The following is a 57,671-nucleotide window of genomic DNA, read 5'->3' as shown; positions in this document are numbered from 1 at the left end:
TGGGGTTCTCGCATCCCGAGAACCCAGATTGGACCCACATTTCCTTTTGCGCTTTTTGTGGCCCGCTTGAAAAGACGCCGACTGGTTGGCGCGGTAAATCTGCCGTTGCCATCCAGCCCGGAAAGGTGGATCGCTCGCCCACTGGCACAGCAGTATCTGCGCGCATGGCGTTAATGGCGGCCAAAGGGCAGATGACGGTTGGGCAAACCCTCGAGGCCGTCTCGATCATTGGCTCGCGCTTTACCGGGAGAATTGTTCGGGAAACGCAAGTTGGTGCCCAAACCGCTATCATTCCAGAAATCAGCGGGCGCGGATGGATCACCGGAACCCATCAGCACATGCTTGATCCAGACGACCCTTGGCCGGGTGGGTATCGGTTGAGTGACACTTGGGGCGTTTGATCAATCTCGGTGATTGCTCTTGTGTCTTTTCCGTTTCATTACAGAAATTTGGCGACGCCTTTCCTTGAGTATAGGTTCTGGATTGCCGCCTTAAGGTGAGTGCTTTGAACAGATTGGAGGTGTAATGCACATTCGTCTTGCCGCCTTGGCTATTGTGATCTCCACGTTGTTGCTGTCCTTCAATTCACCATCAAAATCCGGACCGAATTACACGCTGCTAGCCCAGTCATGCCTTGGCAACAAAGGCGGCACGGCGCATGTGATCGCGGCCTGCACAATTTTGATGAATGGCGAGGGTGTTACCCCAGAAAACCGGATCACATTGCTGAAATCTCGTGGTTGGGCTTACTACAGCGGCAAACAGTACGAAAAGGCAATTTCGGACTATACCAGTGCTTTGGCTCTCGCTCAGAACGACCCACGTTTAACTTTGTGGCGTGCTATTGCCTATAACGCGGCGGGCGACGTCCAATCTGCTGAAGTAGCGTATGAAAGAGTTTTGTTGCTTGCCCCAAGCAGCACTGACGCTTTGTTTCACAAAGCTCAGTTCGACAGGGGCCGGGGAAACACTCTAGCCGCCATTCAAGGGTTGGAGAAGGTTCTGGAACTCGACCCGAGCTATGGGGATGCGGGAACAGCACTGATCAATGCTCACTACGACGTAAACGGACATGACGCGGTCGAACAGTTTCTGACACAAGCTGAACAGCGCTGGACCAATCAATCATGGGTGCATTTGTCTCGTTTAATCTACGATCTGAAATTCACAGGTGACCATGAAAGCGCTCTTACGGCATCTGCGGCGCTCGCTCGGCTGGAGCCTGGCGAAAAATACGAGTTGTTTATGCCAGCCATGATACATCTGAAAATCGGCGACGAAGACAAAGGCATTGAATTTGTAAACGAATATGCAGATTACGCTGTTCAGCGAGACTGGGCCGAAATGGATTTCTACAAGCGGATGGTATCGCAAAACCTCGAATTGGTATGCTTTGGGTCAAGATGAAGAGTGGTTGCACCGCTACATGCTGCTTGCTGCCTTTGGCAGGCCGGACCTTGCCATGTCCGTACTCCAAGGTTTCCTTGAGGAAACCGGAGAAAATGGTCGCTACATTTTGATACTAGTCATGCGAAAATTCGGAACCTCGGTTCCGCGCGAGGCGGACGCCGGTTCTGTTGAGCATTTGAACGCCGCAATCGCAGATTACCTCGGTCAACTTGAAAAACAAAGCGGCTTCATGGCGTACGAGCTGCCGGAAAAAGTAGCGCCAGTAATGACCCACACAACCGGTGCTCAGTAGTTTTGGCTATAACCTCTATCCACATTCTCATACCCGTGGCAATTTGCGCCCCGTTTAGACGATTGATCCCAAGCCAATCGTGATTTATGGGAGACCTTGTCAACACAGAGTCACCGTTGGGCGGTAGGTTGAACACGCCCATCATTAGCCACCCGTTTGTGGCACACTCTAGGATCGCACGCCCCGAAAGGCTTAAAAAAGGTAAAAGAATATGGCAGATAACTCAAACTTCGACATATTGTATACCATTGTAGACGAAGCGCCCGAACTGGCCAGCGCATCGTTTCTGCCCATCATTCGCAAATTTGCCTCTGCGGCGGGTGTCAGTGTCGGAACCAAGGACATTTCACTGGCGGGCCGTATTCTGGCAACGTTCCCCGAGAACCTGACTGACGCGCAACGCATCACCGATGATCTCGCGGCTCTCGGCGAGTTAGTGAAAACTCCGGATGCAAACGTCATCAAACTTCCCAACATCTCGGCGTCGGTCCCGCAGTTGGTGGCGGCAATCGAAGAGTTGCAGTCGCAAGGATATGACATTCCGAACTACCCCGAAGAGCCGTCGACCGATGAAGAAAAGGCGATCCGTGCGCGTTACGACGCTATCAAAGGCTCGGCTGTGAACCCGGTACTGCGCGAAGGTAACTCGGATCGTCGCGCGGCGCGTGCGGTGAAGAACTATGCTCAAAAGAACCCGCATTCGATGGGGGAGTGGGCGTCGGACAGCAAAACCAAAGTGTCGTCGATGTCTGGCAATGATTTCTACGCTAACGAGAAGTCCGCCACCATTACCGCCACTCAGGCGGGTGATGCCAAGATCGAGTTCGTCGGCAAAGGCGGCAGCGTCACTATCCTGAAAGACGTCTGGCCGCTGGCCGAGGGCACAGTTGCTGACGCCACTTTCATGTCCGTCAAGGCGCTGTCATCCTTCCTGACAGATGCGATTGAGGACACCAAGAAAGACGGCACCATGTTCTCGCTGCACATGAAAGCCACGATGATGAAGGTCTCGGACCCGATCATCTTTGGCTTCGCGGTCAAAGCCTGGCTGGCCCCGGTATTCGAAAAGTTCGGCGCTGAACTGGACGCATTGGGTGTGAACCCGAATTCCGGCTTAGGCGATTTGCTGGAACGTGTTCAGGGCAATGCCGATATCGTGGCTGCCATCGAAGCGATCAAAGGTGATCGCCCGTCCATGTATATGGTCGACAGTGACAAAGGCATTACCAACCTGCACGTGCCGTCAGACGTGATCATCGACGCCTCGATGCCCGCTATAATCCGGGCAGGCGGAAAAGGCTGGAACGAGGCTGGTACCAAGGGCGACACCAATTGTGTGATCCCCGACCGCTGCTATGCATCAGTTTATGATGAGAGCATCAACTTTTTCAAAGCCAATGGCGCGCTAAACCCTGCAACTGTCGGTGCTGTCGCCAACGTCGGCCTGATGGCGCAAAAAGCGGAAGAATACGGTTCGCACCCAACAACGTTCCAAGCGCCGGCCGACGGTGCCATCCGTATCGTTTTGGCCAATGGCGAGACGCTGCATTCGCATAGCGTTGAAAAAGGCGATATCTGGCGCGCCTGCACTGTGAAGAAAGCTCCGATCGAAAACTGGATCCAGTTGGCCATGGACCGTCAGCGTTTGGCCGGATCCGAAGCGATCTTCTGGCTGGATGCAAACCGCGCCCATGACGCGGAGCTGATCAAATACGTCAAACCGGCACTCGAGGAAGCTGGCGTAGCCGACAAGTTCCTGATCATGGCTCCGCGCGAGGCGACCCGCCAGTCGTTGGAAACCATTACGGCAGGTAAGGACAGCATCGCTATCACGGGCAACGTGTTGCGCGACTACCTGACTGACCTGTTCCCGATCCTGGAACTGGGCACGTCGGCCAAGATGCTGTCGATTGTGAAGCTGATGAATGGCGGTGGTCTGTTCGAAACCGGCGCGGGTGGGTCCGCTCCGAAACACGTGCAGCAATTGGTCGAGGAAAACCACCTGCGCTGGGACTCGATGGGTGAGTTCTGTGCCTTGGGTGAATCGCTGAATTTCCTGGCCGACAACAAAGGCAACGCCAAAGCGGGTGTTCTGGGTGCTGCGGCCGAAACGGCCACGCAAGGCATACTAGACAACAATAAATCGCCCAGCCGTAAAGTTGGGCAGCCAGATAACCGTGACAGCCACTATTGGTTCGCACGCTATTGGGCTGAGGCTCTGGCCGTGCAATCGGGTGATGCTGTAATGGCAGCAGAATTCGCGCCGATTGCAAAAGAGCTGGCGGATAAAGAAGATCAGATCATGTCTGAGCTGGCGACCGCTCAGGGTGCTGCCGCGGATCTCGGTGGATATTATCACACCGATCCTGCCAAGACCGCAGCGGTAATGCGCCCCAGCGCGACACTGAACGCGATCATCGGCTGATAAACAGTACCCACCTTTTGCGGCGTGGGTATTTTCGGATTGATGAGATCAATAGAAAAAAGGGCCGACCCCCAAAGTCGGCCCTTTTTTGAGTGAGTGGTCAGGCCGAAGCCTCACGGTGTAGTTGATTTCACGTTAACTAATCCACGAGTTTTGGAAATTAGGGGATTCCCGTACTTTTGGGAATTTTGGGCGCAACCTGTAGCTAAACCGCCTGTATTAAACGAAAAAGGGCCGGTCAAAAGACCGGCCCAATTCGTTCGAAAAGTCGAATGATCAGTTAGATGCAGCGTTCAGCTTTTCGTTTTGTTCGCGAAGGGTGTCCGAGATAATCGCGTACCACTCGCCGGACTGACGCATTTCGTTCAGGCCCTTGTTCATCATCGCAATGTACTCACGTGCGAACGGGTTGGTGCGGTGCGCAAGAAAGCTCATCGAGGACAAGGTCGACACATAGGGGTTTTCGACCAGATCTGTCGAAGTCAATCCCATGTCATTCATGGTCGAAGCGAACAGATCGACTTCAAACGCAGCGACATCCGCTGTGCCGGTCAGAACGGCATCCAGGCATTCGCGAGCAGAGTTAGGTTGGACCACATTCGTATTTTCGCGGTTTAGTCCGACTTCTTCCAGGACCACCATGCTCCAACCTGACATGCGGCAAATGGTTGAACCCTCAAAGTCTTCGAACTTTGTCGCGCTTGCATAGTCGCTTTCCGGCAGAGTGAAGAAGCCACCTACGATGTCGTATACGGGGACAGAAGCCACGAATTGGGTACACCGTGCTTCAGTTTCGGACGACCATTCGTATGTGCGGTTCGTACAATCCGGGACGGTCCAGGCGATTGAAATGTCGAACGCGCCCAGCGGCAACAATGTGTCCAGATGCGAGCTCCAGTCGTCGACAAAGCTGACGGAGTAATCGCGGCTGTTGCCTGCACGCTGAAGACTGGTTGTTGCCAGACGGGTCATAATACCTCCGCCACCCAGTGCTTCACTCGTGAAGGGTTCCCAACCGTTACCCGCCACCATTTTGATTGGGGGGGCATAAACATTTGATCGCTTGACGCTTGCCGCGCGTTGCTCTTCTGCTGCGATCAGTTCCTGCGCGGACTGGCCGTTTGGCAGGCTACCATCCTCACAGGGCAAGGCCAGAACCAGGCCTGGCTCAAGTGCGTTTGGGTTGGTGATGATGTTACGGTTCGCGTTAAAGATCGGCTGATAGTTCGACGTGCCGTATGCCGCGATCGCAATGGTCGCCATCGTGTCGCCGTCCGCAACTGTATAATTGGTACAAGCTTCTTGCGCAGCGGCGGCACCGGCGCTCAGAGCGGTGACGGCGGTTGCCGACAGTACAACTTTCCTTAGGTTCAATTCAAACATGTCCACTTCCTCCAGACTTTTTTTTTAGTTAGGCCACATGGGGCCTTAGCCATTTTCCATTTGATGACGCAGAGCGGTTGAAACGATGTCTCGCCACTCTCCGGATTGCTGCATGATGTCCAAACCCTGATTGAGCGTCTCAAGGATCGCTTCCCCATCCGGATTATCTTTATGGGTCATGACGTTAAGCGACTTGATCGCCGCCAGATTGGGGTTTTCTACAATGCGGTGTTCGTACCCCAGCCGTCCGATTGCTTCGAAGGCCAGATGAGCTTCGATCGCGACGATATCGGCTGTCCCGTTCATAAGCGCGTGAAAGCAATCATCAGGTGAAACCGGGCGCATTAGCGAGATCGCCGGTGCGTACAGTCCGACCGCGTCCATGTGCGACAGCGACCAACCTTCGGGACGACAGATTGTTGTCCCGGCGAAGTCCGCGTAGGTCAATGTTTGCTCATAGCCCGAGCCCTCGCGGGCAAAGAATGTGTCCACAACTTCATAGAACGGGTTAGAAAAGTTGTATGTATCGCACCGCGCGCGGTCTTTTTCAGAAAGCGTCTCGGCCTCTTCACAATTTGGACGCGACCAGGGGAAGGTGGCATCGAAAGCGAGTGTCGGCATCAGAAGATCCAGATGCGACGACCAGTCGTTGACGAACTGGATCTTGTAGGACTGTTCAGGCGCGGCGCGCAGCATCGCTGTTTCGACAAGGTAGGTATAGAGCCCGCGATTGGGCAGGGCCTCGTCGGTGAAAGGCGCATAGTTACCGCCAGTGATAAGCAACAACTGACGGTCGCGGATCTCCGGGCGTTCGCCGGCGTCTGCATTACGGATCAGCGCTGCGGCTTCTGCCCGCGCGGATTCGATCTCATCCTTGGCAGCTGATTTTGCAGCGATCACTGCATCTTCGCTTGCTTTTTTGGCTTCAGCTTCGGCTTCGGCAACGCGGGCTTCTGCCTCTGCGATGGCTTTCGCCGCGCGATTCTCGGCTGCCTTAACCAGCTCGGCTGCCATTTCGGCGGCCATGGCTTCGGCTTCAGTCTGCGGCGCGGCCGGTGCACGCCCGATCTCTTCCAAGCAAGGCATGGTAAGAACGTCGCCTACCCGAATGATGTTCGGATTGTTTCCGATCACGTCCCGGTTTGCATCGTAAATGATACGAAAGTCTTCAGTCGAATAAACTTCGATGGACAACTCGCGCAGGCTGTCGCCGCGTTGGATTTCGTAGGTTGAGCATGCCTGTTGTGCCGAGGCGGTACCCGCAGCGGCAGCAAGTGCCAGGCTTGATATGATCAGATGGTTTCTCATGGGTCCTGTTGCTTTGCCTTGTTCAGTTTTTTGTAAGTTTGACAACACCGATTGAGATGTTGTCCTGATCTGGGTCGCCCTTAGCGTTCAGCGCGGCCTGCAGCCCCCCGGCTATGTCTTGTGCAAGCCCGCTGGCATTGGATTGAATAATGGACTGAATTTCAGCGTTGCTGAGATATTGGAGGCCGTCGCTTCCCAGAACCAATACATCCGAAGGTGCTAGGTCCAGCGGGGTTTCCGGGCAATCGACCTTTGGAATTGCCGCACCCATGATGACCGAAGTCAGTTGGTTGCGGTCAGGATGCGCCAGGGCTTCGGCCTCGGTCAAAGTCCCTTCGGCCAATTGTGCATCAATCATAGGAGCCATCGAGTGATCTTCGTTGATCTGCGACAGCTCTCCGTCCCGGAACAGGTAGAGCGGGCTGTCGCCGATCGAAATCCAGAACAACCGCTGGCCCAACAACAAAGTGCCCAACATGGTTGAGCCCATGTTGAATCCAGTACCTTGTTCCTCGGAATAACCGGCAATGGACGCATTGGCTTGCATTGCCGCAAGGGGCAACGCGTCGATCAAAGCGGACTCGGGTGTCGTTGAACCTTCAAGCTCGGCATCTAACGCGTCACGCCAGGCCTGGATCACAAGGTCAGAGGCGACTTCACCTGCCGCATGCCCGCCCATGCCGTCAGCGACGACGACATAGCTTGCATTCGCCGCATCGAACATGCGCGAAGCAACCGCGTCCTCCTGCGTGTCACGCTGGCCCTTGTCCAGGATCAGCGCAATATCATATGCCGGTGTCGCCAGCATCTATTAGGAATCCCGCCAGTCAAAGCCATCGTCACAGAAGGCGGCAAAGCGGACTGATGTTTCACTGATGCGGATCAGATCCCCGCTGGACAGTGGGACGGTGCTGAGAACCGGCTTGCCGTTCAAGCGCACCAGGTTGGCCTTGCCGCCGTGTCCCAGATAACATTTGCGGTCCTCGGGATCATAAGCAATCACCGCATGGTTGCTGCGGGAAATACCAGTGTCTCCAAAGTCGAGCTGAATGGCCTGATCGTCGTTGCGGCCAATCTGCATCAAGCCCTCGGTCAGTGTTACGCTCGCACCCCGGCCCGGACCACCAGTGATGACCAGCCAACCAACCGGGAAAGACTGTTCGGCATTGTTTGTCTTGGCTGCAGGTTCTGCTGTCTCGATCAGGTCCTGCACATGCGTGTCGGCGCGTTCGAAACCCAGGAAGGTTGTCTTGACGCGACCACGACGATCTTCGGCAGCCGCGGGCTGCGGAACCGGTGCAACTTCAGCCAGTGGTTCTTCGGCGACCGGTGCTTCTGGCACCGGTTCTGCGGCGGGTTCGTCAGCAATTACCTCGATGATCTGTTCCGGCTCGGGTTCCTCGACTTCAAGTACCTCGTGCTCGACAATCTCTTCGACTTCTTCCTCAACTGCCGAGTGCAGCGTCAACACGGTTTCTTCTTCGAGCGCGGGTACTTCGTCTGCCACGTCCTGAACTTCTGCGATAACTTCAGCGACGACGACATCATCTTCAGCCTCAGTTGCATCTGCTACGTCTTCCTCAGAGAATTCCGGCATTTTCTCTTCGGGCACCAACTCATCGGTTTCTTCGTAGCTGTCCGAGGACATATTGCCGCCTGCCAGCGCTTCGCGCAGGGCATTGAAATCGGCGATTGGTTCAGCCTTTTCCGCCTCGGGCGCTACCGCTTCTTCGGCTTCGTTCTCTTTCGGTTTGCCGGCACCTTCGAGAAGCCGGCTAAGAGGGCTTTTGTATTTGAACATGGTGTCGACACCTTTATTCCTTGGCACAGGACAACGGTCCTATGGGGCTGCTTCTTACCTCTGTGCGCGGTTGCACAACGGCACGGATATTTGTGACAACAAGGTCACTTTCTATTTCCGCGACGGGCCGGTTCCCGTCAGGGGTGCCGAACTTGGCGCAACCCTCAGCAAATACATACTGGCAGATCACATACGAACCGGTCAGATCACTCCTGCGTTAATGGCATGTCAGCATCCGTCTCGACGCCACTGCGCAAGACGCTGAAACGGGCCTGCGGCTGGTCTTCGGAAACGAGTTTGGCCAACAAAACATCAAGGCTGTCCGAGCCATCAATGCCAGTGCCAGAAATTGTCTCTGAGACCAGGACATCCCCTTCCTGCAAGCTGCCTGCCGCCTCCGGCGGAACCGAGCTTAGAACTGTTGTCCAACCCGCATCGTCTTTGTTCTGAATTGTGAAAACGTAGCCATTTTCCAAGCCGATCACGTGCATTGCGGGCAGTGCCAACAATCCGTTCTGAGGGCGGGTTTCACCCAATGTGCGATAGCGGGCAGAAACGCGGATGTAGCCGTCCGGGTCCACATTCAGATCGTTCAACACCTGAGCAGCAAAAGTCGTATCTGCCTGCACTGGCTTGCCGTTCAGGGTGAAGATCGTGGCGCCGCGTTTGACCCACTCACCCACAATTGACGTGTCAATTTCCTGGTCAACTCCGGTTATCGCAATCACGTTGCCGGTCGAAGCCCGGCGGCGTGATGTCTGAAACGGGATGTCTACGTCCCAGTGAGAGAATGCGATCTGTTGTTCTGCCAGATTTACCGGTTCCGCCGGAACAGGCGGCGTCGGCTCGACGGTCGCGGCTTCAGCCGTTTCCGTCGCCGCAGCTTCTTCCTGCTCGGTGACAACCGGATCTTCTTGCGCCTGCTCGACAGGCTCTGGAGTGGATGCGACCACGGCCTGCGTGGTCTCAGTTGGTTCTGGTGCCGGCTCCACTTCGGCTGCGGTCACTTGTTCGACCGGGTCCTGCTCGGATGTTTCGACTGCGGCGGTTTCTTCCACCGTTTCCGTTACTACGGGCGTTTGCGTCGATGCGGTGTCTTCGGCCGGAGTTTCCTCTCCGGACATCAGGAAGAACCCGCCCGCCGCCAAAGCGGCGACCACGGCCACACCTGCAACAATTTTGCCTGCACCACTGGATCCGCTTTTGACCACGGTATCCACCGCGACCGGAACCTCATCCTTCGATGTGAACGTGGCTAGCCCGTCGTCGTTCTTGTCTTCATTGCCCAGTGCAATGTCAGTGTTTCCGGCAAGCAATGCGGTGACAACGGCTTCGGCGTTTTCGCTTTCAGCCTTGATCCTGGCTTTCTCTTCTTCTTCGTCTTTTTGGTCCATCGCCACGATCACCGACACCGGCCGATAGTCAAAGCTGTCGAACATCACGCCGGGGCCGCGGAACATGCGCAGCCAATCTAATGCGGTCTGCAGGCGATCCGTTGCGTGAACTTCCATCGCCTTGTCAATGGCTTCCAGGAATCCATCGGGGTAGCCTTCGATACGCCCCGCCAGCGGTGTGTAGGGGTCCGTCTGACCGTTGTTGAATGCGTTCAGGCGGGTCTGGCCGTCGATCGGACGTTCGCCGCTGATGGCGTGATACAGGGTCGCCGCAAGAACATAGAGGTCACTGCTTGGCCCTTGTTCCGCGCCGCGTACATAAAACTCATGCGGCGAATAACCATCCTTGATAACCCGCAGGGTCATTAGCGCTGCGGACTGGTGGGCAGCCTGTTCGCGCGCGGCGCCAAAGTCGATCAGTACCGGATCACCATTTTCGTCGATCAGGATGTTATCGGGCGAAATATCGCGGTGCAGCATGCCGCTTTGGTGGATGAAAGACACCGCCGATAGCATTTTTTCAGTGACCTGAACGATAAAGTCTGGGCCAGCTTTGTTTTTGGAATCTTCAACGTAGTCCAGCAGATCGCAGCCACGGATAAAATCCATCGCGATATAAGCGGTCTCGTTGTCTTCGAACACCTGATGAACGTCGACGATATTGGGGTGTACCAAGCGAGCGTGATTGCGTGCTTCGAGAATAAACAAGTCGATGATTGCGCGCAAATCGTCCTTGTAGTCCGGCTCGACCGGTTCAACCATATCGCCGTTACGACGGCAAAGGGCACCGGGATAGCACTCTTTGATCACAACTTCGCGTTCCAGACTGTCCCGCGCAAGATAGGTGATACCAAATCCGCCATTGCTGATAAAACGCAGGATCTCGTACTGCCCGCGCAACAGCTTGGCGCCTAGTTGAAGACCTTCAATTTTCGGTTCGTCGTGCGTCGCGCCGACGGCCTGGTTGTGGCTCATTTCTTTCCGCCCGTTCTAATCGTTTTGCGGCTTACTTAACTGGGCTTTCAGCCCGCGAACTCACAACCAAACACAACCGCAGGACACTCATGTACGTTAGACGTTTCAAATTTGACTTTATTGGGGCCGCCCGATGGCTTCACTAAGAACCCAGCGCAAAGAAAATCTATATATCGCGCCCTTTCTCATACAAATATCTAAATGTTGATTTTCTAGCGGTGATACTTGCGGACTGAGTGCCTGTTTTTTGCGGATTGGTCACTAAATCCGAAACAATAAACGCGCGATTCTGAGGGCTTCGAATCGCTGCATTGCGGCTCAATTAAAACGGGTAGGCGTCAAGTTCCGGTTTTTGCCTGAACTGAATCGACGCGGCTGCCGGCCCAGGCGAGGTTGTCGCTGAGCTGGGCGAGGATGCTGATAGCGTCCTTCAGTGGCGCGTCACCGCTTTCGAATTGCAGCAGCAAAAGAAGATCAGTGGCCTTTTCAAACTCACCGGGAATCCAGTCGGCTTCAGTGGCGATTTCGCCCCCTTGCTCCAGACGCTCTGCAAAATCTTCGACGATTTCCTGACAGCTGTTCAGGAATGCGGCGGGTTCGATATCCGAAGTCTCGCGCAAGTCGTCATAGATGCTGGCAATTGCCGCCAGCCAGTCTTCAAGGATCGGGTTTTCAAGCGGGGGAAGGGCGGATTCCAACGTGGCGTGAATCGAGGGCGCTTCGACCTGCGCTGGTTCAGCTTCTGCAATGTTCAGGCTGGCCAGAAATGGAAGAAACTCCTGCTCGATGTCATTTTGGGCAGCTTCCAAATCCTTCAAACGCCGCTCAGATGCGACTTGCAGGACCTGTTCGGCCAGACTTTGACCGCCACAGGTCTCCCACAGATCAAAATCAGGCTCGGGTTCTTGCGCCATAGCCTTGACGGCGACCGGTGTGCCGATTGGTACGACAGACCGGAAGAATTTACCTTTTTCTTTTTCCAACCGGTGCAGAACACGGTCCAGCGCGTCCCGAACCGGGGGGAGATCCGCGTGGGTTACGACCAGCAAACTGTTCGAACGCAACTCTTGCGGAACTTGTGCCCACAGGTGGCGCTCAGTCTCACGCCAGGCATTGGTTCCGTTCGTGCACCAGATGGCACAATCGACATAGGATAATAGGTCAAAAGTGGACTTGTAGGTGTCATCCAGTGCGCCGGTTCCCGGCAGATCGAATAATGAGATCTCTTGCAGGGCAGGGGTATTCAACCCAACCGAGATAAAATCAGGGTTATCAGCCGCGGCTTTTTCCAGCGCAATGCCGGAATAGACTTTGGGCTCTTTGTCCCACCAGCCAACCGTGGTTTCCGGTGCGTCCGCATAGGCCACGATGACCAATGGCAGTTTCAGATGCTGCGGACCCGTGGGCAGAATGTCCGCCCCGGCCAGCATGTTTGCGAGGCTGGATTTCCCGGCCCCGAATTCCCCGGCAAAACCGATATTGACCGCATTCGAAAGCCGTTCGGCATGGAACAAGGCGCGCTCGCGCATCTTGTCCAGACCGGCCTCTGACGGCAGGTTTTCGGTGGCGGTCAGGAAGCGTTCAAGCTTGCGTACTTCTTGTTCGGTTCCGGGAAATTCAATCATTCCGCAGCCTCTGCTAATTTCTTGTCCGCGCTATTGCCGCCGAATACCGCATCGAGATCATCTGCAACACGTTGCGCCTGATCGAATGCTGCCTGTGCTTCTGCACGAACATTGGTTTGGCCGGTTCCGACCCGTTGTTCAAGATGTCCGGCCAACAATGCCAGATAATGGTCAAGAACGGTGTTCAGACGCTCAAGCAGATCGGCGCGCGCCGTGTCCACCAGATCGTCCCCGATCATTTCGAATTCCTGAACGATCATCCGCTCGGCCCGAGCGACCACACTTTTGCGCGAAATCAGACGGGACAGCCAGCTGACGCGCAATTCCACGGTGATGCCCCGGGTCAGTGCAGTGGTATCCGGACGGAACCATCGAACCGCACTGGTGTTCATCCGACTATCGGCTGGGTCCTGCCAGCCGGGCAGGGCGCGAAGCGCGGCATTGCTGTTCATGTCGACGGCGTAAAGTTCGCTGAGCATTCGTTGCCGCACCACCTGTGTTGCACCCTGAACCAGCTCGCGCATGCGATCCCGCAGCGGTGAAAAGTTCAATTCAGTGTCACCGCCCTTGGCCAACAAAGGGGAATCGCCATTCGGTCCGCGGACAACGGCGGAGACGGCTTCGGATACAGTGTCATCCATGACGCCGCGAAGATTGGCCAACACATCATCCATATCGTCAATGATCTGTGTGGTTTTTTGCGAAACCAGCGCGCGCAGTTCGGCCAATGTTTTGTCGTTTTCGTCGCCGTCGGTCATGTCGGCAGAGTTTTTGTCGTCAATTACGCGCAGATGGGCCTTGGACCGTTCCAGCTCACCTTGCGCAAAACTGTTAAGGTGCTGCCAAGCCATCTTGAGCTGTTCGTCACGGGGCCCTTGGGTCAAGGCGTGCGTAACGTGGCGGCGCAGATCGGGCAGACCAGAGGCGATCATTGCGGCAAAGCGCAAAACGCCCTCACGGCTGATTGGGCCGGGGCCTTGTTTGATCTCTTCTACACCGTCCAGATATTGCTTCATCTGCTCGGGGTGGGCGCGCAGCCAAGCCAGAACGTGATCGTGGTTCACGCCAGTATCGTCACCGGTCAAGGCATAATGGGCCCATTGGGCGCTACCCATCAGAACATCAATGTCCGAGTTGCCCAGGGCTTTTTCCAAGCCATCCAACACGTCCGTCCGGACTTTTCTAGCGTCCTCAGCGCCGCCGCCCAGTTCGTCCACGCGGTTGATGAAGACGACGATCTGCCCCAGTTCCAGTGCCTGCATCAGGCGGAACAGCTTAAGATCCGCCCGGGACAGGGCCTGATGCGCGGACAATACAACAACAAAGAAATCGGATTCCTTGAGGTATTGGCGCGAGATTTCTTCGCGGATCAGCAGTGGGTCGTTGACGCCGGGCGTATCCGTAACCGTCAACGGGAACGGAAAATGGCCAATGTCAAAGTAGACCTCGGCCTTGCGCGTGATGTCACTGTACAGTCCCCGATCTGAACCGGGGTCGTATTCTTCGCTGTCGGTCGGATCGTCACCCGCACAAACATAACGGGCCAGATCGTCCGAGTTCAGATGTTCCAGATCGTGATGCTGACCCAGCAACTGCTCATAGCTGTCGCCTAATCGCAGTTGGGCGCGGGTTTTCATCGCGTCGACCTGCTCTTCGATCATCTCGCGCTTATAGCTGTCCTCGTCGTCGGGGAACATGTTGCGCAGCTCTTCGCCCTCGGCGATCAGCGCCTGCCACTGGCGGTTATCAAAGAAATGAAATTCGGCCCCTTGGGTCCGACCCGAGGGGTGACCGAAATGCATGTCGGTGATCACGGTCGTCCACGGATTAACATCCGAGGGCAGGTATTCGGCCTGCCCTGTAAACCCGTTGATAAGGCGGGACTTGCCAGCCTTGATTTGCCCGACAAATGCAATTGACGGTTTCAGATTTGATAGATCGCCTACAATGCGTGAAATAAACTGGCGGGTCTCGTCGTTGCTGACCCCGTTCATATCTTCGGCGATTCGAATTAACTCACGACGGTTATTTTCACTCATACTGTTACCCTGGGTACTTGCAATCACAGATTGAATTAATCGAAAAATTGAATATTACGGGCGCTATCATTCGGAACGCTCCGTCAGAGATGTCCACAGATTCACAATGGCGCCTAGCTTGCGCGCCTCGTGAACGACCATGGAGAATTCCTTGCCGTCATTCAGGACGGCCAAACCAGAACCTTTACCGCCGGACGGACGCATGACGATCAGTTGCGGATGATCCAGCGCGGCGGCAGCGTCATCATCCCAGCCCGACAGGTCACATGCGAACTGCGCCAGCAAAGTTTCATCTGCATGTAATGGCTGATCTTCACTACAATCGCCGTCAGACTGAACCATTTCCCCGCCTTCAGCTTTGATCTGGATGCGCCCAACAGCCAACCGCTGGCTGCCGAGATAGAACTGGTTGGCCAAATCGCTGGCATCATCTGTTCGTGCCACGTCATTTACGGGCTCGGCAGTGTCCGGAACGACCGCTATGGCGGGTTCAGCAGGCATTTCGATCATCGTGCAAGCACTAGCGATTTCGCTAAAAGTGATTCCGACATCGTCCGCTTCCAGCGTGGCGTCCGGCCGCAGGGATATCAGGCTGAGTGGTGTAGGCGCCGCGGCAATATCGGTTACCAACTGTGCCAATTGGCCAGCCAGCGTATCGCGCTCTTCGGTCTCAAAATCAGGCGCAACGCCGGACCGGACACGAAAGACATCAGTAACCCGAGAGCTGTTAACCTCAATCGCGAGACAATCGCCGTTGGCAGCCGTAAACTCCAACCTGCGCGGTAAAACAGTGCCACGGATGGACTGCAATACCTTGTCGCGACGCTCAACCGCAGTGTCACCAGCAAGCGCGACGGCTGGTTCCAGCCGCGCAACTGATGATCGCCCAATGCCCTTGAGCAAGTCGAGTATGTTTGTATCCATCATGCCGTGACCCCCTCTGGTCCCGTCTAAACTGCGGCCGCGACGGGCCCCAGACTGAGATGCGATTTTGTCAGTGCCAACCCTACATTCGCGCTGTTGCGACAGATGTAGCAGACCACATGATCCGGATAGGCTTGCGTCCGCAAGAAAATGTTCAACCGATCCTTTGAAAACACCGCGATTTCCCCAAATCCCGGATTTTCGGTATCAGCATTACCCGATTTCCGCAGCAATGCTTCAAAAGCACCCACGCCGCCGCCCTGAAACAGGTTCGCCACTGCAAGCGCGAGACTGTCCAGCACTTCGGCGTCCTCTTGATCGCGAACACTGGTCCCCAATAACATCCCTGTTTCCATGTCGATATACCCGGCTGCGACGCAGTCGGGTATCGTTTCCATCGCAGATTTCAGTGCGGCTTCGATAGACATCGGGCTTCCCGTCCTTCTACCTTGGTTTCACGTTATAAAACATGCCATTCAGCCCCGCCCTTGTTCCCGGTTTTCGGAAGCGTTGAAACGTCTTTTTTCGCGTCGCGGGCGCCGTGTTCTGCGGCGATCTTGTCGAACTCTTCCAGGAAGGCCATGAAAACCTTTTTCAGGCCTTCCGTGTCGCCGGGAAGATCCTCACCAGCTGTGATCTCGCGCCACATCGCCGATGCGCTGAGTGTTGATCCGGCCTCCACATTCAGCAATTTCTCAAGGGTTTCAGACTCGGGCCTGGTCTCGGACGTTCCGTTTGACATAGGCACGACCTGTGTTTCGATCAGGCCGTTGGTTTCGGGTTCCAGTTCGAACTCATCGGCCGCACCATCCGATTGCTCGGCGAGCAATGCAACGATTGACGACACAGATGTGTCAGCGCGTTGTGCGTCTGCTTCGGGGTCTTCGGATGCAGCATCTTCAGCTGCGTCAGCCAGCTTATCCTCGATCGACGCCAACAGGTGATCCTGACCATCGGAGGCGGTGTCAGACTGATTAGCCTCGGCTTCCAGTTCCAAGGTCTCTTCTTCGTCGAAATCCTCGTCATCCAGTTCAAGAAACGCGTTTTCTTCCGAAGGGATCTCGGCAACATCAGCCAAATTCAGAGGCTGACTGGGCGTTTCGCGGAAAAAGGAGCGCAATTCGTCCTGATCTATTTCGGGCCTGGTCTCTTCCGAGATCGCTGTCATTTCAGCCCGCAACCGTCCGGCCTCATCCGCGTCAATGCGGGGTGCGCGTGCAGTGTCGCCTGAGCGTGTCTCGACCCGGGCAGGACGGATCGGAAAGCTCGTTACGACTTCGTCCTGCAGATCTTCGTCCTGAACGGGATTGACCAGCTTTAGCGGAGCAGGCTGCTCTGCGCTCTCACTAGGTTTGCGAGGGCGGACAGGTTGCACACTGGGCATATTGGCAAGGCTGTTGTCGATCTGGTAGCGCGCCAGCATGTCTGCACGGTTGTCCATAATCTGTTCGGTGATCTCAAGAAAGCTGTCCACCATCTTACCGCCGCCACTGCGCCCCCACATTTCTGCGTCGCCGCTCTTGTCGCGCGCGGTAATCGCATCGCGGGCCGAGAACAAAATAGATCGATTGAACAGATGCCCTGCCTCGCGGTTGACCCGGCGCAACACCTTCTGGCGGTCCTTCGTGCCCAATGTATCCGCGCGGGTGACCAACAACAAAGACTTGTGTTGCAACCGTTCCGGCAGCGCGACCCATGTCGCCCGTTCGGTCTCGCGCCAGGCTTGGGTGGCGTGCGTGCACCACAGCACGCCATTGGCCTGACCTACGGCGCGACGCCACACGTCGGTTGAAATCTTGGGGTCCGAGATACCCGGCGTGTCGATCAGATCAACCGCTTCGAGAATGTCGGATTCAAGAAAAATACGAACGAATTGGGCGTCGTTAACACCGACTGACTCCAACGCATCCAACTCGATGTTTTCGCGTGTGCCGTCATGGCGCTGCACATAAGCAGATTGCTTGCCCCAACTAAACCAGACGGGCGGCAATTGCGTGGCCGTCACTTGGGTTGGTAGCGTGTGCGACCGAAGCAGAAAGTTCATCAGCGTCGATTTGCCGGCACTGAATTCACCCATGAGTGCAAAGATCGGCTTGCGGCGGGACCACTGCTCAATGCGTTCCCATGCTTTGGGCGAGACGAAACGGGTTTGTGAGTCTTTTGCCATATCGCTACTTATGCTGCCTCGTTACTAAGATCTTTCAGGATGTCGCCCAGAATATCGTCACGCGATTTCTGTGGTGTCAGTCCTGCTACCAGAGCTGCGTTGCGGCTTGGGTCACTCTCGGCCGAAGCCGAAATGCTAAGCAACGTCTCTTTCTGCTCGCGCATGAAATCCGACAGGATCGCGCGAACGTTTTCCAACACGGCTGCAACCTGATTTTCCTCGATGTCCTTGGTGATCGAATTCGCCTCGGACGCGATCAGGCGCGTATAGTCGGCTGCATAGGCTTCGAACCCTTTGCGGCGCTGCCACCAGCGACGCCACCAGGTGCTTTGCAAGTCCAGTGCGATTGTTCGTCCAATTCCGAGTGGGGGTGGGACACGCGGAACAATGGGTGCTTCGATACTGAACTCACCCAGGTGGTTGCCCAGTATCTTCTGATACAGCATCTCAATATCTGCGGCCGCCGTATTGTAAAGCGCACCTGCTTCTTTGCGCATCGACCGCGCAAAACTGAAATACGCGGCCTTTTGCAAGGTCCGAAGACCCGCCGGGTCATACTGCCACGTGCCTTGTTCGTCGTTCCGCTCAAGGTGGGCAATCAGCGAATCCGTTGCACGTTTGACAAAGTTGGTTTCCGCTGAATTCAGTCTCTCCAACACCTTCGCACGTAAGGATGCGGTCAGTTCAGCTACTTTCTTTTCGTATTGATCCGAGAGTGTGGCAATCGCGTCCTCTGGCGATACACCATCCAGATCACGCACGAGACCTTCACCGCCTGAAAGGGTCTTGGCAACGGCCGTGGCGCGGATTTGGCTGGCTATGTTGCGGGCGCGGTGGCGGACGCGATCCAGCAAACGGGTGCCCGCGCCTTCGGTGATGCGCTCGTTCATGGCCAACAACAAATCGGGCAGGCCGGACAGCGCCCAGATTTTGTCGAGCGAGGGTGCCTGATCGCCAAAACCGGCGGCCAGATAGAACGTGTTCAACGCCTCGCGCGATTCATCGGACAGAATCTCGGGGTTGCCGGTCAACGCGGCCTCAGCCCACAATGCGCTGCCAAAGACAACGCTGGTATTGGCATCGATATTGTTCTGCTTGAGCGTGTCCTGAATACGGTCACGGATTTCCGGGACCTGATTGACCGGATCCGCCAATTCGTCAATTCGGTTCACAAACAGGATGATCTGCCGGTTCTCAAACTGGGCGATGATCCGCATCAGCGCCATGTCCATGGTTGTAAGCGCCTGGCTGGCGGCAAGAACAACAACGCAGACTTCAGATCCGCGCAAGCTGCGCAGGGTGATCTGTTCGCGGACCATAAAGGTATCGTTGACACCCGGCGTGTCACACAGTTTCAACGCAATCGGGTATTGCGGAATGTCCATATACAGTTCTGCCGACTTCGTCACATCGGCGAACCGCCCCGTTTTGGGGTTGATGTCCGGGTCATCTTCGTCACCCAGACAGACATAGCGCTGGATCAGCTCTTCGTCGAAGTAATCATATTGATGGCTCTGCCCCAGAATCAGGTCGAAATGCTGGCCCAATCTGGATTCGGATTTAGCCTTCATCTCGCCGATCTGGCGGCGAATGTCATCCATCTCGTCATCGGCGCCAGCGCGGTTTGCCAGTTCACCCAGACGGCCGCCGCCGACCATCAGGTTGTCCCATTCTTCTTGTTCAAAGAAGGTAAATTTGGCGCGTTTGTCGCCTTCGGTTCGGGTGTTGATGTTCAGTGTAGTCACCACCGACGTCCACGGGTTTACATCCGATGGCAGCAGGGCAGGGCGCCCGGCCAGGATGTTCACGATCGAAGACTTGCCGGCCTTGACCTGCCCAACCATCGTAACGCTGGCCGAGAAATTCTCCATCCGGGTCTTGAGCGTGGCAAGACGGGCGGACGAACGTGCATCCGCCACCTCTGTCAATTGATCAATCTGTGCGGTCAGCGAGTTCATCGCTGACGTCATAGGCGTCAGTGCCTCATTGCCAACTGACAAAAGATGGTCGTTTCGCGCCATGTTCAGCCTCCGGTTCCTGTCGCGGCCAACGTGTCAGTTGGCGTGCTGGTCATGGTGTCGATTCGGGCGATCAGATTCAGCGCATTGCCCAGGATAGCGGCTTCGGCGCCCGGCGAAATCGACTCGAAGGTGTGGCAATCCGCCAAAACTTCGATCGAGCTGAAGCGCTCGCTATTTTCAAGGCGGGCAAGACGACGCCCGGTCGGAAAACCCTCGGATTTGGTTTCGGGCAGCGGCATACGCGAGTTTGCAAGCAAGTATTGCCGCCCCGAGCGTGTGCGCAATGAGACGCCAAACCCGGTGTTTGGATGGTCGCGGTTCAGGGATTTGAGTTCGCCAAGAAAACTTTCACGCGCAAGACCAACGGCTTCTTGCTCGGCAGCAGTGGAGTTCATCATATTGGTCACGTTTCAGACCCTTGTACTGGAGTTGAGCGAAAAAACTCGTACAGCGCCCGAAGGCAAAAAAGACTCATTAACTCCTTATGCCTATAGGCGGCTTTCAAGGCGGTCTTATTTTGACGCGAATAAGATTTTTTGGCGTTTGAATTGTGTCGCAATTGTGGTCGGCGGCATTTTTTCAACCACAACTTAAGGGCGTATTTTCGGCATCGATGTAGACAGCGCCATTTGCCGTTTGCAGCATTCAAGAGGACAAAACTTGCAACGGCGCAAATGTGTGATACTTTTGAAGGCGGATTTAGTAAATTGTTAATAAACGAAAATTTTCCATCTCTTTTGAAGCCAGCCCAACATTATTTACGCAGAGGACGTCTGTAAAATTTGTGTTTGTTGTAATCGTCTTTGGATTCTCACCATTGCAGGATCTTAAATGAGAGGCACTTTACTCAACGTTAGATAGTTTGCAAACTATCACCAAAAGGACCTAAGTGTTGCTAAATGCAAAACAATGAAATTGAAAAATTTGACCTGGGAATCATTTTTATCTGCTCGGAAAACGCCAGTAATGAGACTGCTTTCCTGCCGCGAACAGCAACATATGAAAATAACCCGCATCCTGCTTGGCAGCGGCGTCCAGCACACATCATATTTGCACGGCGGTCAGTTCAGAAGCATATTCTTCCGATGTCATCAATAATCTTGTGCGCAACTCAATTTTACCTCTCGCACTCCGCAGCAAGCTTTGCTATTCACGCCGACATTCTGGCACTGAGTGCTTGGGTTGCGGGTGTGGCGAAATTGGTAGACGCACCAGATTTAGGTTCTGGCGCCGCAAGGCGTGGGGGTTCAAGTCCCTCCACCCGCACCATATCGTTTCAGAGAGTTTTCAATTCCTGATAGCCCATATCAACAAGCCAAGCCCCACATAGAACCAAATATCCATAATTCCCTCGCGTGATGAGTTTGGCGCAACTTAGATTGTCATAAATGATTGCGCATTTGAGCATTGATCATTTGCGGACAATTGGAAGGAAAAGGATTTGTCTAAGGCTGGCCTGTCGGCGATCACTTCATGTTCATTGCACGCGCATGCGGACCCACAACGTCGCCGCTATTGCCCTACCAATCCCATCTGGCGCACGGCCAGATCGCGCATGATCTCTTCGGATCCGCCGCCAATTGCCATTATTTTGATTTCGCGCCAGACACGCTCGACCGGGTTACCCAGCATGTACGCGGCACCGCCAAAGATCTGCATCGCCTCGGAAGCAACAAATTGCAGCGACGTCGTGGCCTGAACTTTGGCCTTGGCAATTTCGGCGACAGGCATCAGGCCCTGCTCGATCGCCCAGCAGATCCGCTCGATATATGCCTCATTCATATCTATCCGGGCGGACATTTCTGCAAATTTGTGGCCAATGACCTGATGTTCGACCAGTCGCTTGCCGAATGTCTCGCGTTCCCGTGCCCAGTCCAGCGCACTATCGTAGCATAGTTTCATCATTCCTAACGAAGCGGATGTCAGGCCGAGCCGTTCAAAGTTGAAATTGTTCATGATTGCGATGAAGCCCCTGTTCTCAGGCCCCAACAGCGCAGTAGAATCCAGCTCGCAATCATCGAAATGCAGCGTTGCTTGCTGTGAACTGTGCCAGCCCATCTTGCCACCCAAAGGTGTACGGCTGAACCCGGGCGCGTCATGAGGGACCAGGAACAACGAAATGCCGGTCAACCCTGGACCGCCAGTGCGGGCACCAACCACAAACCATTCGGCATCCATCCCCCCGGTGATATAGGTCTTTTCCCCGTTCAGTATCCATTGGCCGCCTTTGCGTTCAGCCTTTGTTTGAATATTGGCAACGTCCGACCCTGCGCCCGGTTCGGTGATCCCAAGGGCCGACATCATGCGCCCCGAGATGATCTCGGGCAGCACTTTCTGTTTGAACTCCTCGGAAGCGAATTTCGCAATTGGGCTGATTGAAATCGTACGTCCCCCAACGGCGGCTCCGATACCGGACGCCCCACAGCCGAACAGAATTTCACTATAATCATGGCGCATAAAGGCATTGTCGAAACCCAGACCGCCGTATTCCTCATCGATCCCAAAGCCAAATACTCCAAACTCAGCGATTGCTGCATGCAGTTCCCATGGGACGCTGCGATCCGCCTCCCATTGCTCAATATGCGGTTTGATTTCGGCATCGACAAATCGCTGGAAATTCCCGCGGAAAGCTTCGCGTTCCGGGGTCATGAAAGGGGATGGCAGGGTCATTCGACCTCCTCGACGTCATTTTTGGGCAATACCTGAAGCTGGCTTTCCATCATGCGGGCAAAGCGATCCATCATCTGCATAAGGTATTCTGGCGACGAAACGAATTTCTCATGCAACAACAAACCACGCAGGAAGTTCCGCGCGATACTCCACAACAATTCAGTGTCGTCACGGTTGCCTGTTGCGCTGACATACCGGGCTGAGATCAGGCTCAGGTTCGATTTGTCCCAATCTCTCAAGCTCTGTTCAAGCATTCCGAACAGAGCCGGGTCGGTTCGGCAAGCAACCAGAATCTCGACTATGGCACGTCCGCCTGCGGAATTTACGATATTGGCCCAGGCGGACATAATCAGATCATAGACGGGCTGAGGGGCGCGATCATGTGGCCAGAGCGGGTTTTGCGCATTGCCCAGCAGTCGCATCGCGGTAGCTGCAACCAGGGCCTGTTTCGTGGGGAAGTGATGCGTAATTGCCCCGCGTGAGATGCCCGCCTTGGCCTGCACCTCGGCAAAAGTAGTCTCGGCATACCCGAGCTGATCCAGACAGGTGACCGTCGCATTGCAGATTTTGACCTGCATATCCCGGGACCTTTGATCCTGGACCGAGGATTTCTTTGGCATCTTATCTATCATCTTCCGTCGCGTCGCAGTGGTAAATCTTCGTTGACCAAGGCAGTCAGTGGATCATAAAAACAGAACAGTTGGTCTGTAAACTGCAGATCGTACCCAAGCGGGAGAGACGTGGCGTGACACATTCTCTGCGGATCGGAGGAGCAAGTGGTTTTTGGGGGGATGCCCCTCATGCGACACAGCAATTGCTGCGTGCCCCAAAGATTGACTTTCTGGTCTACGATTACCTGGCCGAAATCACCATGTCGATCATGGCCCGCGCCCGCCTTAAAGACCCCCAAAAGGGATATGCGGTGGATTTCGTCTCTGACGTTACAGCCAACAATTTAACCCAGATCGCCGAGCAGGGCGTCAAGGTGTTGTCAAATGCGGGTGGGGTCAACCCAGTGGCCTGTGCTGTTGCTTTGCGTCGCAAATCTGCTGAATTGGGATTGAACGTGAAAGTCGCAGTGGTCGAAGGCGACGACCTGCTGCCACGTGTTGCTGAGTTTGTCGATCGGACTGAGATGTTTTCCGGTGCGCCGATGCCACCGACCGAAAAGATCGCCTCGGTGAATGCTTATATTGGGGCAGGGCCGATATTGGCGGCGCTGCACGCCGGGGCTGACATCGTCATCACAGGCCGCTGCGTCGACAGCGCACTTACGTTGGCCGCGTGCATGTATCATTTTGGATGGCGGCACGAGGACCACAACTTACTGGCTGCCGGGTCGCTTGCGGGGCATCTGCTGGAATGTGGACCCCAAGCCACTGGCGGGAATTTCACGGATTGGGAAATGGCGGGGGATATCGCCCAAATTGGCTATCCGATTGTCGAGGTAAGCGCAGATGGCGGGTTGGTCCTGACCAAGCCGAAGGGCACGACGGGATGTGTGGCCCCAGCTTCGGCCTGCGAGCAGATGCTGTATGAGATCGGCGACCCGCAGTCCTATATTCTGCCTGACGTGATTTGCGACTTTTCCAATGTCAGGATTGAGCAATCCGAGCCAGACCATGTAACCGTTTCGGGTGCAAAAGGCCGCGCGCCGACCGGGCAACTCAAAGTGTCCGCCACCTGGGCGGATGGCTATCGCGCGGGCATGACGATTCTGATCAACGGGCGTGAGGCACGACAAAAGGCGAAGACTTTTGCCCAAGCGGGGTTGGATCGCGCGCGCGCTGTCCTGCAACGGATGGGCACCCCCGACTATCGCGAGGTGTCGTTTGAAACCTTCGGAGGTCGGCCTGGCGACGGCGATTACGAAGAGATCTCGTTCAAGGTAGCCGTGAAACACGATGACCCTCGCGCGGTTGGCGTATTCCTGCGTGAAATGACCGGGTGCGCACTGGCCGCACCGCCGGGGTTGCACATCTTTACCGGAGGAGGGCGTCCAAAGCCCTCGCCAGTCGTTGCCCTGTTTTCCTTCTTGGTGCCAAACAACACGCTGACCTATTGCGTAACGATGGATGGGGACGATATCGCATACAATCCGCCGAAAACGTCCCCACAAGACCCGGAACCTGTCCCGGCAAAAGCCCCGGAAATAGCCGATGAAAAGGTGACCGAGTGGATCACATGCCCCTTGGAAGATTTGGCCTGGGCTAGATCTGGAGACAAAGGCGACGCCGCAAACATTGGGGTCATTGCACGTCATGCTACCTTTTTGCCCTACATTTGGGCGGCGCTGACCGAAGCGACGCTGGCAGATGTTTTTTCAAACCACCTATCTGGCAGGGTCGAACGGTTCTATCTTCCAGGAACGCATTCCATGAACATTCTGCTGCACAATGCGCTGGGTGGCGGTGGCGTCGCCTCGTTGCGCAACGACGCGCAAGGCAAGAGTTATGCCCAGATATTGCTGGCCACACCGATCAGGATTCCTGCAGAGTTATTCTCATATCCCGAGCGAGGAGAAAGCTGATGGGTTTTGTCAGTAAAGTCGTCCGCGATTCTGGCAGCTTTGCCAAGAACCGAGCCGATATGCTGGCTCTTGTCGACGAGATGCGCGCGCTTGAAGCGCGTCCTGTCGCCCTGTCAGAGAAACGGCGCGAACGGATGGAAGCCCGGGGGCAGATCACACCCCGTGACCGTTTGGCCCAACTGTTGGATCCTGGAATGCCTTTTTTGCAACTGCACGGGTTGGCGGGCTACTGCGTCGATACAGACGATCCCGAGCGTTCGGTTCCGGGCGCGTCATTGGTCATCGGCATCGGCTTCATCTCGGGCGTGCGCTGCATGATCATCGTCGACGATTCAGGGATCAAGGCCGGCGCGATGGTCGAGATGTCAGCTGCGGCCTTCCTGAGCGCGCAAGACATGGCATTGAAACAGAACCTGCCTTTTGTGCATCTTGTCGAAAGCGCCGGTGCAAACCTGATGGAATACAAGGTCGAATTCTGGGCCAATGGCGGCAAACTGTTCCGCAATCTGGCTCGCCATTCGGCCGCAGGGCTGCCCAACATTGCAGTGCTGCACGGCCCGTCAACCGCCGGTGGGGCCTATATGCCCGGCCTTGCAGACTATGTCGTTGGCGTGAAGAACAACGGCATGGCCGCCTTGGCCGGTGCCGCCTTGGTTCACGCGGCGACGGGCGAAAAGGCCAATGACCGTGATCTGGGCGGGTCCGAGATGCATGCCACCACATCCGGGCTGGTCGACTATCTGGCCGAGGATGATGCGCACGGTATCGAAATGGCGCGGAACGTGATGGCCCGGCTGGATTGGAACAAATCCTTGCCTGTGCGTCGCAGCAAAGAAGCGCAGCCACCGAAATATGATGCGGATGAGATCGCAGGCGTTGTTCCAACCGATTACCGTGTCCCCTATGATGTCCGCGAGGTCGTGGCCCGCATTGTGGATGGCTCGGATTTTGAAGATTTCAAGCCCGACTATGGCTCGGCGACTGTCTGTTTGCAGGCCGCAATCAATGGCATCGCAGTGGGTGTTCTTGGAAACAACGGACCACTGGACCCTGCAGGCGCGAACAAAGCCGCACAGTTTATTCAGCTATGCGGTCAGTCTGACATTCCCCTGATATTTCTGAACAACATTACAGGGTTCATGGTCGGCACCCAATATGAACAAAGCGGCATGATCAAACATGGGGCCAAGATGATCCAGGCCGTTACGTCGGTCGATGTGCCCAAGATCACGCTTTATATCGGCGCGAGTTTCGGGGCGGGCAATTACGGGATGTGCGGTTACGCTTATGATCCGGATTTTCTGTTCGCCTGGCCCAACGCGGCAACGGGCGTGATGGGCGGCGAGCAAGCCGCCGGGACGATGGAACTGGTCGCGCGCGCAGGGTTTAAACGCAAAGGGATCGACCCCGACGAAGCCAAACTGGCGGCGCAGAAGGCAGCGATCACTGCGCATTTCACACGACAAGAGAATGCGTTTTACACCTCTGGCCGGTGTATCGATCATGGCGTCATTGACCCCCGCGACACGCGGCGTGTGCTAGGTTTTTGCCTTGAAATTTGCCTTGAGGGTCGCGCGCGGACGGTCAAAACCAGCTCGTACGGGGTGCACAGGTTTTGACCATGCTGCATAGCTCACCAAATCCACATCCAAGACAGATAGCAGAGGCTGAGGCATGACATTCGACACGCTTCTCGTTGCCAATCGTGGGGAAATCGCTGCGCGTATCATGCGAACCGCCCGGTCGCTTGGCCTGCGCACAGTGGCCGTTTATACAAGCGCTGACGCTCGGGCACCCCATGTCGAACTTGCTGATGAGGCGGTTTGGATCGGTGAAGGGCCGATTGGTGCCAGCTATCTGAACGCAAAAAAGATCATTGCTGCGGCTCAGGAAACTGGGGCAGGGGCGATCCACCCAGGCTATGGGTTTTTGTCCGAAAATGCGGGTTTTGCAGAGGCAGTCGAGGCCGCGGGTCTGACTTATATCGGACCCGATCCCGACGCGATCCGGCTGATGGGCGACAAGGCCGTCGCCAAACGCCTTATGATTGGCGCGGGCGTTCCCTGCGTTCCAGGGTATGAAGGCGATGATCAATCGGGTGCCGCACTGGTCGCTGAAGCGAGCAAAATCGGTTTTCCCATCATGGTCAAAGCCGCAGCTGGTGGCGGTGGACGCGGAATGCGCGTGGTCCAATCTGCCGACGCTTTTTCTGAGGCGATTTCAATCGCAAGATCCGAGGCCGAGAGCGCTTTTGGATCCGGCGAACTGATCCTTGAGAAAGCGATCGGTGATGCGCGCCACATCGAATTTCAGGTTTTTGCCGATGGGTGCGGGAACGTAATTCATCTGGGCGAAAGGGAATGCTCGGTTCAGCGTCGCCACCAAAAAGTCATCGAAGAAGCCCCAAGCCCGGTCATGACGACAGAGTTGCGCGCAAAAATGGGGGCTGTGGCGATTGAGGCGGCCCGTGCGGTGAGCTATCGCGGCGCCGGAACCGTGGAGTTTCTATTTGAACCGTCCGGCGTGTTCTATTTCCTTGAAATGAATACCCGACTGCAGGTTGAGCATCCTGTGACCGAGATGGTCACTGGCCTCGACCTAGTGGCGCTACAGATCGCTGTCGCGCAGGGTGACGCCCTTCCAATCTCTCAGGAAGACGTCACCATGAACGGTCACGCCATCGAGGCGCGGCTTTACGCCGAAGACCCTGCTAACGGATATCTGCCGGCGACCGGTCCAATTGATTTCTGGCAGGCTGCGTCCGGTCCCGGAATGCGTGTGGATTTCGGCATTCAGCAGGGACAAGAGGTATCGCCTTTCTATGACGCCATGCTTGCAAAGATCATCGCGCACGGTCCAACCCGCGAAGCGGCACGTGCGCGGCTGATCAAGGCTGTGCAAGAAACTATTTTGCTGGGAACGGTGACAAATTCGCGGTTTCTTGCAGATGTGCTGCAGCACAGAGATTTCATTGCCGGCGATGCAACAACAACATTTCTGGATCGGACCTACCCCCGGGGCTTTCCTGCGTACTGGGTAACTGCGCAGGACGTCGCCTTGGCGGTTGCGCTGTTGTTGGGTGCGGATCAGGCCCGCGCAAGGGCGGCGGCGGGCTATGTATCCGCCGAACAGTTGGGTTGGTCCAGCGCGGCGTTACCGCCGTTCGCCGTGACGCTTGCCTATAGTGACGAAGAGATACAAACGCGCGCACTCTCCCGCCCCGATGGATGGACGGTATGGGTTGAGGGCAACGCGTATGATGTTTCGTTTATCAAGCGCAGCAGCGGGAAGGTCCGGGCACGCATAAATGACAACACCGTCGACGCCACCGCACACATATCCCGCGACACAGCCCAGATCGCCATCGGCGCCGAGCGCCTGACGTTTCGACGCCTGCGTCCCGGTGTATTGGATGCGGGAACGATCGCTAGCGGTCGCGTCACCGCCCCCATGCCGGGTGCCCTGGTCGAGGTGGCGGCAAGACCCGGTCAAAGCGTTTCCAAAGGCGACTGTCTGGCCGTTCTCGAAGCCATGAAGATGCAACACCAGATCACTGCCGCCGTTGCTGGCGTCATCACGTCTGTCCACGTTGAGGTCGGGCAACAGCTGAGCGCGGGGGATGTGATGATCGAGATTGACGATATATAGATAGAATTGGGTGTGTGTCGGCCACCGCCACTTCATCCGGGGACATCGAATAGGCAAACACAAAATCAAGGGAACAAGCAGTGCAACAGGCAACGGATTTTCTGCAAGAAAGCGAGGCATTGTTTGCCATTCTGGACGGTATTTCGGGCGATCAATGGGAAATTCCAACTCAGTTCAAGGGTTGGACGCTGAACGATGTTCTGGTGCATCTGCACTATTGGAACCAGATGGCAGATCAGTCGCTTCAGGACCCCGACGCGTTCACAGCCCGCATTGGCGCATTGTTTGTCAAAGCCAAGGCCGAAGGGCTGCGCGCAGCCGAGAACGAAGCGATCTTGCTGCGCGGGAACGAGCTGCGCGATTCCTGGCAGACACTTTACACAGATATTGGCGCGCGTTGGGCCGATCTCGATCCAAAGCACCGGGTGAAATGGGCCGGTCCGGATATGTCTGTACGCTCATCAATTACGGCCCGTCAGATGGAGACTTGGGCACATGGGCAAGAGGTTTTTGACGTTCTCGGTATCGAGCGCGTCGAACAGGACCGGGTCAAGAACATCGTCATTCTGGGTGTGAACACCTTTGGCTGGGCCTATCAGGTCAACGGCAAACCTGTGCCCGAGGCGATGCCGCGGCTTGAACTGACCGCGCCATCCGGAGCCTTGTGGGAGTTCGGTGAACGGGGGGACAATCGGATAACAGGCCCTGCGGTAGAGTTTGCACAGGTCTCAGCCCAAACCCGCAACATCGCGGATACATCGCTGAAGGTGGAGGGGCCGGCTGCTGTCGAATGGATGTCAATCGCGCAGTGTTTTGCCGGTGGTCGCGAAACGCCCCCTGCACCGGGCAGCCGTCACCGCGCTCGGGGCGCGCAGATCGCGTGAAAGAAGTTGAATGTAAGCCTTGAACCCGGCACAAAAGGAACCACCCGTCCGACCGAAAGCGAAGATATGCTGCTGTTTAATGTGACAAAACTTGCATCTGGCCTGATCGTCGCTGTTGTCATCGGCTGGCTGCTGGTGCTGGGCAAAAGTATCCTTCTTCCGGTGCTTTTAGGCATAATCGGGATATACATTCTGGACTCGACCGCCTCGACAATCGGCCGTGTTCCGGGGTTGCGCCACATTCCGCGCCGCGGGCGCCGTTTGCTTGCGCTGCTTGCCATATTTCTAACGTTGGTTCTGATAGGGATCTTTCTTGAGGCAAACGCGCAAGCGGTCGCCCAGAATATCCCGCGTTACCAAACCAACTTAAAAGCGCTGATTGACTCGGCGATGGCGATGTTGGGCGTCAAAAAACTACCAGATTGGTCCACGATCGAGCAGACGATTGCCGGCAAGTTCGATATTTTGGGGTTTGTGCAGGGGACGCTTTCCACAGTGCAGGGTTTCGGGACGGTCATGTTGATGACAATCCTTTATATTGTGTTCATCCTGTCCGATCTGGATGACATGCCGGAAAAAGTTAGAAAGGCGTTGGGTGATGCCGAAACAGCTGACCGGTCGCTGCAAATCGTCGCCCAAATCAACCAGAAGATTGGCAGCTACCTAAGTGCAAAGACCCTGATCAACGTCATTTTGGCTGTGATCTCATATGTGATCATGTTGTTGCTTGGGATCGAGTTCGCAATGTTCTGGGCTATATTGATCGGACTTTTGAACTATATCCCATATCTGGGTTCAATCGTGGGTGTTCTGTTTCCCGTCATGCTGAGCCTTGTGCAATTCGGCGGCATCTGGCACGCCGGTGTCGCGCTGATCGCTCTTATGGCAGCTCAGCTGTTTGTAGGAAACTTCCTTGAACCAAGGCTTGTCGGAAACTCGGTGAACCTGAGCGGATTTATGGTGCTGTTTTCGCTGACGATCTGGACCGCGATGTGGGGCCTGGCAGGCACCATATTGGCGATACCGTTGACTGCCGTGGTGATGATCATCTTGTCGCAAATCCATTCTACGCGACCGCTGGCGATTTTGATGTCAGAAAGCGGCGAACTTGACTGATTGCTCCAAAGCCCAGTTTTAGGTGTTTAAATAATTCGCCGTCTTCGGTGCGCGACCGCCACCCATTAGTCGGGGTGACGGCCGGCTTAAAATCTTTGGCGTTTAAAGTTTAATGCGGAACGCGGCAAAACCATCGGCGCCTTCGCCTGCGTCTTCGATCACCACTCCATTGACGTCGCTCATATAGTCGCGCGCTTTGGGGCCGGTTTCGAAAAGCACCGTGGTGTCTGCGAGCGGGGCGAAGGACCAGTTGGCGTCCGCTTTTGGATCAATTGTGCCCTGCTCAACAATATAGCGAACGATGACGTCGCGGTTGGTGTCGGGGGCCTCGAAGACAATCGTGTCGCCCAATGCACCCGGGAAGGACCCGCCGCCAGACGCGCGGTAATTGTTGGTGGCGATGATAAACTCCATATCATCCGTAACCGGCGTGCCGTTGAAGGACAGGTTCACAATCCGTGCCGCGTCTGGGTTCACTTCTTCGCCTTTTGGTCCAAATCGCGAGGGCTGGGACAGGTCGATCTGATAGGTCACGCCGTCCATCACATCAAAGTTGTAGGATGGGAACTCTGGATTCAGCAGAATTGCGTCGGCCGAGCCGGGCTCTACCTGATTGAACATGCCTGCCGAACGTTCTAGCCAGCCTCGAACTTGTGCCCCGTTCACGCGGACCGCCCGCACGGTGTTCGGATAGAGATACAGGTCAGCCACATTTTTGATAGCCACATCGCCCACTGGAACGTCGGTATAATACTCTGGCCCACCACGGCCACCGGCCTTGAACGGAGCGGCGGCTGATAGGATGGGCAGCCCCTCGTGCTCGGTGCCCTTCATCATCTCTTCGACATACCATTTTTGTGCGATCGACACGATTTGCACCGACGGATCATCCGCGACGAGTGCGAAGTAGCTGTGCAAAGGCGCGGACGTCTTCCCAACGGCGCGGCGCACATATGCCAGTGTTTCGTCGTGATCTTTGGCGACCGAATCCAGCACGGTTTGGTCGTCGCCAACCAGCGCGGTGATTGAGCGATCTTCGTTGCGCTTTGATATCGGGCGCGCCTCGGACGTCGTTGTTACGACTCGCCATTCATTCCCGTCGCGTTCCAGCAGCAGATCCAGCAGACCCAGATGCGAACCCCAGAAACCGCCCATGACCGCTGGTTTACCCATAAGCGTGCCTTTTTCGACGTCGATACCCGGGCGATCCGCGAATGTAGGCGAGGGGAAGACCAGATGATTGTGGCCCGTGACCAGCGCGTCGATGCCATCGACGCCGGCCAGCACGATCGAGGCGTTCTCCATCCCATCAGTGTGATCGGCCTCACCGATACCCGAATGCGATAGGGCGATGATTAAATCACAGCCTTGCTCTTGCATTTCTGGAACATAGGCTTTCGCGGTATCGACGATGTCGCGGGCCTGAACGTTGCCTTCCAGATGCTTGCGGTCCCAATTCATGATCTGAGGTGGGGTAAAGCCAATGACGCCAACCTTGATTGGATGCTTGCTGCCGTCGCCCATTTCAATTTCCCGGTCCAGAATGGCGTAAGGCTTGACCAGGGTCTTATCGTCGCGTGGCCCCGCGCCTTGTTCCTTGGCAATATTGGCCAAAACGACCGGGAAATCCGCCCCGGCGAGTGACTTTTCCAGAAAATCCAAACCGTAATTGAACTCGTGGTTGCCCAATGTAGCGGCGTCATAGCCCACGGTGTTGAATGCGGCGATGATCGGATGGCTGTCGCCTTCTTTCATACCACGCTCATAGGCGATGTAATCGCCCATCGGGTTGCCCTGCAAAAAGTCGCCATTATCCACCAGCAACGAGTTGGTTGCCTCTGACCGAATGTCATTGATGATCGATGCGGTGCGCGACAGGCCTACCGTATCGCGCGGCTTGTCTGCGTAGTAATCATAAGGGAAGACATGCACATGGATATCGGTGGTTTCCATGATCCGAAGATGCGCCTGATTGTCGGCAGCGGCGGCCGAAAAAGGGTGCAGGGTGATTGCGGCGGCGCTGGCCGTGGTTGTGGCAAGGAACTGGCGGCGAGACATCGAAAAATGGTTGGAGGAGGTCATTCGGAACCTTTCAATATGTTGGCTAACGCGCCTTCTGCATGACTTACAAAACAACCGTGTGACACTGGTATCCAACGTGTTTGCAGCGGCGCGGCGCATGCGGGAATGTTTGGTATTGATGCCCATTGTGATCTGCTTACCCAATCATGGCAACATGTGTCGATTTGAGACGGTTGATTTTCGCGCGGTGCATATTGCGGAAATGGCGGCAGCCGCATTGGGATAGAATGTTCTGCATCGTTTGCTAAAGCGGCGTTGGCCAGCGGACCATTGCAAGCATCCGCGTTTTTCCGCCGGAGTGACGCAGATGGTAGAATCTGGTTGTGACAACGATCTTTATCTATAAAAGAGTGCGTAGCCATGAGAGTTCTCTAAAAGTATCTATAAAATGAAAAACACCAGCCCGATATGGTCCCGCGACGCTGCTCAAGCTCTGTATGACCTTCCGCTGATGGATTTGCTGTTTCGCGCGCAGACAGTGCACCGGGAGAACTTTGATCCCAACAAGGTCCAGACGTCGAAACTGCTGTCGATCAAAACAGGTGGCTGTGCCGAAGATTGCGCCTATTGCTCGCAATCAGCACGGAACGGATCAAAGCTGTCGGCCTCGAAACTGATTGAGGTTCAGCGCGTTCTGACCGAAGCCCGCAAGGCCCGCGACGGCGGGGCAACCCGTTTCTGCATGGGTGCCGCATGGCGCGAACCCAAGGACCGCGACATGGATGCGCTTGTTGCAATGGTCGAAGGTGTGCGCGAGATGGGGATGGAAACCTGCATGACCCTTGGCATGCTGGACGATAATCAGGTGATCCGTTTGCGTGATGCCGGGCTGGACTATTACAACCACAACATCGACACGTCCGAGCGGTACTATCCCGAAGTCATCACCACGCGCACCTTTGCGGACCGCATTGACACGATGAACCGCGTGCAGGAAGCGGGTATCAAGGTCTGTTCCGGCGGTATCCTCGGAATGGGCGAAGAGGTTCAGGACCGTGTCGATATGCTGGTCACCTTGGCCAACATGAACCCTGCCCCGGATTCTGTGCCGATCAACATGTTGATGCCGCAGGAAGACACACCTTTAGCAGACGCAAAGCCGATCGATCCGATCGACTTTGTAAGGGTCATAGCCGTAGCGCGGATCATGATGCCACAGTCTTATGTACGGCTTTCCGCCGGGCGCAGCGATATGAGTGAGGAATTGCAAGCCATGTGCTTCTTCGCCGGTGCTAACTCGATCTTTGTTGGTGAAACGCTTTTGACGGCAGAAAACCCCGAAGAAGACACTGATGCCATATTGTTTGCCAAGCTTGGGTTACAGTCAGAAACGTCGGTTGAAAAATCCTGTTTGGATGCTGCTGAATGAAAGCACTGAGTCGGTTGAACTCGATGCTTGAACTGTTGGACACCCGGAACCGCCGCCGGGTGTTGGCGCAGCCGCGCGGTCTGGATTTTGCGTCCAATGATTACCTCGGATTGGCGCAATCGTCATTCCTGCGCGATGCCGCGCAAACGGCATTGGCGCAGGGCGTGCCGCTTGGGTCCAGTGGCTCCCGTCTGTTGCGGGGCAATCATCCCGAACATGAAGCGCTTGAACACGAGGCCGCCGCCTTTTTTGATGCTGAGGCTGCTTTGTTCATGGGCGGAGGTTTTCAGGCCAATCATGCGATTTTCTCGACCCTTCCTGCAGCCGAAGATCTGATCCTTTACGATGCTTTGGTTCATGCAAGCGCGCATGAAGGCATGCGGGTGGGACGCGGCCAAACTCGTGCCTTTGCTCATAATGACGTGACCGCAGCGCGTCTGGCCATTGAGGCGTGGGTGGCAGAAGGCGGGTCTGGCCAAATCTGGATCGCCGTAGAAAGCATCTATTCCATGGAAGGCGACATTGCGCCCTTGTCCGCGTTGTCTGATCTGGCCTGCGAACACGGTGCCATATTGGTCGTGGATGAGGCTCATGCGACCGGAGTATTTGGCCCGAACGGTAAAGGTCTGGCGCATGGTCTCAAGGCTGAGTTGCTAACTTTGCACACATGCGGCAAAGGGTTGGGGGTTTCGGGCGGATTGATTTGCGGCCCTCGGGTGATGATCGAAACACTGATCAACCGCGCCCGCCCGTTTATCTTTGCCACGGCCCCATCACCGTTCAACGCGGCCCTTGTTCGCGCGGTTCTGCAGGATCTTCAAACAGATGCTTCGCTGGGCTTGAACGCCCTGTCCCGCATCCGCCACGCGCATGCCGTTGCACGTCAGATCGGAATACCACAAGAGGCGCTGAACAGCCAGATTATCCCCATTGTTCTGGGCGATGACGCCAAAACCATGGAAATGGCCGCAACGTTACAGGCCCAAGGTTTTGATGTCCGTGGTATCCGGCCGCCGACCGTGCCACGGGGCACGTCACGCCTGCGCGTCTCGATCACCGGCAACGTGGACAAGGATGACATAAGTGCTCTGTTCGAAACACTGGCGCATCAACAGGCGGAGGCGGCATGAGCGCTGTTATCGTCACGGGCACCGACACTGGTGTTGGGAAAACGGTTTTTGCTGCCGGCCTGACAGCCACGCTTGGCGCAACCTATTGGAAGCCGGTGCAATCCGGGCTGGAGGATGCAACGGACACAGAAACCGTCGCGGCGCTTTCCGGTGCCGAAATTTTGCCGGAAGCCTATCGCCTGAACATGCCAGCTTCACCCCATTTGTCAGCCGAAGACATGGGCGTCGAGATTTCGCCGGATCGGCTTGCGCTGCCGCAGATCAACGGCCCCTTGGTCGTCGAGGGGGCAGGCGGGATCATGGTGCCGCTGAACCGCAAGACCTTTTTCCTTGATGTCATCTCGGGGTGGCAGGCACCCGTGGTTCTGGTGGCCCGGACCGCGTTGGGGACGATCAATCACACAAGCCTGTCCCTGATGGCCTTGCGGGGTGCAGGTTGCAACGTTTTGGGCGTAGCGTTTGTAGGCGACGCTGAGCCAGAGGTTGAACAGACCATCGCCGAGATGTGTCAGGTTACCCATTTGGGACGCTTGCCGTATCTTGAAACCCTGTCGCGAGAAACGCTGTCGGATGCTTTCGATGCGATTGACACAGCAACAATTCGGAGGGCTCTGTGACCGCTCTGGAGTTTGATGCCCGCCACCTTTGGCATCCCTATACGAATGTTCTGAACCCCGGTCCGATGCATCTGATCACCGAAGCCGAAGGGGTATGGCTGACCCGGGAAAACGGTACTCGGATGATCGACGCAATGTCGTCGTGGTGGTGTGCGGTGCACGGGCATCGTCATCCGGCCATTACTGCTGCGATGCAGGAACAGCTGCGGCAAATGCCCCATGTCATGTTCGGTGGCCTGACGCATCGACCCGCAATTGACCTGGGCCGCAAGCTGGTCGAGCTGTTGCCTGACGGGCTGGATCGCATTTTCTTCAGCGACAGCGGATCGGTCGCGATTGAAGTTGCCTTGAAAATGGCCGTACAGTCTCAGATGGCGCAGGGTCACACGGGGCGCACGCAGTTTGCGACCATTCGCGGCGGATATCACGGGGACACATGGAAAGCGATGAGCGTCTGCGACCCCGAGAATGGGATGCATGGGCTGTTTAGCGGCGCGCTGTCGATCCAACATTTCCTGCCACGCCCGCCGATATCGTTTGATCAGGAATGGACGGATGATCCAACCCTGAATGGGCTGGATGCTTTGGAAGAGCTGCTGGAAACCAAGGCCGATCAGATCGCGGCCCTGATCCTTGAGCCAGTGGTGCAGGGCGCGGGTGGTATGTACTTCTATCACCCCAAGTGGCAAAAAGGCGCGCAAGACCTGTGTAATGCACACGGAATTCTTGTGATTTTTGACGAAATCGCAACCGGGTTTGGTCGCACGGGCGAACTGTTCGCGATGAACCACGCCGAAGTGGTTCCGGACATCATCTGTTTGGGCAAAGCTTTGACTGGCGGCCATATTACTCTGGCCGCGACCGCCACGACCCAAGATGTCGCGCGTAGAATTGGGGAAAGCGAAGCCAGCGTTTTGATGCACGGCCCGACCTATATGGCCAACCCGCTGGCCTGTTCTGCCGCGGTGGCCAGTCTGGAACAATTATCGGTCAGAGATTGGCGCGCCGAAGTGCACGCGATCGCCGACCAGATGAAGCAAGAGCTTGCCCCGGCACGTGAATTGCCAGGCGTTGCCGATGTGCGCGTGCTTGGCGCGATTGGGGTCATCGAAATGGAGCAATGGGTTGATCCTGCGGTTGCGCATGCGCTGGCACCCGATACCGGCGTTTGGTTGCGCCCGTTTGCCCGCAACATCTATTGCATGCCGCCTTACATCATCTCTGCGAATGAATTGAGCCGTGTAACATCGGCCATGATCTCGCTCGTCAAAGGCATACCATGAAACAGCAGTGGTTATCGCGTTCGGGAACGGACGAGTTGATTCTGGTTTTTGGCGGTTGGGCGCTGGGGGCTGCGCCTTTTGCTGGGCTTTCAGGGCGCGGTGATGTGCTATTCGTCGACGACTTCCGCCACTTTGACGATCCTCTGCCTGATATTGCGCAATATGACCGCGTCAATTTGATTGCCTTTTCTTTTGGCGTCGCATCTGCGGGCCACTGGCTGGCGCAAACTGGGTTTCGTCCCGATCGGCTGATTGCTGTCAGTGGCACGCTATGTCCGGCTGACCCCGAGCGTGGAATCGCACCGGATATGATCCGCGCCACGGCGGAAAACCTGACCGCAGCCAGTTTCTCAAAGTTCTGTCGCCGTGCCGGATTGAACGGGCCGGTTCCTGAAATTGATCTGGAGGCTGCGCAGGCAGAGCTTCACGCCGTGATCGACCGTGGTGGCGCACCCGAAGTGGCGTTTGACCGGATTTGGATCCCCCAGCGGGACCGTATTATCCCGACCCCCGCGCAAGAGGCGGCATGGGCGCACCAACAATCTGCCGTGCGTGGTATTGCCACCCCGCATGTTCCGTTTCGCGACAGCCAGAACTGGCAGGAGTGGATCTCATGAACGTGCAGATCGCGGACCGCATCCAGCGCAGTTTCAGCCGCAGTTTCCGCAGCTATCACAGCTCGGCCAGCCAGCAGGCCAAAATCGCGGATCGGCTGGTCCATGAGATGCGGGCCGGCGGCGCACCGCATCGATTCGCGACCGGATTGGAATTTGGGTGTGGCACAGGCCACCTCACGCATCGGGTATGTAGCGCATTCGATATTGGTCAGTTGACGGTCAATGACCTGTCGCCCGAAGCAGCTGAGACCGCAACGGCCGTCGGTGCGGATTTTTTGTGCGGCGACGCCAAAATCGTCGAATGGCCGTTTCAGCCAAAGCTAATCACGTCAGCGTCTATGGTCCAATGGTTGCATGACCCTGCAACCTTTCTGCAGCGCGCAGCGAAAGCATTGGCTCCTGGTGGGTGGTTGGCGGTTTCAGGCTTTGGACCGGAACAGTACCGGGAACTGGTGAAAGTCGGTTCCACTGCCAAAGCGCCGGGCTTGTGCCGATCTGAAGATTTGGCCGCGGCAGTCGAAGGTCAGTTGGAGATTATCAGTTGCGGCGAAAACATTTCTGCACTGCACTTTGATACGCCCCGAGGCGTTCTCAATCACCTTCGAAGAACTGGGGTCAACGGGCGCGCGCAGAAGGTCTGGACCAAAACCAGTCTTGCCCAATTCACGGAACAATATGTCCGACACTTTGGTGACGATGATGGCGTGACCCTGACATATAACCCGACGTGGATCGTGGCCCGCAAACATGGCTGAGTGCCGCTACCAATCAATGCGCTCATAGGCTTCGGTTTGGATACACGAGATCTCAGAGCCCGGGTTGGTCAGTACCGCTTCGGCCAATAGACGCTGCTTTCCTACCTGTTGAAGCCGGTGCAGATGACAATGGAACGCGCATTCAGCGAGCGATAGTTTACATCTGTAAGGCTTTGCAATCATGGACCCATTCCTGCTTGCCGAGGCGGTCAGTACAGCAAATTGAGCATGAGTAGCGAAACAACAAGAAACAGGATCGTCATGACCCCCCCTGAGCGGACAAAGTCCATGACTTTATACCCTGCAGGACCCATGATCAGGGCGTTTACCTGATGGGTCGGGATTATGAAGCTGTTCGATGTTGATATGGCAACCGTCAGGGCAAATACGGCCGGATTTCCGCCAGCTGCCACCGCTATGGAAACGGCCAATGGCACAAGCAGAACAGTGGCCCCGACGTTGGACATCACCAATGAAAACGCCGTGGCCAAAATCGCAACGCCGGCCTGAAGTGACCAGATCGGCCAGCCGTCCAGAATGACCATGATCTGTTGTGCAATCCACGCAGCCGTGCCGGTGTTCTGTACCGCCTGACCCAGTGGAATAAGGCATGCGAGCAGAAAAACAGTATTCCATCCGACCGCACGGTAGGCTTCATCGACACTCAACACACGTGTCAGCATCATTCCCGCGGCTCCAGTTAACAGACAGAGCGAGAGCCGAATGTCGGTGAACAGGATCATCGACAAGGAAACAGCGAAAAACGCCAGCGCCCAACCGACCTTTTGCGGGCGCAGTTCGTCTTGTGGGAAGTCGGTGGTGACGACCACAAAATCGGGATCGCGCTTGATCCGCATCAGGTTGTCCCACCGTGTATGGGCCACAAGCATGTCGCCTGCGTGAAACTCCTCAAGCCCGATTTGAGTGGACTCGTGCGTTTCGGATTCAACATGGCTTAGCGTTTCCTCGCCGCGATGAATGGCAAGCAACGACATGCCATATGTTTTGCGGAACAATAGCTCGCGTGGGCATTTCCCAATCAGCTTGCTGTCCGGTGTCACAACGACTTCGGCGATACCGGCATTGGTTGGAGCGAACTCTTCAACAAAGATGTCCAACGCCGGCAGCACGGTCAGCCCGTATTTCTGCGCGAACTCCTCTACAACCCAGCGCCGACCAATGATCGCCAATCGGCAAGGCGCGGCAATTTCGGCCGTCAGGACCTGAACCATTGAGGTTTTTCCGCGATAGAATGTCGAAATGATGTACAGGTGGTTTTCGTGGTTTATGTCGGCCAAAATCTGCCCGACCAAAGGGCTTTCGGCTGGAACGATTACTTCGAAAACATCGGCTTTCAGGCCGTAGACACGTTGCAGATACTCCTGCGTTCCCTGTCCGGTTCCGGTGTTTTCCGATCCCTCATCACCCGGCAAAACCCACCGACCCAGCAGCAGAAAGTAGGCAATGCCGGTTAGGATCAGAACAATCCCGATCGGCGTCACAGAGAACAGGCCAAACTGCTCCATTTTCTGACCTTCGGGCAAACTGTTGTTGGCCGATTGGATCAGATCGTTCAGCAATATAAGAGGCGAAGATCCGACCATAGTCATTGTGCCGCCAAGGATGGCGCAGAACCCCATGGGCATCAGCAAGCGCGACAACGGGATGCCTGATCGGGAAGATATTCGGCTGACGACCGGAAGAAACAGCGCAGCGGCCCCAACGTTCTGCATGAACGAGGAAATGACCCCAACAGTGCCCGAAATAATCGGCAGTACGCGTTTTTCGGACGTACCGCCATATTTCAGAATAACAGCGGCGACTTTGTTCATTATGCCCGTCTTGTCGAGGCCCGCGCCGACGATCATGACCGCGATAATGGAAATCACCGCATTGGATGCAAATCCATCAAACAGGTGAGGCACGTCCGCAAGTTTCTCGAGCCCGGGCGCGTAGCTGAGAAGGCCGATAAGGACCAGAACAAGTATGGCAGAAAGGTCAATTCTGACGATTTCGGATACAAAGAGAAATACGGTGAAGGCAAGAAGCGCGCAAACTACACCCATCTCAAAATTGAAGGCCACCTGTTCCACAATCGTCACCAGGAATTTGTTCTTACATTAAGGAAACATCTAACCCATCAATGTTGGATTGTCATGATGTTTCAAAACCGCAAGCTCGGGCGAAACAAAATTACCACCACTGCCTAAACGCCACGTTTCAACCGGTGCGGGGGCCCCTTTGATTGCTTGTCAGGCAGGGGCCTTCACGCCTCTCAAGTCATCGTGGTCAACCACGCCCACGGTAAGGCGGCACACCCTGATCCGGGATCCAGACGCCTTCGGGCATTGGGCCAGTTTGCCAGAACACGTCGATCGGAATGCCCCCACGCGGATACCAATAGCCTCCGATACGGAGCCACCTTGGCTCCAGAAACTCCTGCAGCCGGCGGGCAATCGAGATGGTGCAATCTTCGTGAAAGGCGCCATGATTGCGGAACGAGCCCAGAAACAACTTGAGCGCCTTGCTTTCCACCAACCACTGATCGGGCACGTAATCTATCACCAGATGGGCAAAATCCGGTTGGCCCGTCATTGGGCAAAGCGAGGTGAACTCGGGCGCGGTAAAGCGCACGTTGTAGTCCACATCAGCCTGCGGGTTCTGCACGCGTTCCAGAACCGCCTCTTCCGGGCTGGCTGGCATTTTGGTGTCTCCGCCCAACTGGGTGAGGTTACTGTAGATACTTTCGGTCATGTTATCTCTCCTGCAGTCAGACGCCGCGTTTGTTGCCCCAGATCAGCACATGTAGCTGGGGTAGAATGCGAGGCGCGAACCAACCGGCATTCAAAGTCTTGTCGATCAACCATTCCATACGGCTGGTGGCATTGTTCAAATCAACCGGGCTGGCCGGATCGGCTTCCGGGTTACCGGGTTGAAGATACAGCGGAAGGTCCGGATACCGGTCAGCTACGCTGCGTGCCCAGTTAAAATCCATGTCGTCAAAGATCACGATCTTGAGGACAGTTTGCGCGGGGCGCACGTTGAGGCAGGCGCCAAACGCCGTCCAATCCATATTCTCACCACTGCTGGGGGGGTTCGGGCTGAGAACAAGCATAGCAAGGTCGGAAAACCACGGCTTTGCGATTGACCCTTGGGTTTCGCATACAAAGGCATAGCCTTCCGCTTTGCCCTGCCAGATCAGCGGGCCAAAATCCTGAATGGCGGGATTTCCGCCAGACAGAGACACGGTCAGTGGCCGCCCGCCTGACAAACGCTGAACCTCAGACCAGACGGCCTGCGTTTCCATTGCTGCCCAATCGTGGCGATAGGCGCTGTCGACCGCATGGAGGCTGTCGCACCAGCTGCACTGGAAATCGCACCCGCCCGAGCGTACAAATACCGTCGGCTGACCGATCAGCGCGCCTTCGCCCTGTACCGTGGGGCCAAATATTTCGGATATTCTAAGGGTCGTGGGCGATACTCGGCCCATGTCTTGGGCGTCTCGGACACTTTCACCGCAGCGGTTTCGGGCCAGCGGGCCGCGCACCAGTCAAAGAAATGCCGCGCAAGGTTCTCTGCGGTCGATACGACGTTCAGCACATTGTTCAGATGCCGGTGGTCGAATTCATCGTCGATATAGGTCTTAAGCGGTTTCAGCTCGTGGTAATCCCGCACGAACCCATCCGCGTTCAACTCACGCTGGGCCAATTCGACCACGACGACATAGTTGTGACCGTGCATCCGGGCACACTGATGATCTTCGGGCAGGTGGGTCAGCTGGTGCGAGGCGGAAAAGTGGAACTCTTTGTTGATCCGGTACATCAGGCCTGTGCCCTCGCGATGGTCGACTTCCAGAATTCGGCGTCTTCGTATTGCGTTGGGTCCGGCACACCGGCCAGATCAAACGCCTCGCGCCGTTCAACGCATGTTCCGCAACGGCCACAATGCACGTCGCCGCCCTTGTAACAGGACCACGTCTGATCGAACGGGGTATCCACGCGCGCGCCTTCGCGGACAATATCGGCTTTGCTGCGGTGCACGAATGGCACATGCAGCGCCACATCCGCGTAGCCGTCCAACGCGGCGCGCTGCATGGTGTCAAACGCATCTGTGAATGCCGGACGACAATCGGGATAGATGAAATGGTCGCCGCCATGCACAGCTGTCGCGACTGCGTTGTCACCCTGCGCTGCTGCCACGCCATAAGCGATGGTCAGCATGATCGCATTGCGGTTGGGGACAACCGTGACCTTCATCGTTTCTTCCGCGTAATGCCCGTCAGGCACGTCCACATCGTCGGTCAAGGCCGAGCCTGTTAGCGACGCGCCGACAGAACGCAAGTCAATCACGTGATGAGGCACGCTCAGCCGCTCTGAACAGAGGGCCGCGAAAGTCAGCTCTTTGGTGTGGCGCTGGCCATAGTCGAAAGACACAAGCCGTGACAGGTTTCCTTCCGCGGCCAGCACATGCGCAAGCGACACGGAATCCAGTCCGCCGGAGCAGACCAATGTAGTTTTCATGTTTTCAGTCCTTGTTTTGATAACCGGGTAGGCTGCGACCGGCGGGCGGGACGCTTCCGGTCTTTTTCCGGTAAGCGCAATGCACGAATTGGTGGAATCGAACGGCCGTTGTGCCTCCTAAGGATCGGGGAAGCGCGGCGGCAAAAGCCCGGCCTGAAACCAACTGACCAATGTCACGATGGAAAAGACGGGCAATCCTGTGGCGCGCTGAATATCTGCCGCGTAAGGGCACATGTTCGTGCATTCCAGAACAATTGAGCCGAGGTCAGGGTTTTGAGACTGCAACGCGAGCGCTGCATCGACGTTGTCTGCACGCGCCTTGTCGACCTCCAGGCTAAGTTCGTTCCCCAGTATCGCGCGTGTGAATTCGCGCCCGCCTTCGGTGGTGCCGATGGGTGTACCGTCCGGAACCTGAGCGCTTTGCAGGTGATCTTTGGTCAGTGTGGATGCCGATATGGTCAGAATTCCGGCGCGCTTCCCGGCGGGAAGAACTCGATTTACCATCTGCACCTGCATCAAAGATGAGGTCACAACCGGAACTGGCACAGCCTCGGATAGCTCTTTCTGAAACAGGGACAGAAACCCGCAATTGGTGGTAATGCCATCCGCGCCGTCCTTGACCAGTTCTCGCGCGGCATCAATGAACGCGTCCAACATGCCCTCAGCCCGGTGCCGAACGACCAGGTCCGGCGAGGCATTCCGAACAATGCGATAGAGCACCGGAAAAGGCCATGTCAGCGCATTTCCCATATCACCGGGGATGCGTGGGAATTGGGCGTCCAGCATCAGTATGCCCACCGACGCTCCGTAAATGGATTTTCCACCTTGGGCGATCATCCGTGCGCCTCCTCGATAATGCGGGCCGAGATGTCTTCGGACCCTTCCATGTAGATGCTGGATATCCCGTGGCGCACGGCGTCCTGCACCTGATCCATACGCTTCGAAATATGGGCACCCAGTACGCGCGCGGCCTCGTCCGCGTCGCGATCCAGCAAGGCCTGCATGACCCGTTTATGTTCATCTTTCGAGCGTTGAACCCGATCCAAGCTCATGGAAACCCAGCGGATGTATCGGATGCGTTCGTTGATACGGGTCAGGGTTTGCACCAGCTCGTTGTTGCCAGACAGTTTGGCGATGCCCAGATGAAAGGCCTCGTCCCTGCTGACGGCTTCTTCGACGGTCAGGCCGGTGATGTCGATGCCGGTGGCGTAAAGCTCATTGCGAAGTGATTGAAGGTCTGCGTCTGACGCTTTTTTGCAGGCACTGCGCGCGGCAGCAGATTCGATGATTTGGCGCAATTCGAACAGATCAAACACGCTCTGGGCGTCGAGCGGGCGGCAGAAAAACCCCTGACCGGGGCGAAAGTCGAATAAGCGCTCCGCCACCAATCGGTTTAGAGCTTCGCGCAGCGGGGTTCGGCTGACACCCAATTCTTTCGATAGTGCCACTTCATTCAATCGATCACCCGGCCGCAGGCGAAACGAGACGGCCATCGCCTTTACCTGTTCATAGATGTCGTCAACGCGTGGACCCGCCATAAGTACTGCCTTTTTCGTTTTACAAGGCGTGCCACAGGTCGTTCTTGAAATCAATATACAAAACTGTATACAGCTCTGTGTGCAGTTCAGAATCAAGGGAACCAAGCCATGACAGGGACGAACTATCTGACGGGAGCCGAAGCAATGGTGCGCATGCTGGAAGCGCATGGCGTGAAGCACATGTTCGGCCTGTGTGGGGATACAACGCTGCCCTTCTATGACGCATTGGCGCGGATGGATCATGGTATTCAGCACATTCTGACCCGTGATGAACGTCACGCGGCCTATATGGCGGATGGATACGCGCGCGTTACTGGCAAGCCGGGCGTCTGCGAAGGCCCGTCCGGAGGCGGGGCGACCTACATACTGCCGGGTGTGGTTGAGGCCAGCGAAAGCTCGGTTCCTATTTTGGCGATTACCTCTGATGTGGCGACGACAAGTCGGGGAAAATACCCGTTGACTGAGTTGGATCAGGCCGCGCTGTTCAAGCCGTTGGCAAAGTGGAATGCGTCTCTGGACGACGCCTCGCATTTGCCTGCGATGGTGCGGGCTGCGTTTCGTGCAATGACGACCGGAACGCCAGGCGCCACACATCTGGCGCTGCCCTTTGATACGCAGAAAGGTCCGGTGGACGCAGCTGAGGTTTGGGCAGATGCACGCCACCGCAGCTATCCCGCTGAACGGGCTGGACCGGATCTGGATGCCATTGAAGCGGCCGCGGATATCCTGGCCAAAGCCAAATCAGCAGTCATCGTTTGCGGCGGCGGGCCGGTTCTGTCCGGGGCCGAAGAGGCATTGCACCGTGTTGCCACCCTGTTGGATATCCCAGTTGCCACAACAGTTTCCGGTCAGGGTTCCATTGCCGAAACGGATCCGCTGGCCTTGGGCGTCGTTGGCTCGAACGGTGGTGTTCCGGCCACGCGCGCCATTGTGGATCAGGCCGATGTGGTCATATTTGTCGGATGCCGCGCGGGGTCGGTCACGACCGAACGCTGGCGCAGCCCCGGGCGGGATCCCACCATCATCCATATAGACAGCGACCCTATGGTGATCGGCGCAAATTATCAGACCGAAGTCGCCATTTGTGCCGATGCCCGGTTGGCGCTTGAGGCTTTGGCGCGGTCGCTGGAGACGCGGCACGATCTGCCAGGTTTTGGTGGAGCGGCCCAAGCCCGTGCCGCTTGGGAAGCCAAGCTGGCCGCGTTCGCTCCGCTTGCGGCCAGTCGCGACACCCCGATCCGGCCCGAAGCGGTAATGGCGGCTCTTGCAGACATCCTGGACGATGATGCGATTGTTGTCGCTGATCCGGGCACCCCGTGCCCTTACTTCAGCGCCCATTACCGCTGGCGCAAACCGGGGCGGCATTTTATCACCAATCGGGCACATGGCGCGTTGGGGTATTCGCTTGGTGCGGCCATGGGCGCCCATGTAGGTCGGCCATCGGTCAAGACATTGTCGGTTATGGGGGATGGATCGTTTGGCTTCACTTGCGGTGAGTTTGAAACGATGGTGCGGCACAAAATGCCGATTACCTCGATCGTATTCTCGAACTCGGTCTTTGGTTGGATCAAAGCAGGTCAGGATGCAGGCTTTGGGCAGCGTTACTACAACGTCGATTTCAATCGGACCGATCACGCCGCCGTTGCTTCGGCGTTTGGGGTCAAGTCGTGGATAGTGAAAGACCCGGACGATCTGCACAAAGTGTTGAAACAGGCTGTCGAGCATGATGGCCCGACACTGGTCGACATCCACTCACAACAACTTCACGAAGCTGCAGCACCGGTGTCGGAATGGGTGGCGTAAGACGCGATGGACGGGGTCAGTTGGGCAAGAAACTCCTGCGCAATCATTGATAAAGGGCGTCCTTTTGCGGTGATTATCGCAAGATCAAGAGTGACGGCTGGTGTGAAAGGGCGGGTCTGATATCCGCCCTCTTCATCGAATGTCACTGTGAACGGATCAATCATCGCCACGCCCATGCCCTGTTTGACAAAGCTCAGCAGGTTTTCCGACAAGTGCGTGTGAATTCGCGTCTGCCATGTACGCTCTGCAGTCTGAAAAATGTCGCGGGTCCTACGATGGGTTTGGTGCTCGGGGCCCATGACGATGAACGGCTCATTCTCCAACAGCTCAGGTGTCAGAACGTCATGGGCCGCCAAATGGCTACCCTCGGGGAACGTAGCCATCGTTTCAAAATGGAAGACCTGATAGTTCAGCGTATCGTGGAGTATTGGCATCTCGACGATGCCGATCTCGAACAAGCCCGAGGTTACCCACTCCTGTATTTTCGAAGAATACTGGGACTGGAAGCTGACGGATAGATTGGGGCGTGACTTGGCAAAACGGGCAATCTCCCGCGGCATGAAGCCAAACGACAATAAATGGGGTGCCGCGACCTGCAACTGCCCGGGATGTTTGTTCTGAAGATCCGACACGGCCTGCGCGACGTGATCCAGCCCGCGGACCACGGTATCGACCTCTCGATACAAAAGCTCGGCCTCTGGCGTCGGCAAAAGACGTCCTTTGTTGCGTTCGAACAAGGGCAACCGGGCCTCGCGTTCCAGCTGGGCCAACAGATTGCTGATACCCGGTTGCGAGATTCCCAGAACCGACGCGGCCCCGGTTACGGTGCCTGTTTCCATGATGGCGTGAAACGCCTGCAACTGACGAAAGCGCAGAGACATAGCTTAACCTATCATTTCTTATGATGGACTTATGAAAACATAGTATTTGAAATGATACGCAGGTCAAGGCAGGCTTCCACCTACCGTTGGGGAGGACGAATGGTCGATCTGTCACAAAAAATCATCGGCTACGACCTGTGGCACCTTGAACTGCCCGTCACATCCCGCCGGGACCACGGCATTGGATCTGTCGAAGGCGTGTGCGAGGTCGTTGTCCTTCGCCTGACGTCCGAGGATGGTAGCCACGGATATGGCGAAGCCTCGCCCTGGTCCGTATTCACCGGAACGCCAGAGGCGACATACGCCGCCCTGAATCGCTACCTCCGTCCGTTGGTGTTGGGGGCCAAGGTTGCCGACAGGGCTGCGATCATGGCGCAGGCTGCATATGCGGTGGCGCATTGCACCGAGGCTAAAGCGGCGTTGGAAGCAGCATTGCTTGACTTGACGGGTAGGATCAGCGCCGTTCCGGTTTGGGCCTTGTTGGGAGGGAAATGCCGCGACGCGATCCCGCTAAGCTGCTCTATCGCTAATCCCGATTTTGCGCAGGATATAGATCTTCTGGCCCGTTTGCAGGACGACGGTGTACGGATCGTGAAGTTGAAGACTGGGTTCAAGGACCATGCCTTTGATATCATGCGGCTCGAGCATCTGGCGCAACATTTTCCGCAGTTCTCCGTGCGGGTGGATTACAATCAAGGCCTGTCAATCGATGACGCACCAGCGCAGGTACGGGACGTGGCATCGTTCAATCCCGATTTCATCGAACAACCGGTACGCGCACATCACTACGGCATGATGGCGAAGCTACGGCAAATGACGGATGTGCCGCTACTGGCCGATGAAAGCGTTTTTGGCCCCGAGGATATGGAACGGGCTGCGCGTGAGGGTATCTGCGACGGTGTGTCGATCAAAATCATGAAATCCGGAGGTCTGGTGCGCGGGCAAACAGTCGCTCACATGGCCGCCGCACACGGCCTGAGTGCTTATGGCGGAGATATGTTCGAGGCAGGTCTGGCGCATCTGGCAGGCACTCACATGATCGCCGCCACACCGGAAATCACGCTGGGCTGCGAGTTTTATCAGGCCGCTTATTTCTTGGCAGAGGACATTCTTGAGGAGCCTTTCGAGGTGAAAAGGGGCCAGGTCATAGTCCCTGACACACCGGGTCTTGGAGGGAAGCCGGACGAGGCAAAGCTGAACCACTATGCTGTTTCCAAAGCGGTGGCGGCATGAGCGAGAAAAAGACCATTGCCATTATCGGTGCTGGTATCGTTGGTGTCTCGACCGCCGTCTGGCTGCAACGTGACGGACATGATGTCATCCTGATCGACAAGGCCGGCCCCGGAGAGGGCACCTCGCATGGCAATGGGGGTGTGCTGGCCTCTTGCTCGATTATTCCGGTCACGGTGCCGGGGCTTTTGAAAAAAGCGCCCAGGATGCTGTTTGACCCGTCGCAGCCTTTGTTCATGAAATGGGGCTATGTACCCAAGCTGTTGCCGTGGTTGACGCGCTATCTTAAACACGCAAACGCAGATGACGTCGAACGTATCGCGACCGCACTAACCCCCATAGTCGGAGACAGCCTGAACGATCATCAGGCCCTGGCTCAGGGTACGGCGGCCGAGAAATGGATTGTGCCATCCGACTACCTGTTCCTCTACGAAAACCGCCAGCATTTCAAAGGCGACGCCTTTGGTTGGGGTGTTCGGCGCAAGCTCGGTTTCAAATGGGAAGAACTAGAGGGGGCCGCATTCCACGCCTACGACCCGATCTACAGCAAAGACATCGGGTTTGCTGCCAAGCTTTCTGATCACGGACACATCACCGATCCTGGGCGGTACGTGAAAGACCTCGCCGCACATGTCGAGGCCAACGGCGGCAGGGTCATCCGTGCTGCTGTTGAAGATGTCGTACACGATAACGGCAAGGTCACCGGCGTGCGGACCGCTGGTGAGACAATTGCTTGTGACACTACCATTGTCACTGCGGGCGTCTGGTCCGGGCCTTTGGCCAGCAAATTGGGCGTTTCTGTTCCTCTGGAGACAGAACGTGGTTATCATCTTGAATTGGTGGAACCTTCCGCGATGCCAAAAAGTCCGGTTATGGTTGCTTCGGGCAAGTTCGTCGCCACGCCGATGGATGGCCGCATTCGGCTGGCCGGGATTGTCGAATTCGGCGGGCTGGACGCGCCGCCTTCGAGGGCGCCGTTCGAACTGATGCGCAAGAATGCCCGGGCGGCCTTTCCGGGCGTGACATGGAAGGACGAAGTAGAATGGATGGGGCACCGGCCCGCACCGGCAGACTCGATCCCGATAATCGGCGAAGTGCCGGGAATTGACGGAGCATTTATGGGGTTTGGCCACCATCATATCGGTCTGACAGGCGGGCCAAAAACAGGACGTCTGCTCGCGCAGATGATCGCGGGCAGGACCCCAAACGCAGACATGAGCGTCTATGCGCCGTCTCGCTACGCGACTTAAGAAATGTCCGGTAACACATGCCGGCAAAACAAAATTAAACAGGGAGAAAAAGATGAAGATATTGACAAGCCTTCTGGCGGCAACCGCTTTGACAGCCGCAGCAACCGCACCGGCGATGGCCGAGAAATGGGATATGCCCATGGCGTATTCGGCATCGAACTTCCACTCGGCCACGGGTGCCGAATTTGCCAAATGCGTGACCACAGGCACCGGGGGCGAGGTTGAAATCGTCACGCATCCGTCCGGGTCGCTGTTCAAAGGCGCCGACATCAAACGTGCCATTCAGACCGGTCAAGCACCGATTGGCGAGCGTCTGTTGTCCGGTCACCAGAATGAAAACGCGCTGTTTGGGTTCGACTCAATCCCATTCCTGGCAACGTCATTCGATGACAGCGCCAAGCTTTGGGAGGCCGCAAGACCTTCGATTGAAAATCTGCTGGCAGAACAGAACCTGACGTTGCTTTATGCCGTGCCATGGCCGCCGCAAGGACTGTACTTTAAAGACGAGGTGAACTCGGTCGCCGATATGGAAGGCATCAAGTTCCGGTCTTACAACAATGCCACGTCGCGTTTGGCGGAACTGACCGGCATGCTGCCTGTGACAATCGAAGCCGCTGAAATCAGCCAGGCCTTTGCCACTGGTGTCGCGGACTCGATGGTGTCGTCGGGTTCGACCGGGTATGACCGCAAAGTATGGGAAAGCCTGAATTATTTCTACGAAGTGGACGCGTGGCTGCCACGCAACTACGTCATGGTCAACTCAGACATCTGGGCTGGTGTTTCTGATGCCAACAAGAACGTCATCAAGGGCTGTGCAGAGCTTGCTGAATATGCCGGCAATTGGCGCGCCAAGGAATACACCGGATTTACCCTGCAAGGTTTGCGTGATGGAGGCATGACAGTCGGTCCGGCGTCCGAGCAGATGACCAACGAGTTGAAAGAGATCGGTGTCACCATGACCAATGAGTGGCTTGAGGCCGCAGGCGACGAAGGCAAGGCCATCGTCGATGCGTTCAATTCGTCTCAGTAATTGGCCAAAGATGGGCGGCGGATCAACCCGCTGCCCGTTTCCATAAAATAACTAATAATGGGGACAGCATGGCGGCACTTCGAGGGCTCAGGTCCGTATTGGATTTCATTTATCAGGCAGCAGGGGTTCTGGCTGCACTTAGCCTGATTGCTATTTTGGTGCTGATCGTTGTGCAAATGCTGGCCCGCTGGACCGGAGAGGTTTTCCCGGGCGCGCCCGACTATGCGGGCTATGCCATGGCTGCCGCGTCCTTTCTGGCCTTTGCCAATGCGCTGAACCGAGGCAGCCACATTCGTGTGTCGATCCTGCTGAATGCAGTCCCTGACCGGCTTCGCCGCATCCTTGAAATATGGTGCTTCACAGTTGGTGCGGCGGTGATGTGGTACTTTTGCTGGTACGCCTACCGCTTTGTCTACTGGAGCTGGAAATTCAACGATGTCAGCCAGGGACAGGATAAAACCGCGCTTTGGATTCCGCAGTCAACAATGCTGATTGGCGCAGTCATCCTTGCAATCGCCCTGACCGATCATCTGATCCACGTCGTATTTAAGGGCGATCACCGCATCGTCCGTGATCTGGCCGATCAGAGCCACGGGGAGTGAGAGCATGGAAAACGTATCAGTCATCATCCTCTTCCTCTTTGTCCTTTTCACTCTGCTTGGGACCGGTGTCTGGGTTGGCCTTGCCCTTATGGGCGTCGCGTGGGTCGGGATGGAGCTTTTCACGACACGCCCTGTCGGAGACGTGATGATCACGACCATCTGGTCGGCCTCATCGTCATGGACACTAACCGCGCTGCCGATGTTCATCTGGATGGGCGAAATCCTGTATCGAACGCGATTATCCGAGGACATGTTCAAAGGTCTGTCGCCGTGGATGGCACCTTTGCCCGGTGGATTGGTGCACACCAATATCGTGGGATGCACAGTCTTTGCCGCCGTATCCGGATCGTCGGCGGCAACACTGACGACGGTTGGCAAGATGTCGATCCCTGAACTGCGTAAGCGCAATTACCCCGAACGAATGATCATCGGAACACTGACCGGCGCGGCGACACTGGGTCTGATGATCCCACCATCGCTGACGCTGATCGTGTATGGCGTGACCATCAATGAATCGATCACCAAGCTGTTCTTTGCAGGCATCCTGCCCGGATTGGTGCTTGCGACGATGTTCATGGGATACGTCGCAATTTATTCGAAGTTCGGGAAAGACTGGAACCCAAACAGGGAGAACAAACTGAGCTTTTCTGAAAAGCTCAGGAACTCACGCTTCTTGTTGCCTGTAATCTTGCTGATCATGGTGGTGATCGGGTCGATGTATCTGGGCTATGCCACCGCGACCGAAGCTGCAGCGTTTGGCGTAATCGGTGGTCTGTTGCTGGCCGCAGGGCAGGGGTCGCTGACCTGGAAGACGTTTACCGAAAGCCTGATGGGCGCCACCCGGACCAGTGCGATGATCGCTCTGATCCTGGCAGGGGCCGCGTTCCTGTCTTTGTCCATGGGATTTACGGGCCTGCCGCGCGGTCTGGCTGACCTGATCGCCGGGTGGGAGCTGACGCGGTTTGAGCTTTTGATGGTCCTGCTGGTCTTCTACATCATTCTGGGCTGTTTTCTTGACGGCATTTCCTCGGTTGTTTTGACCATGGCCGTGGTGGAACCGATGATCCGGGATGCAGGTATCGATTTGATCTGGTTCGGTATCTTTATCGTGGTTGTCGTTGAAATGGCGCAGATCACACCACCGATCGGCTTCAACCTGTTCGTGATGCAAGGCATGACGAACCATGAGATGAGCTATATCGCCCGCGCGGCAATTCCGATGTTTCTGATCATGGTGGTGATGGTCTTCGTCTTGATCTGGTTCCCGGAACTGGCCACATGGCTGCCGGAAAACCTTAGGCAAAGCCCGGGCGGGTAGGGGGCATTGAACCCACTTCATCTGGCGGCGCGTAACGGTCCTTATGTTCTGGTCGCAGGGCTGGCCGCCGGATTGCTGCTGCCCGCGCTGGCCGAGCCGATGCGGGCAGTATTGCCGCCGCTTGTCGCACTACTGCTGTTTCTGACGGTCCTTAGAATTGAGCCTGCTTTGTTGTTGGGGTCCTTGGTCGATTTACGCCAGGTGGCAAACACAGTGATCGCGTTCCAGTTGGTTTTACCGCTACTAGTTGTGACTATTGGCATAATCGGTGGATGGACCGGTACGCCGGTCTTTTTGTCTCTGCTGATCATGGCCGCGGCTCCGTCCATCTCGGGAAGTGCCAACATGTGCCTGATGATGGGACATCCGGCAGAACACGCCATGCGCCTGATGGTGATAGGGACCGCCGTATTGCCGTTGACCGTGTTTCCCATATTCGTTCTGATGCCCGAGCTGGGCGACTTTCAATCCGTTCTGATCGCCGTCTTGCGCCTGTTTTTGACAATTTCGGGGGCGACTGTTGCAGCCGTGTTGTTGCGCCTCGCATTTCTGAGACACCCTTCCCAAGCGACGCTAAAAAATCTGGAAGGGTTGGCAACAATCACACTCGCCGTATTTGTGATCGGCTTGATGCCGTCAGTGACCTCGACAGCTCTTGTTGACCCCGGTCTTGCAATTTTTTGGGTCGGGATCGCATGTCTGGCCAATTTCGGCGCGCAACTGGCGATGTTTTTTCTGACACGCAATCGAGTGGCTGCCGACAAAGGCACCGCTTTATCCATTGTCGCCGGAAACCGGAATGTCGCGATTTTTCTGATTGCGTTACCACCCGAGGTGACATCGCCACTTTTGGTGTTCATCGGGGCCTATCAGATCCCGATGTACCTGACCCCCATTGTAATGCGCCTTTTTTACCATGCCTCGGGCAGGTTGGGGTAAAGCGGGCGCGGCAACATTCGCCGCGCCCCCTATTTTACTAGAAATGCACAGAACGGGCAGTACCGGGAACTTCCATCGGTGGTGCAAATTTGGTCAGGTCGATGCCTTCGACCGCAACCTTATATTCCTCCAGCGTCGGCGTACGACCCAGAATGGCTGACAGAACAACAACCGGAGTTGAACCCAGAAGGGATTCACCCTTCTTTGTCTCACTGTCCGCTACAACACGGCCTTGGAACAGACGGGTGGACGTGGCCAGAACGGTGTCGCCTTTGGCAGCTTTTTCCTGGTTGCCCATGCAAAGGTTACAGCCCGGGCGTTCAAGATAGAGGATATTCTCGTACTCGGTCCGAGCGGTTTGCTTGGGGAACAGGTCATCGAATTCAAAGCCTGAATACTTCTGCAGAATTGCCCAATCACCTTCTTCTTTCAGCTCATCAACGATGTTGTACGTCGGTGCAGCAACAACAAGCGGGGCCTTGAACTCGACTTTGCCATACTCGTCTTCGAGATTGCGCAACATCTGGGCCACGATCTTGATGTCACCCTTGTGCACCATGCAGGAGCCCACAAAGCCCAGATCAACCTTCTTTTCGGCCGCATAATATGAGATCGGGCGGATCGTGTCGTGAGTATAGCGCTTAGACACGTCGGCATTGTTCACATCGGGGTCGGCGATCATCGGTTCGACGATCTGATCCAGATCCACAACGACTTCGGCAAAGTACTTGGCGTTGTCATCAGGGCGCAGGGCCGGTTTTTCACCCGAGCGAATTTCGGCGATACGTTTGTCGGCGATGTCGATCAGGCCCTGCAGCATTTGAACATCGTTGTCCATGCCCTTCTCGATCATGATCTTGATCCGCGACTTGGCGATTTCCAGCGATTCAATCAGCGTATCGTCGTTCGAGATACAGATCGACGCCTTGGCCTTCATCTCGGCCGTCCAGTCGGTGAAGGTAAAGGCCTGATCCGCCAGCAGCGTGCCGATATGCACTTCGATGATGCGACCCTGGAATACGTTGTCGCCGTGTTGCGCCAGCATCTGCGCCTGCGTCGCGTGCACCACGTCGCGGAAATCCATGTGCGGTGCCATTTCGCCCTTGAACGTCACCTTGACGGATTCCGGGATAGGCATTGTCGCCTCACCCGTGGCCAGCGCCAGCGCAACCGTGCCCGAGTCCGCGCCAAAGGCCACGCCTTTGGACATCCGCGTATGGCTGTCGCCGCCGATGATGATGGCCCAGTCATCCACGGTGATGTCGTTGAGCACCTTGTGAATGACGTCCGTCATCGCGTGGTACACGTCCTTGGGATCACGCGCAGTAATCAGGCCGAATTTGTGCATGAACGCCATCAGGCGCGGCGTGTTGGCTTGCGCCTTGAGGTCCCAGACCGAAGCTGTGTGACAGCCGGACTGATAGGCACCATCGACACTGGGTGACAGGACGGTGGCAGCCATAGCCTCAAGCTCCTGGCTGGTCATCAGACCGGTGGTGTCCTGAGAGCCCACGATATTGACTTTGGCGCGCACGTCAGAGCCGGCATGTAACACTTTGCCCGGGGTCGCTCCGCGCGCATTTGCATTAAAGATCTTTTCGACAGCCGTTAGCCCCTGACCTTCATGGCTGACTTCCTTCGCAGGGGCGAAGGCCGACTTCAGTTCGATGCCCAACGTCTCACATGCAAATGTCTGCAGTTTCTTGCCAAAGACGATGGCATAAGAGCCGCCGGCTTTCATGAACTCCATCTTTTGCGGGGTGAATGAGCCGGCCATGTCGACCAGTTCTTCACTGCCATCCGCGCTATAGAGCTTTTTCTTTTTCGTGTTGATGGTCAGCACGTTGCCGGTCTCAACCGAATAGCGCTGTTCCAGAATCGGGTTGCCATCGTTGTTGAGGATCGCCTTGCCATCCTCGTCCACTTTCTTGACCCAGTTCTTCAGGTCGACACCGATACCACCGGTGACTCCCACGGTTGTCAGAAAGATGGGCGAAATGCCGTTTGTGCCGGCCACGACAGGTGCAAAATTGACGAAAGGTACGTACGGGCTGGCTTGCTTGCCGGTCCAAAGCGCCACGTTGTTGACCCCCGACATCCGCGACGAACCAACGCCCATAGTGCCTTTTTCCGCAACCAGCATCACGCGCTTGTCGGGGTGCTGCAACTTCAACGCTTCAATCTCTTTTTGTGCGGCCTCGGAAATCAGGCATTTGCCATGCAGCTCGCGGTCGGAACGCGAATGCGCCTGATTGCCTGGCGACAGAAGGTCAGTGGAGATGTCACCCTCGGCTGCAATATATGTGACAACTTGGATTTCTTCGTCCACGTCGGGCAGCTTGGTGAAAAATTCGGCTTTGGAGTAGCTCTCAAGGAGATCCGCAGCGATCTTGTTGCCCGCCTCATAAGCGGCTTTCAGGCGGTCTGTGTCAGCCTCGTACAGGAATACCTGAGTTTTCAGAACCTCACCCGCCTGAACCGCTGTGTCCTGCTTGTCGCCCAATGCAACATCCAAAAGCACGTCAACCGACGGTCCGCCCTTCATGTGGGACAGAAGTTCGAACGCGCATTCTGGCGAGATTTCCTCAACAGTTACCTCGCCGACGATGATGGACTTCAGGAACGTTGCCTTCGCACCCGCAGCACTGGTTGTGCCGGGCAACGTGTTGTAAATCAGGTGGTGCAGCGAATCTGCGCGATGCGGATGACCAGTATCCTTGATTTGTTCGATGATTTCCTCGACCAGCGCACCATCGTCGATGGGTTTCGGGCTAAGCCCTTGTTCTTTGCGCGTTTCAATTTCATCCAAGTAGTCTGAATACTGGCTCATGGCTGTTTCCGCTTTGTGTGAGTCTGCTGCTGTTGAGAGGCGTGGGGCAACCCGCTTGATCGTATTTGTATGCACCGGTATACAATTGTCGCCCAGGTTTCAAGGTACCGCTTTGGAAATTTACCGGTTTTGTTTCATCACTGTACCCAGTTCAATTTCTGAATGCCGGGCGAAACCTTCTTCAAGACGATTAGAGCTGGCAGGAGAAATAGCCTATCCGCGGATAGCACTTAAAACAAAGCTTTGTGGCTAATTCGGACACAGCAAGAAGCTCTTTTCTATAGAGGATCGAAAACAAATAATCGCCGCAAGAACGTGGAAAACTAACTCAAATATGAATCCAACTTCGACAGCACCTGGCACTTTTTGGGGATTGCAACTTGATCCCATGTAAGGATTGGAATAGCTTGTTCCGTGCCTCAGTTGCATGCGCAAATAACAAGAAGGCTTAAATGTGAGGGAGGTCTCTTTCCCGGTCGATGACTTTCCCGTTGACCATGATCGGTCTTGGTTCGCAAGCAGCGATCATGCGAGCTAACTCTTCCCCATTAATTCAACTGTTGTGTCCTTAGCAGGCTCTCCTTATTCAATTGTGAAACCTGGCGGGAAGCAAATATACTTTTTCTTTCATGCCCGGTTCATAGTGGCACGCAATGTCCGAAGGTCTTTGCGTGCCGTGCTTTTGCTAGACGTGCCTACTAACCATCGAAGTCTTGATGGGCCTTCCAGCATTGTTTTTTCATGTGCCATTCAACGTACTCATCCTCCTTGTCCTGCACGACTTAATCCCCCCAAAAAGCCCAAAGTGGTCTTTAAGTTGGGCAACGTTTGCAGCCATTGAGCCAGAACAAGTTTCTGGATTTTTTCGCCAAATTGGGTCGCACACTGATTAACCAGCCAAGCTATTGTCGGACGGGTAAGTATCTCTGGTTTGGCAAGTATTTGGACTAAATTTCCGTGTGCCGCGACTGCCTCCTTTTGCAGCTTTGTACCATGGTACTTCCGAAGCGTCTTTCCGTCTTCAATCCGGCAGATTGGTGTTGTTGAACAGACCTATTATCGCTGGAAGAAAAAGTACGGCGGAATGGGCGCGGATTAATTGAAGGAACTCAAGCGCCTTCAAAAAGAGAATGAGCGTCTTCGTAGGGCCGTCTCGGATCTTACCCTGGACAAACTGATCCTGACGGAGGCGGCCAAGGGAAACTACTGAGCCCCGCCCGTCGCCGTGCCTGCATCAACCATGTGCGCCACAAACTGCGTGTCTC

46 protein-coding genes, 1 tRNA gene and 1 pseudogene (1 of these 48 running past the window's edge) are annotated in these 57,671 nt (G+C 56.0%); 24 read left to right on the top strand and 24 right to left on the bottom strand.

The window, feature by feature from the left end:
• From RUA4292_RS05135 to RUA4292_RS05120, 4 genes are all read left to right on the top strand, one after another.
• On the top strand, positions 1-401 hold the final stretch of the coding sequence (locus tag RUA4292_RS05135; protein ID WP_058276628.1) for a trans-3-hydroxy-L-proline dehydratase. The gene continues 625 nt to the left of window position 1, outside the view; the window shows 401 of its 1,026 coding nt (coding positions 626-1,026); its start codon lies off the left edge, out of view; it ends in the stop codon at positions 399-401.
• Positions 402-525: 124 nt separating this feature from the next.
• On the top strand, positions 526-1,407 hold the full coding sequence (locus tag RUA4292_RS05130) for a tetratricopeptide repeat protein (RefSeq protein ID WP_058276627.1): 882 nt from the start codon (positions 526-528) through the stop codon (positions 1,405-1,407).
• Between the two features lie 55 nt (positions 1,408-1,462).
• Positions 1,463-1,702, top strand: coding sequence for a hypothetical protein (locus RUA4292_RS05125; protein WP_145974873.1), 240 nt, complete (start codon positions 1,463-1,465; stop codon positions 1,700-1,702).
• A gap of 211 nt (positions 1,703-1,913) precedes the next feature.
• Positions 1,914-4,127 (top strand): NADP-dependent isocitrate dehydrogenase, encoded by a 2,214-nt coding sequence (locus RUA4292_RS05120; protein WP_058276625.1) that lies wholly within the window; start codon positions 1,914-1,916, stop codon positions 4,125-4,127.
• Positions 4,128-4,403: 276 nt separating this feature from the next.
• Here RUA4292_RS05120 and RUA4292_RS05115 read toward each other — a convergent pair whose 3' ends face one another.
• From RUA4292_RS05115 to RUA4292_RS05060, 12 genes are all read right to left on the bottom strand, one after another.
• On the bottom strand, positions 4,404-5,510 hold the full coding sequence (locus RUA4292_RS05115) for a transporter substrate-binding domain-containing protein (protein ID WP_058276624.1): 1,107 nt from the start codon (positions 5,508-5,510) through the stop codon (positions 4,404-4,406).
• 45 nt (positions 5,511-5,555) lie between these two features.
• The gene (locus RUA4292_RS05110) at positions 5,556-6,818 is read right to left on the bottom strand and encodes a substrate-binding periplasmic protein (RefSeq protein WP_058276623.1); all 1,263 of its coding nucleotides are present in this window, start codon (positions 6,816-6,818) and stop codon (positions 5,556-5,558) included.
• Positions 6,819-6,840: 22 nt separating this feature from the next.
• Positions 6,841-7,626, bottom strand: coding sequence for a PP2C family protein-serine/threonine phosphatase (locus RUA4292_RS05105; RefSeq protein WP_058276622.1), 786 nt, complete (start codon positions 7,624-7,626; stop codon positions 6,841-6,843).
• Positions 7,627-7,629: 3 nt separating this feature from the next.
• Positions 7,630-8,619: an FHA domain-containing protein gene (locus RUA4292_RS05100; RefSeq protein WP_058276621.1), complete on the bottom strand. Its 990-nt coding sequence runs from the start codon at positions 8,617-8,619 to the stop codon at positions 7,630-7,632.
• Between the two features lie 206 nt (positions 8,620-8,825).
• Positions 8,826-10,988 carry a serine/threonine protein kinase gene (locus RUA4292_RS05095; protein ID WP_058276620.1) on the bottom strand — a complete coding sequence of 721 codons (2,163 nt, stop codon included), beginning with the start codon at positions 10,986-10,988 and terminating at the stop codon, positions 8,826-8,828.
• Between the two features lie 338 nt (positions 10,989-11,326).
• Positions 11,327-12,613 (bottom strand): dynamin family protein, encoded by a 1,287-nt coding sequence (locus tag RUA4292_RS05090; protein WP_058276619.1) that lies wholly within the window; start codon positions 12,611-12,613, stop codon positions 11,327-11,329.
• On the bottom strand, positions 12,610-14,652 hold the full coding sequence (locus tag RUA4292_RS05085; RefSeq protein WP_058276618.1) for a dynamin family protein: 2,043 nt from the start codon (positions 14,650-14,652) through the stop codon (positions 12,610-12,612). The genes RUA4292_RS05090 and RUA4292_RS05085 overlap by 4 nt, the downstream gene beginning before the upstream one ends.
• Before the next feature lie 66 nt (positions 14,653-14,718).
• Positions 14,719-15,579 carry a hypothetical protein gene (locus RUA4292_RS05080; protein ID WP_058276617.1) on the bottom strand — a complete coding sequence of 287 codons (861 nt, stop codon included), beginning with the start codon at positions 15,577-15,579 and terminating at the stop codon, positions 14,719-14,721.
• 23 nt (positions 15,580-15,602) lie between these two features.
• Positions 15,603-16,004 carry a hypothetical protein gene (locus RUA4292_RS05075; RefSeq protein ID WP_058276616.1) on the bottom strand — a complete coding sequence of 134 codons (402 nt, stop codon included), beginning with the start codon at positions 16,002-16,004 and terminating at the stop codon, positions 15,603-15,605.
• Positions 16,005-16,036: 32 nt separating this feature from the next.
• The gene (locus tag RUA4292_RS05070; RefSeq protein ID WP_058276615.1) at positions 16,037-17,743 is read right to left on the bottom strand and encodes a dynamin family protein; all 1,707 of its coding nucleotides are present in this window, start codon (positions 17,741-17,743) and stop codon (positions 16,037-16,039) included.
• Between the two features lie 8 nt (positions 17,744-17,751).
• Positions 17,752-19,764 carry a dynamin family protein gene (locus RUA4292_RS05065; protein WP_058276614.1) on the bottom strand — a complete coding sequence of 671 codons (2,013 nt, stop codon included), beginning with the start codon at positions 19,762-19,764 and terminating at the stop codon, positions 17,752-17,754.
• A gap of 2 nt (positions 19,765-19,766) precedes the next feature.
• Entirely contained in the window at positions 19,767-20,159 is a 393-nt protein-coding gene (locus tag RUA4292_RS05060; RefSeq protein WP_233493355.1) for a hypothetical protein, read from the bottom strand.
• 789 nt (positions 20,160-20,948) lie between these two features.
• Between RUA4292_RS05060 and RUA4292_RS05055 the strand changes: the two genes are divergently transcribed.
• A tRNA-Leu gene (locus tag RUA4292_RS05055) sits at positions 20,949-21,033 on the top strand.
• Between the two features lie 243 nt (positions 21,034-21,276).
• On the opposite strand, the gene RUA4292_RS05050 is transcribed toward RUA4292_RS05055, so the two are convergent.
• Complete coding sequence (locus RUA4292_RS05050) at positions 21,277-22,434, bottom strand: acyl-CoA dehydrogenase family protein (protein WP_199519989.1); 1,158 nt, start codon at positions 22,432-22,434, stop codon at positions 21,277-21,279.
• On the bottom strand, positions 22,431-23,054 hold the full coding sequence (locus RUA4292_RS05045; protein WP_233493354.1) for a TetR/AcrR family transcriptional regulator: 624 nt from the start codon (positions 23,052-23,054) through the stop codon (positions 22,431-22,433). Before RUA4292_RS05045 ends, RUA4292_RS05050 begins: the two co-directional genes overlap by 4 nt.
• Positions 23,055-23,179: 125 nt before the next feature.
• Here RUA4292_RS05045 and RUA4292_RS05040 point away from each other — a divergent pair, with 125 nt between their 5' ends.
• The 5 genes from RUA4292_RS05040 (at position 23,180) to RUA4292_RS05020 (ending at position 30,612) form a co-directional block, all read left to right on the top strand.
• Positions 23,180-24,964: an acyclic terpene utilization AtuA family protein gene (locus tag RUA4292_RS05040; protein ID WP_058276611.1), complete on the top strand. Its 1,785-nt coding sequence runs from the start codon at positions 23,180-23,182 to the stop codon at positions 24,962-24,964.
• Entirely contained in the window at positions 24,964-26,583 is a 1,620-nt protein-coding gene (locus RUA4292_RS05035) for an acyl-CoA carboxylase subunit beta (protein WP_058276610.1), read from the top strand. Before RUA4292_RS05040 ends, RUA4292_RS05035 begins: the two co-directional genes overlap by 1 nt.
• A 55-nt stretch (positions 26,584-26,638) precedes the next feature.
• Positions 26,639-28,612 carry an acetyl/propionyl/methylcrotonyl-CoA carboxylase subunit alpha gene (locus tag RUA4292_RS05030; RefSeq protein ID WP_058276609.1) on the top strand — a complete coding sequence of 658 codons (1,974 nt, stop codon included), beginning with the start codon at positions 26,639-26,641 and terminating at the stop codon, positions 28,610-28,612.
• Positions 28,613-28,692: 80 nt separating this feature from the next.
• Entirely contained in the window at positions 28,693-29,496 is an 804-nt protein-coding gene (locus tag RUA4292_RS05025) for a TIGR03084 family metal-binding protein (protein WP_058276608.1), read from the top strand.
• A gap of 6 nt (positions 29,497-29,502) precedes the next feature.
• Complete coding sequence (locus RUA4292_RS05020; protein WP_058276607.1) at positions 29,503-30,612, top strand: AI-2E family transporter; 1,110 nt, start codon at positions 29,503-29,505, stop codon at positions 30,610-30,612.
• 102 nt (positions 30,613-30,714) lie between these two features.
• On the opposite strand, the gene RUA4292_RS05015 is transcribed toward RUA4292_RS05020, so the two are convergent.
• Positions 30,715-32,694, bottom strand: coding sequence for a bifunctional 2',3'-cyclic-nucleotide 2'-phosphodiesterase/3'-nucleotidase (locus RUA4292_RS05015; protein WP_058276606.1), 1,980 nt, complete (start codon positions 32,692-32,694; stop codon positions 30,715-30,717).
• A 388-nt stretch (positions 32,695-33,082) separates the two neighbouring features.
• Between RUA4292_RS05015 and bioB the strand changes: the two genes are divergently transcribed.
• From bioB to RUA4292_RS04985, 6 genes are read left to right on the top strand one after another with little or no spacing between them, the layout of a single operon-like run.
• Positions 33,083-34,063 (top strand): biotin synthase BioB, encoded by a 981-nt coding sequence (gene bioB, locus RUA4292_RS05010; RefSeq protein WP_058276605.1) that lies wholly within the window; start codon positions 33,083-33,085, stop codon positions 34,061-34,063.
• Positions 34,060-35,193 (top strand): 8-amino-7-oxononanoate synthase, encoded by a 1,134-nt coding sequence (locus tag RUA4292_RS05005; protein ID WP_058276604.1) that lies wholly within the window; start codon positions 34,060-34,062, stop codon positions 35,191-35,193. The genes bioB and RUA4292_RS05005 overlap by 4 nt, the downstream gene beginning before the upstream one ends.
• Positions 35,190-35,810: a dethiobiotin synthase gene (gene bioD / locus RUA4292_RS05000; protein ID WP_058276603.1), complete on the top strand. Its 621-nt coding sequence runs from the start codon at positions 35,190-35,192 to the stop codon at positions 35,808-35,810. The genes RUA4292_RS05005 and bioD overlap by 4 nt, the downstream gene beginning before the upstream one ends.
• On the top strand, positions 35,807-37,093 hold the full coding sequence (gene bioA, locus RUA4292_RS04995) for an adenosylmethionine--8-amino-7-oxononanoate transaminase (RefSeq protein ID WP_058276602.1): 1,287 nt from the start codon (positions 35,807-35,809) through the stop codon (positions 37,091-37,093). The genes bioD and bioA overlap by 4 nt, the downstream gene beginning before the upstream one ends.
• Entirely contained in the window at positions 37,090-37,710 is a 621-nt protein-coding gene (locus RUA4292_RS04990; RefSeq protein ID WP_058276601.1) for a pimeloyl-ACP methyl esterase BioG family protein, read from the top strand. Before bioA ends, RUA4292_RS04990 begins: the two co-directional genes overlap by 4 nt.
• Positions 37,707-38,465: a methyltransferase gene (locus RUA4292_RS04985; RefSeq protein WP_058276600.1), complete on the top strand. Its 759-nt coding sequence runs from the start codon at positions 37,707-37,709 to the stop codon at positions 38,463-38,465. The genes RUA4292_RS04990 and RUA4292_RS04985 overlap by 4 nt, the downstream gene beginning before the upstream one ends.
• A gap of 209 nt (positions 38,466-38,674) precedes the next feature.
• Here the strand turns inward: RUA4292_RS04985 and RUA4292_RS04980 are convergent, their stop codons facing one another.
• From RUA4292_RS04980 to RUA4292_RS04950, 7 genes are all read right to left on the bottom strand, one after another.
• Positions 38,675-40,531, bottom strand: coding sequence for an SLC13 family permease (locus RUA4292_RS04980; protein WP_145974878.1), 1,857 nt, complete (start codon positions 40,529-40,531; stop codon positions 38,675-38,677).
• A gap of 223 nt (positions 40,532-40,754) precedes the next feature.
• A complete protein-coding gene (queF, locus tag RUA4292_RS04975) occupies positions 40,755-41,219 on the bottom strand; it encodes a preQ(1) synthase (protein WP_058276599.1) in 465 nt (154 codons plus the stop codon).
• Between the two features lie 16 nt (positions 41,220-41,235).
• Entirely contained in the window at positions 41,236-41,955 is a 720-nt protein-coding gene (gene queE, locus RUA4292_RS04970) for a 7-carboxy-7-deazaguanine synthase QueE (RefSeq protein WP_058276598.1), read from the bottom strand.
• Positions 41,880-42,287 (bottom strand): 6-carboxytetrahydropterin synthase QueD, encoded by a 408-nt coding sequence (gene queD / locus RUA4292_RS04965; RefSeq protein ID WP_058276597.1) that lies wholly within the window; start codon positions 42,285-42,287, stop codon positions 41,880-41,882. The genes queE and queD overlap by 76 nt, the downstream gene beginning before the upstream one ends.
• The gene (gene queC, locus RUA4292_RS04960) at positions 42,287-42,985 is read right to left on the bottom strand and encodes a 7-cyano-7-deazaguanine synthase QueC (RefSeq protein WP_058276596.1); all 699 of its coding nucleotides are present in this window, start codon (positions 42,983-42,985) and stop codon (positions 42,287-42,289) included. Before queC ends, queD begins: the two co-directional genes overlap by 1 nt.
• 117 nt (positions 42,986-43,102) lie before the next feature.
• On the bottom strand, positions 43,103-43,822 hold the full coding sequence (locus RUA4292_RS04955; protein WP_058276595.1) for an aspartate/glutamate racemase family protein: 720 nt from the start codon (positions 43,820-43,822) through the stop codon (positions 43,103-43,105).
• A complete protein-coding gene (locus tag RUA4292_RS04950; protein WP_058276594.1) occupies positions 43,819-44,523 on the bottom strand; it encodes a GntR family transcriptional regulator in 705 nt (234 codons plus the stop codon). The genes RUA4292_RS04955 and RUA4292_RS04950 overlap by 4 nt, the downstream gene beginning before the upstream one ends.
• Before the next feature lie 108 nt (positions 44,524-44,631).
• Between RUA4292_RS04950 and RUA4292_RS04945 the strand changes: the two genes are divergently transcribed.
• A complete protein-coding gene (locus RUA4292_RS04945) occupies positions 44,632-46,326 on the top strand; it encodes a thiamine pyrophosphate-binding protein (protein WP_058276593.1) in 1,695 nt (564 codons plus the stop codon).
• Here RUA4292_RS04945 and RUA4292_RS04940 read toward each other — a convergent pair.
• A complete protein-coding gene (locus RUA4292_RS04940) occupies positions 46,287-47,207 on the bottom strand; it encodes a LysR family transcriptional regulator (RefSeq protein WP_058276592.1) in 921 nt (306 codons plus the stop codon). The genes RUA4292_RS04945 and RUA4292_RS04940 overlap by 40 nt on opposite strands.
• Before the next feature lie 99 nt (positions 47,208-47,306).
• Between RUA4292_RS04940 and RUA4292_RS04935 the strand changes: the two genes are divergently transcribed.
• From RUA4292_RS04935 to RUA4292_RS04910, 6 genes are all read left to right on the top strand, one after another.
• On the top strand, positions 47,307-48,440 hold the full coding sequence (locus RUA4292_RS04935; protein ID WP_058276591.1) for an enolase C-terminal domain-like protein: 1,134 nt from the start codon (positions 47,307-47,309) through the stop codon (positions 48,438-48,440).
• Positions 48,437-49,687, top strand: a complete 1,251-nt coding sequence (locus RUA4292_RS04930; RefSeq protein WP_058276590.1) for an NAD(P)/FAD-dependent oxidoreductase — start codon at positions 48,437-48,439, stop codon at positions 49,685-49,687. Before RUA4292_RS04935 ends, RUA4292_RS04930 begins: the two co-directional genes overlap by 4 nt.
• Positions 49,688-49,739: 52 nt before the next feature.
• Positions 49,740-50,717: a TRAP transporter substrate-binding protein gene (locus RUA4292_RS04925; protein ID WP_058276589.1), complete on the top strand. Its 978-nt coding sequence runs from the start codon at positions 49,740-49,742 to the stop codon at positions 50,715-50,717.
• Between the two features lie 68 nt (positions 50,718-50,785).
• On the top strand, positions 50,786-51,319 hold the full coding sequence (locus tag RUA4292_RS04920; protein WP_058276588.1) for a TRAP transporter small permease: 534 nt from the start codon (positions 50,786-50,788) through the stop codon (positions 51,317-51,319).
• Positions 51,320-51,323: 4 nt separating this feature from the next.
• Complete coding sequence (locus RUA4292_RS04915; RefSeq protein WP_058276587.1) at positions 51,324-52,637, top strand: TRAP transporter large permease; 1,314 nt, start codon at positions 51,324-51,326, stop codon at positions 52,635-52,637.
• Positions 52,638-52,643: 6 nt separating this feature from the next.
• On the top strand, positions 52,644-53,576 hold the full coding sequence (locus RUA4292_RS04910) for a hypothetical protein (protein WP_058276586.1): 933 nt from the start codon (positions 52,644-52,646) through the stop codon (positions 53,574-53,576).
• A gap of 37 nt (positions 53,577-53,613) precedes the next feature.
• Here the strand turns inward: RUA4292_RS04910 and RUA4292_RS04905 are convergent, their stop codons facing one another.
• Positions 53,614-56,406, bottom strand: coding sequence for a bifunctional aconitate hydratase 2/2-methylisocitrate dehydratase (locus RUA4292_RS04905; RefSeq protein WP_058276585.1), 2,793 nt, complete (start codon positions 56,404-56,406; stop codon positions 53,614-53,616).
• Positions 56,407-57,427: 1,021 nt separating this feature from the next.
• On the opposite strand from RUA4292_RS04905, the pseudogene RUA4292_RS24405 reads away from it, so the two are divergent.
• Positions 57,428-57,671, top strand: a pseudogene (locus RUA4292_RS24405) (transposase); the annotation flags it as partial.

It is taken from the genome of Ruegeria atlantica (genome assembly GCF_001458195.1).
GTDB lineage: Bacteria > Pseudomonadota > Alphaproteobacteria > Rhodobacterales > Rhodobacteraceae > Ruegeria > Ruegeria atlantica.
The sequence above is the reverse complement of the archived record's forward strand: the minus strand, read 5'-3'. Positions and strand labels throughout refer to the sequence as shown.

What these genes read in the sequence shown, in the direction of transcription:
- RUA4292_RS05130 (WP_058276627.1), top strand. Translation starts at nt 526, where the DNA reads ATGCACATTCGTCTTGCCGCCTTGGCTATTGTGATCTCCACGTTGTTG.
- RUA4292_RS05125 (WP_145974873.1), top strand. Translation starts at nt 1,463, where the DNA reads ATGTCCGTACTCCAAGGTTTCCTTGAGGAAACCGGAGAAAATGGTCGC.
- RUA4292_RS05120 (WP_058276625.1), top strand. Translation starts at nt 1,914, where the DNA reads ATGGCAGATAACTCAAACTTCGACATATTGTATACCATTGTAGACGAA.
- RUA4292_RS05115 (WP_058276624.1), bottom strand. Translation starts at nt 5,510, where the DNA reads ATGTTTGAATTGAACCTAAGGAAAGTTGTACTGTCGGCAACCGCCGTC.
- RUA4292_RS05110 (WP_058276623.1), bottom strand. Translation starts at nt 6,818, where the DNA reads ATGAGAAACCATCTGATCATATCAAGCCTGGCACTTGCTGCCGCTGCG.
- RUA4292_RS05105 (WP_058276622.1), bottom strand. Translation starts at nt 7,626, where the DNA reads ATGCTGGCGACACCGGCATATGATATTGCGCTGATCCTGGACAAGGGC.
- RUA4292_RS05100 (WP_058276621.1), bottom strand. Translation starts at nt 8,619, where the DNA reads ATGTTCAAATACAAAAGCCCTCTTAGCCGGCTTCTCGAAGGTGCCGGC.
- RUA4292_RS05095 (WP_058276620.1), bottom strand. Translation starts at nt 10,988, where the DNA reads ATGAGCCACAACCAGGCCGTCGGCGCGACGCACGACGAACCGAAAATT.
- RUA4292_RS05090 (WP_058276619.1), bottom strand. Translation starts at nt 12,613, where the DNA reads ATGATTGAATTTCCCGGAACCGAACAAGAAGTACGCAAGCTTGAACGC.
- RUA4292_RS05085 (WP_058276618.1), bottom strand. Translation starts at nt 14,652, where the DNA reads ATGAGTGAAAATAACCGTCGTGAGTTAATTCGAATCGCCGAAGATATG.
- RUA4292_RS05080 (WP_058276617.1), bottom strand. Translation starts at nt 15,579, where the DNA reads ATGATGGATACAAACATACTCGACTTGCTCAAGGGCATTGGGCGATCA.
- RUA4292_RS05075 (WP_058276616.1), bottom strand. Translation starts at nt 16,004, where the DNA reads ATGTCTATCGAAGCCGCACTGAAATCTGCGATGGAAACGATACCCGAC.
- RUA4292_RS05070 (WP_058276615.1), bottom strand. Translation starts at nt 17,743, where the DNA reads ATGGCAAAAGACTCACAAACCCGTTTCGTCTCGCCCAAAGCATGGGAA.
- RUA4292_RS05065 (WP_058276614.1), bottom strand. Translation starts at nt 19,764, where the DNA reads ATGGCGCGAAACGACCATCTTTTGTCAGTTGGCAATGAGGCACTGACG.
- RUA4292_RS05060 (WP_233493355.1), bottom strand. Translation starts at nt 20,159, where the DNA reads ATGAACTCCACTGCTGCCGAGCAAGAAGCCGTTGGTCTTGCGCGTGAA.
- RUA4292_RS05050 (WP_199519989.1), bottom strand. Translation starts at nt 22,434, where the DNA reads ATGACCCTGCCATCCCCTTTCATGACCCCGGAACGCGAAGCTTTCCGC.
- RUA4292_RS05045 (WP_233493354.1), bottom strand. Translation starts at nt 23,054, where the DNA reads ATGCCAAAGAAATCCTCGGTCCAGGATCAAAGGTCCCGGGATATGCAG.
- RUA4292_RS05035 (WP_058276610.1), top strand. Translation starts at nt 24,964, where the DNA reads ATGGGTTTTGTCAGTAAAGTCGTCCGCGATTCTGGCAGCTTTGCCAAG.
- RUA4292_RS05030 (WP_058276609.1), top strand. Translation starts at nt 26,639, where the DNA reads ATGACATTCGACACGCTTCTCGTTGCCAATCGTGGGGAAATCGCTGCG.
- RUA4292_RS05015 (WP_058276606.1), bottom strand. Translation starts at nt 32,694, where the DNA reads ATGACCTCCTCCAACCATTTTTCGATGTCTCGCCGCCAGTTCCTTGCC.
- bioB (WP_058276605.1), top strand. Translation starts at nt 33,083, where the DNA reads ATGAAAAACACCAGCCCGATATGGTCCCGCGACGCTGCTCAAGCTCTG.
- RUA4292_RS05005 (WP_058276604.1), top strand. Translation starts at nt 34,060, where the DNA reads ATGAAAGCACTGAGTCGGTTGAACTCGATGCTTGAACTGTTGGACACC.
- bioD (WP_058276603.1), top strand. Translation starts at nt 35,190, where the DNA reads ATGAGCGCTGTTATCGTCACGGGCACCGACACTGGTGTTGGGAAAACG.
- RUA4292_RS04990 (WP_058276601.1), top strand. Translation starts at nt 37,090, where the DNA reads ATGAAACAGCAGTGGTTATCGCGTTCGGGAACGGACGAGTTGATTCTG.
- RUA4292_RS04985 (WP_058276600.1), top strand. Translation starts at nt 37,707, where the DNA reads ATGAACGTGCAGATCGCGGACCGCATCCAGCGCAGTTTCAGCCGCAGT.
- RUA4292_RS04980 (WP_145974878.1), bottom strand. Translation starts at nt 40,531, where the DNA reads ATGGGTGTAGTTTGCGCGCTTCTTGCCTTCACCGTATTTCTCTTTGTA.
- queF (WP_058276599.1), bottom strand. Translation starts at nt 41,219, where the DNA reads ATGACCGAAAGTATCTACAGTAACCTCACCCAGTTGGGCGGAGACACC.
- queE (WP_058276598.1), bottom strand. Translation starts at nt 41,955, where the DNA reads ATGGGCCGAGTATCGCCCACGACCCTTAGAATATCCGAAATATTTGGC.
- queD (WP_058276597.1), bottom strand. Translation starts at nt 42,287, where the DNA reads ATGTACCGGATCAACAAAGAGTTCCACTTTTCCGCCTCGCACCAGCTG.
- queC (WP_058276596.1), bottom strand. Translation starts at nt 42,985, where the DNA reads ATGAAAACTACATTGGTCTGCTCCGGCGGACTGGATTCCGTGTCGCTT.
- RUA4292_RS04955 (WP_058276595.1), bottom strand. Translation starts at nt 43,822, where the DNA reads ATGATCGCCCAAGGTGGAAAATCCATTTACGGAGCGTCGGTGGGCATA.
- RUA4292_RS04950 (WP_058276594.1), bottom strand. Translation starts at nt 44,523, where the DNA reads ATGGCGGGTCCACGCGTTGACGACATCTATGAACAGGTAAAGGCGATG.
- RUA4292_RS04945 (WP_058276593.1), top strand. Translation starts at nt 44,632, where the DNA reads ATGACAGGGACGAACTATCTGACGGGAGCCGAAGCAATGGTGCGCATG.
- RUA4292_RS04940 (WP_058276592.1), bottom strand. Translation starts at nt 47,207, where the DNA reads ATGTCTCTGCGCTTTCGTCAGTTGCAGGCGTTTCACGCCATCATGGAA.
- RUA4292_RS04935 (WP_058276591.1), top strand. Translation starts at nt 47,307, where the DNA reads ATGGTCGATCTGTCACAAAAAATCATCGGCTACGACCTGTGGCACCTT.
- RUA4292_RS04930 (WP_058276590.1), top strand. Translation starts at nt 48,437, where the DNA reads ATGAGCGAGAAAAAGACCATTGCCATTATCGGTGCTGGTATCGTTGGT.
- RUA4292_RS04925 (WP_058276589.1), top strand. Translation starts at nt 49,740, where the DNA reads ATGAAGATATTGACAAGCCTTCTGGCGGCAACCGCTTTGACAGCCGCA.
- RUA4292_RS04920 (WP_058276588.1), top strand. Translation starts at nt 50,786, where the DNA reads ATGGCGGCACTTCGAGGGCTCAGGTCCGTATTGGATTTCATTTATCAG.
- RUA4292_RS04915 (WP_058276587.1), top strand. Translation starts at nt 51,324, where the DNA reads ATGGAAAACGTATCAGTCATCATCCTCTTCCTCTTTGTCCTTTTCACT.
- RUA4292_RS04905 (WP_058276585.1), bottom strand. Translation starts at nt 56,406, where the DNA reads ATGAGCCAGTATTCAGACTACTTGGATGAAATTGAAACGCGCAAAGAA.